Below are 57671 nucleotides of genomic sequence, written 5' to 3'. Positions count from 1 at the left end.
TACCATTGATGGTCCTAGTGGTGTTGGTAAAAGCACAATTTCTAAAAAAATAGCATACAACTTAAATTGGTCTTTATTAGAATCAGGAAAAATATACCGATTAGTTGCATTTCTAGTATTAAATAAAAATATTACTATTGTTGAAAAAAATATCGTTAGATTTTTGAAAAATTTAGATTTTTCATTAATTAAAAAAAAACTATCGATTTTTTTTATAAATCAAAAAATCTTGAGATAATAAGTGAGGTTTCTTCTCAATTATCAGTTTATCCTAGTATTAGAAAAATTTTATTAAAAAAACAAAGATTAATGAGATGTTTGCCTGGTTTAGTAGCAGAAGGACGAGATATGGGCACAGTAGTATTTCCAGATGCTGTGCTTAAATTTTTTTTAGATGCTAATTTAGAAACACGTGTAAAAAGAAGAATGTTAGAATTAAAAAAAAATGGTCATGATATTAATTTTAAAAAATTATTTGCGCAAATGAAAAATCGTGATGAACGTGATCAAAATCGATTAATTTCTCCTTTATGCATAGCAAAAAATGCTATAATATTAGATTCGACCTATATGAGTTTATCAGAAGTCACAAAAAAAATAATGGAATGTATTATTGAAAAAAATAAAAATATATTTAAAAATTAATTTAAGATGTTAAAAACTACACTCTTTGATAAGGATTATTACAAGATATATAAAACAGGCTCGTTTTAACATGAAGTTAAAATGAACGTTTAATAAAAATTTCTTAATATTATTAATATGAATGAATCTTTTGCTCAATTATTTGAAGAATCGCTGAAAGAAATTAAAACTCGTCCAGGTTCAATTATTCGCGGTACCATTGTTGCTATAGAAAAAGATATAGTTTTAGTTGATGCTGGTCTTAAATCTGAATCTGCTATTCCTGCGGAACAATTTAAAAATTCTCAAGGTTTTTTAGATGTAAACGTAGGAGATCAAATTGATGTTGCTTTAGACGCTATTGAAGATGGTTTCGGTGAAACACTTTTATCTCGTGAAAAAGCAAAGCGTCATGAAGCATGGTTAATACTAGAACAAGCTCATGAAAAATCAGAAACAGTTATTGGAATAATCAATGGTAAAGTTAAAGGCGGTTTTACTGTTGAACTAAATGATATCCGTGCATTTCTACCTGGTTCTTTAGTAGATGTTCGTCCAGTGCGAGAAACAGTACATCTTGAAGGAAAAGAATTAGAGTTTAAAGTAATAAAATTAGATCAAAAGCGTAATAATGTTGTTGTTTCACGTCGTGCTGTCATTGAATCGGAAAATAGTGCTGAGCGAGATCAATTATTAGAAAATTTACAAGAAGGCATGCATGTTAAGGGGATTGTAAAAAATTTAACGGATTATGGAGCTTTTGTAGATTTAGGTGGTGTAGATGGCCTTTTACATATTACTGATATGGCTTGGAAAAGAGTCAAGCATCCTAGCGAAATAGTAAATGTAGGTGACGAAATTAATATTAAAATTTTGAAATTTGATAGAGAACGAACACGTGTTTCATTAGGATTAAAACAACTAGGTGAAGATCCTTGGATAGCTATTTCTAAACGTTATCCAGAAGAAACCAAATTAAGCGGACGCGTAACAAATTTAACAGATTATGGTTGTTTTGTAGAAATCGAAGAAGGAGTAGAAGGTCTTGTACATGTATCTGAAATGGACTGGACTAATAAAAATATTCATCCTTCGAAAGTAGTAGTTGTTAATGATATCGTTGAAGTTATGGTTTTAGATATAGATGAAGAACGTCGTCGTATTTCTCTTGGTTTAAAACAATGTAAGATTAATCCATGGAAAGAGTTTTCTGAAACTCATAAGAAAGGAGTTCATGTTAATGGAAAAATCAAATCTATTACAGATTTTGGTATTTTTATTGGTTTAAGTGGAGGTATTGACGGATTAGTACATTTATCTGATATTTCTTGGACAATACCTGGTGAAGAAGCAGTTAAAAAATATAAAAAAAATGATGAAATCTCAGCAGTGGTTCTTCAAGTAGATGCAGAAAGAGAACGTATATCTTTAGGAATTAAACAGTTAGAAGAAGATCCTTTTAATGTATATATTACAAATTATAAAAAAGGCACAATTGTTACTGGTCAAATTAAATCTTTAGATAAAAAAAATATTTTTGTAAAATTACCAGCACACTTAGACGGAATTATAAAATTATCTGATATTCCTCGTTTATATTCTGAACAAATAATTAATAAATTAAAAATCGAAGATGACATTTTAGTTAAATTATCTAATTTTGATCGAAAAAATAGAATAATTTATCTTACAATTCATAATGTAAACGAAAATGAAAAACAAGATTCAATGACTTCTTCTAACAGTAAAAAGAATGATGATGCTTTTTCTAACGTTATGACAGAAGCATTTAAAGCAGCTAAAAATACTGAATAATTGTTTATTTTATAAAAAATTTATATTTTTTATAACAGCACTGTTTAAAAAGTAATACAGTCCATAAATTTTTCAGGTTTTTAAAGTACAGAGGTTTTATGACGAAGTCAGAATTATTCAAAAGAATTGCTGAACAAAAAATTCATATTTCAAATAAAATGATAGGATGTGCTACGAAAGAAATGTTAGAACATATGACTACGTCATTAGAACAAGGACAAAGAATTTAAATCCGAGTTTTTGGTAGTTTTTTTCTCTATATTATCGTTCTTCTCGAATGGGTCGAAATCCTAAAATGGGAAGAATAGTAAAATTGCATGAAAAGTATATTCCTTATTTTAAACCAGCAAAAAAATTACGAGATCGGACAAATATATACAAGTAATATCTTTTAATATTTTTATAATAGAAACTAAGTTTATATAATTCTTCATAATAAGGCTTAGTTTCTATAACTTTAAAATAATCTTTTTAATAAGGCACAAAATGAAAAAATTTTTTATTATAGCTAATTGGAAATTAAACGGAAGTAAAAAAATGATTTCGAATTTTTTTAAATATTTACAGTCTCATTCATTAACTTATTTAAAAAAAAATACTATTATAATCGCTCCCCCAACTATATATTTAGAAAGAATATATAAAAATATAAATAACATGAATATTATGCTCAGTGCGCAAAACGTAGATATTAATTTACAAGGAGCATTTACTGGTGAAAACTCTATTTTAATGCTGAAAGATATAGGAGTAAAATACGTTATTGTCGGACATTCTGAAAGACGTTTATTACATTATGAAACGGATGATATTATCGCAAAAAAATTTCGTTTAATTAAAGAATTTAATTTGATACCCATTTTATGTATAGGCGAAACAGCAATAGATAAAAAAAATGGTCAAACTCAAAAAGTTATTAAAAAACAATTAAATTCTATATTTAAAACATTAGGAAAATCAGCATTTAAAAATACAATAATTGCTTATGAACCTGTTTGGGCAATCGGAACAGGTCTATCGGCTAATCCAGAAGACGTACAATGTATACATAAATTTATAAAAAGTTATATTGAAGAATATGATTTAATTAATGCTAAAGATATATTAGTTCAATATGGTGGTTCTATTAATCATTGTAATGCAAGAAAATTTATTGAACAACCAGATATAAACGGTTTTTTAATTGGTAACTCATCTTTAAGTTCTGAAGAATTCTTGAAAATTATAAAAATCGCTCATGATGCTACTTAAAAAAAAGATTAATTATTATTTAATAAATACTTTGTGTATCCATCCAGCTAAATTAGCACCTAAAATTGGACCTATTATAGGAATTAAACAATACAAAATATTGTCGTTTCCTCCAGTAAAAGCTAAAACACCCCATCCATTTAAACTTAAAAATATTTTAGGACCTAAATCTCGTGCTGGATTTAATGTGATATTATTTAAGGGAGTAAAAACTAAATTAATCATACAAACCAAAAGACCTATTAAGACAGGTATTATAGATCTGTCATGTGAAAAGCATTTATTATTTCTATTATTAAACTCTAATAAAATCAGAGTAAAAAGTGCAGTTGAAAACATTTCTATTATTAAATCGTAAATAAAACTATTGTTATAATTGGGATAAACACAAAAAATAGAAGCTATATTAAGACTATCATATGTCCCTCTTATAATATGATTTTTCATTTCAAACGAAAGTAATAAATTCTTGTAAAGATAATATATTAACGTTGTAAAAAAAAAAGAACCAAATATTTGAGATATAATATATGGCAATACTTTTCTTTTATTAAATTTAGTAGATAACCAAAAAAAAATAGTAATGGCTGGATTTAAATGAGCCCCAGATATTGAAGAACTAAAATAAATTGATATAGATACTCCAAAACCCCATATACAACTTATTTCAAATTGATTTAAATTAATATTTGTTAATTTTGAAGCAGCTAAGGATCCTATTCCAAAAAAAATTACTAAACCTGTTCCAAAGAATTCAACAAAACATTTTTTTAAAATATTATTTTTACTAAAAATATTCATTTTTTAAAAACCCACATACTTTATTTAAAAATTAGAGCGCCGGCAAAACCGGCACTAATTTTATATTAATATAACTTTTTAGCAGTAATTAACCAATCTTTTTTTAAAGTACGTTTCATATTTTTTAGTGCATTTTTTATATCATGAAAAACCATTTTTTCATTTTGTATTCCTACACACTTACCTTCGTAACCTTTGATTAATAGTTCAACTGAATATGCACCCATTCTTGAAGCCAATATACGATCATATGCTACAGGAGATCCACCTCTTTGAATATGTCCAAGAATTGTCGCTCTAGTTTCTCGATTTGTTTTTTTTTCAATATATTGTGCTAATTCTTCCACATCACAAATATATTCTGTTATTGCAACAATAGCATGCTTTTTACCCTTGGCAATACCGGCTTGAATTTCAATAACTAATTCTTCTTTTTTATAGTCAATTTCTGGTAATACAATAAATTCGCATCCACCAGCAATAGCTGCCGCTAATGTTAAATCTCCACAATATCTTCCCATTACTTCTACAATAGAAATACGTTGATGAGAAGAAGAAGTATCACGTAATCGATCAATAGCTTCAACAACAGTTTGTAAGGCGGTAAAATAACCTATTGTGTAATCAGTACCTGATACGTCATTATCTATAGTACCTGGAATACTAATACATGGGACACCCATTTCTGTTAATTTCTGAGCTCCTATATAAGATCCATCACCTCCAATCACAACAATGGCATCTATTTTTCTTTTTTTTATATTTTGTACTGCAATAGAACGTATTTTATTTTGATAAAAATCAGAAAATCTAGCTGATCCCAAAAATGTACCACCTCTATTAATCATGTCAGATACACTGTATCTATCAAGTTTAATCATTCGATTTTCATATAAACCTAAATAACCATCATAAATTCCAAATACTTCTAATTTTTCACTAAGTGCTGTTCTAACAACTCCTCTAATTGCAGCGTTCATTCCTGGAGCATCTCCACCACTGGTTAAGACTCCAATTTTTTTGATCATTAGAACCTCTTTTTTGACCTCTATAAAATTTTATTTCTTTTATTTTTATTAAAAATAAAATTTAAAAAATTTATTTAATATTTTTTTAAAAAAATATTCATATGATTTTATATAAATATAATTTTAAATATAACTGGATCGATCTAGCATTGAAGTTTTAAGGAATATGAAAGTAAAAAATAGTTTTTTGAAAAAATTATTTTAAATAGTACCATTTAGTCGGATTATTATCTTTGTCAAAATATAAAACAATAGGTGTGGCAGTAGGAATGTTTAATTCTAAAATTTTTTCATTGTTTATTTTATATAAATATTGTATTAAAGCTCGTAAAGAATTTCCATGTGCTACTATCAATATTTTTTTATTGTTTTTTAATTGAGAATAAATAACCTTATCCCAATAAGGTATAACTCTTTTTGCAGTGATTTCTAAACTTTCTCCTAAGGGAATATCACTAATATTTAAATGAGAATAGCGTATATCATTTCCTGGAAAACGTTTGTCTTCTCTATTAATTAAGGGAGGACTAATATTAAAACTTCTTCTCCATAGCATAACTTTTTTTTGTCCATATTTTTGCATGACTTCATCTTTATTCAATCCCTCTAATGCACCATAATGTCTTTCGTTTAGGCGCCAAGATTTTCGAACTGATAACCAATTCTGGTTTAATTCATCTAAAATGTATTGTAAAGTGTGAATGGCTCTTTTTAATACAGATGTATATGCATAGTCAAAAAAAAATTTTTCGTTTTTTAACAGTAAAGCAGCAGATTTTGCTTCATTTTCACCTTTTTTAGATAATTCAGCATCATGCCATCCAGTAAATTTATTTAATTCATTCCATTCACTTTGACCATGTCTAATTAAAACTACTTTATTAGTTTTCATTTTTTTCTCTTTTTTCATCATTCATAGGAATCTTATTTTTTTATTTGTAAAATTTTTTTTAATGTTTAATTATAATAGCAAAAGTACAGTTTATAATTAATTTAATCACTGTACTTTTAAAGCTTTAAATATTAAACGATAAAAAATAATTTTAAACATCAATTAAAATACGAGTAAAATCTTCTAATATATTTTTCACATTTACTAAAAATCCTATAGATTCCTTGCCGTCTATTAAACGATGATCATAAGATAATGCTATATACATCATAGGAAGGATTTTAATTTTTCCATTAACAACTACTGGACGTTCTTGAATCATATTCATTCCTAATATAGCTGTTTGAGGGGGATTTATAATAGGTGTAGATATTAAAGAACCAAAAATACCCCCATTAGTAATAGTAAAATTCCCCCCTATTAATTCTTTAATATTAATTTTGTTTTGAAAGCCTTTAATAGAAAACTCTTTAATTTTTTTTTCTATCTCTGATAATGACATTTGATCAACATTTTTTAGTACTGGTGTTATTAATCCTTTTGGTGTTGAAACAGCAATACTTATATCAAAATTTTTATAAAAAACTATATCTGTTTTATCTATATAAGCATTTATTTCTGGAAAATTTTTTAAACCTTGAACTACTGCTTTTACAAAAAAAGACATAAATCCAATTCTAATACCATGTTTTTTTTCAAAATCTTCGCCATATTTTTTACGTAGAAGTATTATTGGTTGCATATTTACTTCATTAAAAGTTGTTAGCATAGCTGTATTGTTTTTACTATCTAACAATCGTTCTGCAATTCTTTGACGTAATCGAGTCATTTTTACTCTATTTTCGAATCTTTTGTTTTCTTTTTCCTTGTCTTCATGGGAATCTAAATCATGATTACTTAGTAGATTTTTATTTATTTTTTCTTCTTCTGTTTTTATGATTTTTTTAAAATTAATTTGATCATCTATTTCTATGATTTTATTTAAAGAACTTTTATTGATATTATTTATTTTAATTAATCTTCTTGCAGATGGAGTTAGATGCTGTTCGCTATTCTGAAAAGAACTTTCTATCTTTTCTTTTTCTTCCTTATTTTCATAGTTTTTTTTTGTATTTAATAAATTATCTTCTTTTATATTATGAATAATATTAAACTGATCGATTTTACCTATTATTTGTTGAGATTTAACGATTTTCCCTTCTTCTTCTAAAATATTTTTTAATATTCCATCACATGGAGAAGATACTTCCAACATTACTTTATCTGTTTCAATATCAACTATATTATCATTACAATTAACTCTTTCTCCTATTTTCTTATGCCATTTTACAACTGTTGCATCACTAACAGATTCAGGTAAATCTGGAACAAGAATATTTATTTTTTTCATTCTTTATCCTATTTCTGGATTTATATTTAACGCATTGTAAATTATTTTTTCTTGTTGTTTATTATGAATAGAGATATATCCAACTGCAGGTGAAGCTGAAGATTTTCGGCCGATATATTTTAATAAAGAATTTGATGGTAATATATCATTCAGACGATCTCTAATATAAAACCATGCACCCTGATTATAAGGTTCTTCTTGACACCATACATAATCTTTTATATAAAAATAATTTTTCAGTATTTGTAATATTTCATTTTTAGGAAATGGATACAACTGTTCAATACGGATTAAAATAATAGAATTAATTTTTTTTTCACGACGATTTTTTAATAAATCATAATATATTTTTCCAGAACAGAAAATAAGACGTTTTTCTTGTTTATCAAGAATATCTATTTCGTCTATTATTTTTTGAAATCTACTATTGACAATAGTATTTAAAGAAGAGCTTGCCATCGGATTTCTTAAAAGAGATTTTGGAGTAAAAATAATTAATGGTTTATAAATTTCATTAAATATTTGTTGTCGTAAAATATGAAATATTTGTGATGATGTAGTAGGTATACATACCTGCATATTTTTTTCTGCACAAAGTTGAAGAAATCGTTCAATTCTAGATGATGAATGTTCAGGTCCTTGTCCTTCGTAACCATGAGGTAAAAAAACGACCAAGTTAGATTTTTTATTCCATTTTTGTTCACCAGAACTTATAAACTGATCAATGACTATTTGAGCGCCGTTAATAAAATCTCCAAATTGAGCTTCCCAAATAGTAAGTGTATTTGAGGGAAACAAAGAATATCCGTATTCAAAAGCTAAAACTGCTTCTTCTGATAATACAGAATCCCAAATTTGAAACTTTCCTTGTTCCTTACTAATATTATTTAATGGAACATAAGTAGAACCGTTAATTTGATCATAAATATAAGCATGACGATGAAAAAAAGTACCTCTTCTTACATCTTCTCCAGAAATACGACAAGAAATTCCTTCATTAATAATTGTTGCGTAAGCTAATGTTTCAGCAGCTCCCCAATCAAATAATCTTATTCCTTGAGACATTTCTAATCTTTCTTTGTAAATTTTTTTAACTCGATGATGCATATTAACTGAACTAGGAACATTATTTATGAGACGACCTAAATTTTGTAAATTAGAAAACTTTATAGTTTTTTTAATTTGTTTTATTTTTTTTTCTTCTGGAACATTTTCTTCTTTAAAACATATTTTTTTATGTTTTGAAAAAATATATTGACCCGTTTGTAATTTAGAAAAATATTTATTTATAATGTCTTGATTCTTTTTAAATGTAATAATATTTTTAGATATTAATAAATCAGAATATATTTTTCTTACAGTAAAGTGATTTTTTATCTTATGATACATTATAGGTTGTGTAACAGATGGTTCATCCGCTTCGTTGTGTCCATTACGTCTATAACAAACTAAATCAATAAAAACATCTTTTTTAAATTTTTTTTTGAAATTAAGAGCTAGTTGAATAGTAAAAATAGATGCTTCTACATCATCTGCATTTACATGAAAAATAGGTGCTTGAATTATTTTAGCAATATCAGTACAGTATTGACTAGAACGAAGATGTTTAGGATTAGAAGTAGTGAATCCAATTTGATTATTAATCACTATATGAACAGTTCCTCCTATTTGGTAGCCTTCAGTTTGAGACATATTTAATGTTTCTTGTACTACTCCTTGACCAATTACAGAAGCATCCCCATGAATACTAATAGGCAAAATTTCATTATCTATTTTTCCTATTTCATCAATATAAGATCGAGCTATACCTGAAACGACTGGATTAATTATTTCTAAATGAGATGGATTATATGCCATTTGAAACATTATTTTTTTTTCATTTTTTATTTCCGCAGTTCCTCCCATATGATATTTTACATCACCACTTCTTTTTTGATATGGATATAAACCAGAAAATTCATCAAATAAAATTTTTGGACTTTTATTTAAAACATTAACAAGTACATTTAATCTACCTCTATGAGCCATACCTAATATTATTTCAAATATATCATTTTTTTTTGAAAACCGTATTACTTCATGTAGCATAGGAATTAATGTTTCTGCTCCTTCTAAAGAGAAACGCTTTGCACCAGGAAACTTTTTGCTAATATATTTTTCTAAAGTTTCAGCATAAGTTATTTCCTTTAAAAAATTTATTCTTTCTTCTCCAGTTAATAAATTTTCATCAAAGTAAGATTCTATGTAATTTGTGATCCATTGTTTTTCGAGAAAATTATCTATGTGCATATATTCGAAACCAATAGAACCACAATATTTTTTAGATAATGTTTTATATAAACTCATTATATCAGTTTTAAAATTAATGCAGTTCTTAAAATTGATTTCAATTTTTTTATTTATTTCTTCTTGTGTAAAATTATAAGATGACAAATCTAAATCTATAATGTTTTTCTGTTGTTTGAATTCGAGTGGATCAATTGAAGATTTCTTGTAACCGTGTACACGAAATGAATTAATAATATGATTGATTTGATTAATAAGTAAATCTACGCTTTTGTTTTTATTATTTATCTTGTGAAGATTTTTTTCTTTTTTAGAAAGATCTAAAAATTCTTTATGCCACGTAATATCTACAGATTTAGCATCTATTAAAAAATTTTTATATATTTTTTCTATGTAACTTTGATTTTCTCTAGATAACCAAGAGGAATTTAACCAATTTTTTGTTTTATTTTTGTTCATAATTTTCTTTAAAAAAAAGTTTTACATGAAATTTTGTAAAGATTTAAAAAATATATTTTTATAGATGTGTACACATATTAATTACTACATAATATATAAATATTAAATTATTTTTGATAATAGTAAAAAAGATATTGAAATATTTTACTATGATTAAATTATTATTTAATAAAATTATGCGGGATTATAAATATCGATAAAATCAACACATAAATTATATTTATTATGTAGCCATTCACCTAAAGATTTAACACCATCTTTTTCGGTTGCATGATGTCCTAAAGAAAAAAAATGAATGCCTAATTCTTTAGCGATATGAATAGTTTCTTCTGAGATTTCACCTGTTAAAAAAGCATCAATTCCGAATGCACATGCTTGTTTAATAAAACCTTGACCTCTGCCGCTACACCAAGCAATACGACTAATATGCAATGGAGCATTTTCATATAGATGTATAGGATATTTTTTAAATTTTTTCTCTATTTGTTTTGCAAATTCGAAACCTGTTATTTTATTTTTTAGACTTCCCCAAAAAACATAGGGTAAAATGTTACCTTGAATACAAATATTTAATTTTTTAGCTATTTGTGCATTATTACCTAATTCTGGATGTATATCTAAGGGTAAATGCCAACTGTACAAGTTGATATCATGAGAAAGTATAGTTTTCAGTCGTTTTCTTTGCATGTTGTGTATATATCTTGATTCATTTTTCCAAAAATAACCATGGTGAACTATTATAGCATCAACATTGTAAAATAATGCTTTATCTAACAAAGCTTGACAAGCAGTAACTCCAGTAATAATTCTCTTTATTACTGCTGTTCCTTCAATTTGTAAACCATTAGGAACTATATCGTCATGTTCATTAGATGATAATTTTTTATTGATAATATCTTCTAAGAAAAAATTATTCATAAAATTTTATACCTATTTTTTAAATTTTAATCGTGCTTGATTAAAAATTGATAAAGATTTTTTTCTGCTATCGTTATAATTGATAATGGGGACAGGATAGTCTATTTTAAAATGTTGTTTACTTGACCATTCATGTGGTTGATGAATATAATAATTAGGAACATTTTTTAATTCTGGAATAAATTTCTTTATGAAATTGCCTGATCTATCAAAAGATTTTGATTGATGTAATGGATTAAAAATTCGGATGTAGGGTACAGAATCACAACCTACTGATGCTGACCATTGCCATCCTCCACTATTTAGAGCTAAATCCCCATCAATTAAATGAGAGATAAAATACTTCTCTCCTTCCCTCCAATTAATTAAAAGGTTTTTTACCAAGAAACTAGATGTAATCATTCTTAATCTATTATGCATCCAACCTAGCTCATTTAATTGTCTCATACCAGCATCTATTATCGGAAAACCTGTATTTCCTTCTTTCCAAGCATTAAAATATTTTGTATTGTTTGTCCAATTAATTTCTTTTTCCCATGCAACTAATGATTCGGATTTACTAATTTTGGGGAATCTAATTAATAAATGGTAATAAAATTCACGCCATAATATTTGATTAAACCAAGAGGAAGTAAGAAGAACATTTGATGAAATATTATTATTTGTTTTTAAAATCATTATTAAACAATATCGAGATGATATTATTCCTGCAGATAAATATGGAGATAACATACTAGTACTATCTAAAAAAGGAAAATCTCGTTCAAAAGAATAATTTTTGATCTTATGCAAGAAAAAATTTCTTAAGCGTTTAACAGCATTTTTTTCTCCAATTGGAAAAATATTTTTATTAAAATTCAAAATTAAATCGTTTGAAGAAATAGAATTTAAAAAAATATCTCTATCAGGTTTTCTTTTAGCAGGAATGGGAAAACAGGTAGGTGTATTGGTATGCAAATACTGTATAGCTTTTTTTTTAAAAAAAGTAAAAATTTTATATGTTTCATTTTTTTTGTTTCTGATTTCTTCACTAGGAAATAAAAGGTTATCGTGAAAACCTTTTACACAAAATCCTTTTTCAGATAATTTTTTTTTTACTAAATAGTCTCGATTACGTTCATTTATTTCATATTGATAATTATAAAATAAATTATTTATTTTATGTTGATTGCAAAAAAAAATAAGGTATTCTATAGAATTTAAAAAATCAGTAGATTCATGATAATGTAAGATAATATTTAATTTTAATAATTCTTTTTGTAAAGAAACTAAATGATAATAAATAAAAGATATTTTTTTTTTAGATATATAATGATTGTTCCATTGCTTCGGAGTGGCAATAAATAAACCTATCACTTTATCTTTTTCAGACTTACATGCTTGATATAAAGCTGTATTGTCATACAAACGTAGATCATTGCGAAACCAAACTAAATTTTTTTGCATAATATTTATGTTTTAATATATTAAACTTAGAAGAAATGACTTATAAAGATATCTTTCTCATTAATAAATTTTTTTTAACTATTTTTGTATAAATGTAGCAATTAAAATTAATTACCATTTAACTAACAACAAATAATATTTTTTTTATAAAATTTTTAAAAAAAATTTAAATAAATATAAAAAGAAAAAACATTTTTATTTTTTAAAATTATCATATTTATAAAAATTTTTACAATTACATTGTTATAATATAGATAAAAGAAAAAAAAATCGAGCAACAATTTTTAACTTAAAAATAATTTTTTTATATAAAATGTATAAAATAGAATTTTTATATATAAATTTAATATAAATATATGTCTTTTTTGTATTTCGAAAATAAAAATTTACTTTAATTGAATAATAAATTTATATTTTTATAAATTTTTGTTTTAAAATGTATTAAATATCTCCTTTTTAAAAAAATAAAATTTTTCTTGTATAAATATATAAATTCGAATACATGAACATATTTTCATATTAAAAATATATTTTATTATATAGGAGATTAAAATGAAAAAAATAGGTATTTTTTTTGGTAGTGATACTGGAAATACAGAAAAAATAGCTAAATTACTTCAAAAATATATCGGCAATAATATTTCTGTATTATACGATATCAGTAATACTGTTCAGAAAGATATTGAAAATTTTAATTTTTTAATATTAGGAGTTCCTACTTGGTACTATGGAGAAGTTCAGTGCGACTGGGATGATTTTTTGCCAACTTTAAAAAAAATTAATTTTTCAAATAAAACTGTAGCATTATTTGGATGTGGTGATCAAGAAGATTATAGTGAATATTTTTGTGATGCTGTAGGTGTGATTCATGATATTGTCAAAAAAAATAAAGCAAAAATAATTGGCAAATGGCCTACAAAAGAATATTGTTTTGAACAATCTAAAGCTTTATTAAATCAAGAATATTTTTTCGGATTAATTTTAGATGAAGATCGACAACCAGAAAAAACTGAACATAGAATAAAACAATGGGTACAAAAAATTATTCCATATTTTAATCTAAATTAAACATAAAAACAAAGAAAAATAAAATTTTTATAAAAAACTCAAATAAAACGAAATTTAAAAATTTTGCACATAAATTCAATATAATTTAAATATACTTAAAAAGTAGTAAGATTTTATCGTTAAATACTATATAAAATTTTTTTATCCTAGATCTAGTTAATTGTTAATAATATTTTTTAATTATTAATAATTAATTTTTATAAAAATACTTTACGAATGAGAAATTTAATTTTTATAAGTACATATTATATCAATAAGATAAAAAATTAATCATATTTTTAGTTTGATTGCAAAATAAAAATTTATTGACAAAAAATATATTATTTTGAGAATGTAAAATAGTGTTAATTTATACGATATAAAAAAATACAATAATCTATATTAATTGATAAAAAAACAGTGTAAAATATTTAACTTATCTTATTTAATTATCTAGATAATAAAATTATAGAAATATTTTACAGATTATATAAATTTTTTTTTCAATATAAATAGCGGTATTAAATTTAAAATCAATACCGCTAAATATATATAAAAAATAAAATTTATCTATCATTTTTTTATTGTAGTAAAAATTTTATTTTCACAAATAAAAAATTATTTTTTACATTTTTTTAAATATCTACTATAATTACATTTTATATCTCTATCTAGATACCAAAGAAACTAAGTCTAAAACTTTACTAGAATAACCTGTCTCGTTATCATACCAAGAAATTAATTTAGCAAAATTATTATTTAAACATAAACCTGCTTGGGCATCAAAAATAGAAGTTAATTCTTGACCATTAAAATCTGAAGAAACAACTTCATCTTCAGTATATCCTAAAACTCCTTTCATTTCTTTTTGAGAAGCTCGTTGGATTGTTTGACATATTTCAGAATATTTGGCAGATTTTTTATAACGAACTGTTAGATCTACCACAGATATATTTGATACTGGCACTCGAAAAGCTATACCAGTCAGTTTACCATTCAAGTTTGGCAAAACTTTTCCTACAGCAATAGCCGCCCCAGTAGAAGACGGAATAATATTTTGCAATGCTCCTCTACCACCTCTCCAATCTTTATTAGAAGCTCCATCGACAATTTTTTGCGTAGCTGTACTGGCGTGGACAGTAGTCATTAAACCTTCAATAATACCAAATTCATCATCTATTACTTTAGATAAAGGTGCTAAACAATTAGTAGTACAGGAAGCATTTGATACAATATTTTCTCCTTTATATTTATGAAAGTTAGCACCTCTCACAAACATTGGAACATTATCTTTTGAAGGTCCTGTAATCACCACCTTTTTTGCGCCCGCTAAAATATGTTTATGAGCTTCTTTTTTAGTTAAAAAAAGACCTGTTGATTCAATTACTACATCAATTGATAAATCGCCCCACGTTAATTTTTCAGGATCTTTTATTGAGGTAATAAGAATTTTTTTCCCATCAACAACAATGTTGTCTTTATTAACTTCGATGATATTTTGAAAAACACCATGTGTAGAATCATATTTCAACATGTAAGCTATATATTCAGGAGTTAACAAATCATTAATAGCTACAATTTCAATATCTGAACGTTTTTGAGCAAGTCGAAATACTACTCGTCCAATACGACCAAATCCGTTAATACCTACTTTAACAGTCATAGTTTTTCACCATTTTAAAAAATTATTTTAATAATTCACTATTTAATATTTTATTTTAATTTCTATTTATTTTATTGTTTTCTTTATTAAAATTTATATTGTTTTTAATATTGTTTTAGTATTTTACTAGGATTAATTTTTGAGGCATAATATGCCGGATAATAATTTGTCATAATTCCTATTATTATAGTACTAGTAAAAATAATTATTACATCTGATATATTAATTTTTAATAAAAAAAAATTATTATAATAAATGTTATCTATAAGTATATTATAGGTGAATTTTTTTTCTAAAAAAAATATAATTTTTTTAGAATTTAAAATGGTTACTATCCCTATAAATAAACCAATTAAATTACCAATAATAATAGAGCGTAATCCATAATACAAAAAAATTAGTTGAATAAGAAAATTGTTAGCACCCATGCTACGTAAAATAGCAATTTCTCGTGTTTTTTTAGATATAGTCATTAAAGAAATAGATGAAATACTAAAACATGAAATAATTACTAGAAAAAAAAGTCCTAAGTATAGGATTGTTTTAATTTTTTTAATATCATGATATATATATTTATAACTATCAATCCAAGTGTATGCTAAAATAGGTTTACTTATTTTTTTTGCAGCATTTAAAACAATTTTATCTGCATTAAAAGGGTCAGACATATGCAGTTCAATTGTATCAATCTTATTATCTGTGTAAAAAAATTTTTTAAAAAAATCAAAAGAAACATATCCTATGTTTGCGTCTAATATTCCGTTAGATTGAAATACACCTATAATCTTGAAAGAAAAACTGCGTATTTGAGAAGCAATATAGTTATCGTTTTTATTTAAAAAAAATATCTTGATCCAATCACCTTTTTTTATTGATAAATGTTTTAATAAATAAGATGAAAGAATAATTTCATGGTTAGGACGTATATTTTTAAATAAAATATTTTTATTATCTGAAAAAGAAAAAGTTTTTTTTAAACATTCTATATTGCTAAAACTTTTAATTTCGATTGGTTTTACCTTATTTTTTATTACTAACAATCCATTACTAACAATATAAGGTTCAGAATAGGTAATTCCTGGAAACATTTTTAATTCATGTATTATATCTTGCCATTTTAACAATGATTTATCAGTCAATTGAATGATTCCATGAGGAAAAGTTGATAAAATTGTTTTATTTAATAATGTCTGAAATCCGTTTAACGCACTAAAACTTATAATTAATGCAAATATACTAATAGAAATTCCTATTTTAGATAAAATAGAGATTAATAATACTGTATAGTTTTTATTTTCTTTAAGATGCAATCTTCTTGCAATTAAAAAAGGTAAAAAATTCATTAGATATTTCTTTTAACTAATTTTTATAATTAAATAATTGACCATTTTTCATTTGGAACAAAATAGGTATTTTTTTTATTAAAATAGGATCATGTGTAACAATTAAAAATGAAGTATTAAAATCAGCATTTAATTGAAATATTAAATTAAAAATGATATCTGCATTGTATGCATCTAAATTTCCAGTAGGTTCATCTGCTATTATTAAAGAAGGTTTATTAATTAAAGCTCTAGCAACAGCAACACGTTGTCTTTCTCCTCCAGAAAGTTGAGATGGATATTTTTTTATTTTATCTTCTAAATGAAATTTTTTTAGCATTTGATATGATATTTCTTCAGATTCTTTTGTATTTTTATTACTTATTAAAAGAGGTATGGCAACATTTTCTAATATATTAAAATCTAACATTAGATGATGAAATTGATAAATGAAACCTAATTCAATATTTCTGAATCTAGCCATTTGATTAGATGACATAGAACTAAATAATTTACCATTAAATAATATATCACCAGAAGTTGGAGAATCTAATCCAGCAAGCAAATGCAAAAATGTAGTTTTTCCTGAACCTGATTTTCCAATAATACCTGCTATATCTCCTTTCTTTAATTCAAAACATATGTTTTTTAAAATACTAAAATTTAAATCTCCGTTTTGATATGATTTAGTTAAATTAATACATTTTATAATGATATTAGTCATTGGATAAAATTCTAGATGGTTTCAATCTAACAGCATTCCAAGACGGATATAATGTTAAAAAGATTGTAAATAGTGTAGAAAGAATGTTAATCATAAATACTTGATACGGTTGAATAATTATTGGTATATCAGTTTCATTAAAAAAAATATTAATCAAAAATTTTAAGATATCATTTTGAATTATTAGTGCAACGCTAATTATGGTTCCTAATATATTTCCAATAATTGCAGTACCTGAACCAAACATAACAAATACTAACATAATTTTCCAATTTAGTAATCCTTGTGTTTTTAAAATTGCTATAGCATTTTTTTTCTCTATTGTATGCACAGTAAGCGTTATAAATATATTCAAAATAGATACTAATAAAATCAAAAAAAATAAAAATAACATAATATATTGTTCAATTTTTATTGCTTTAAAAAGTTCACCTTTTTGTATTTTCCAATCCAATACAACCAACTTGTCTATTTTTTTTTTTATTTCTTTAATATTTAAAGATAATGGATCTTTTAACCATACTCGCCAACCAGTGACATAATTTTTAGAATAATTTAGAAAATTTAAACTATCTTTTTTATTCATTAAAATTTGGTAATAATCAACTTCACTTTTAGTAGAAAAAATGCTAATTATTTTAAATATACGTTGGTCAAAAATTTGTCCTGAAAAAAAATTTTTTTTATTAGATAACAAGATTAATTTAAGTTTATCACCAATGTAAACATTAAGTTTTTTAGCTAATTGTTCTCCTATAATTATATTATAAGATCCTGTCTTAAGGACATCTAAAATATTTTTTATGCCATAGTTTTTCATATTAAAAAAATTTGTATTATCCATTCCAATTATTTCTGCCATAGCAATATCGTTTTCGCTTTGAACAATGATTTCTTTACTAATAAAATCAGAAATTTTTTCAATATTATGTAGTTTTAAAATATTTTTAGGCAATTCAGATTTTTTAATATACTGATTCTTATTAGTTATTATCAAATGTGGAATAAAAGATAAAACATTTTTTTTGAAACTTTCTTCGGAGCCATTTATCATAGACATGATAATAATGAATGAAGCTGTACTAATAGCAATAGCTATAATCGATAGAATTGTAATAATTTTTTTGAACTTGGGTAAATGAGTATTCCATAAATATCGTATAGCGATAAAAAGAGATATAGGTTTGTACATTCTGATATATTATCTTAAATTAATGTAAATTTTTTAAATATTTTTATACATGTAATAATAGAAAAAAATTTTATTTAAAAATATATGAAAATTTTTTTTGATATAACTTAATTTAAAATACACACAATGGAGATTTTTTATATTGAAAAAGCTTTTTAATTCCTATTTTTACTCCTTTTATTATATGCTAAAGACTAGTACTATATAAATAAAAAAATACATAAATTATAAATTTTATATTTTATCATATTGTTTTGTGATATCTTTTTATTATATAAAGATATCACGTTTTTGCTATTTTATAAATTTAATTACTACAAAACAACATTTGTTATATTTTTAAATATTATTATTTATACATTGTTTTAAATAATTTTATTTTAGTTAAAAAAATTATTTTAGAAATTAAACAAAAAAATAATTTTATTTTAATCAATTATTTTTCTTAATAATTTAAGAAAATGTTTTAGATGTAAAATATCTAATACATGAAATTAGAATAATTCTAAAGAAATAACATTTGTAATAATTAAAATAAAATTATTATTAATAAAGGAATATTGATATTGAAAAATTGTTTAATTTTTTAAATTTATGGAAAAATTTAATATGAATCAAAAGTCATATTTTTGTAATTAAAAAATCTATTTTAAATTAAAATATCATTACTTATTTTAAAGAAATACTCTTCCATGAAAATAACAGAAAATAAAAATATTATTAATTTTACAAATCAAAAATCATCAAATTTTTTTTATAATATTAACAACCCCAAAAAAGTTCACAACTTATTATCTTATTTATGTTCTTTCCCAGGAAAAATAATATTTTCCTTGACAGAAGAAGACTCTCTAAAAAAAATTTTAAGTTTTTTAGAAAGAAACAAAATTTATCCACAATATATAAAAAGAACTGTTGATATTAATAAGAAATTTGATTATTTTTATATGATAAAAGATCTTAAAAATGGATTTTTAGACAAAAAAAATAATTTTTTATTTATTAGTACAAAAGATTTACTAACAGTATTAATTGGTAATAAATGTATCTCTAATATAAAAAAAAATATTAATATCACAACAAAAAATAATTTTTCTCAATTAGTCTTAAATCATCCGGTCATGCATATTGAACATGGCATTGGAAGATATGAAGGTTTAACTACTATAAAAACTGCTAGTATACAATCTGAATATTTAATTATTTCATATGCAGAAGGAGATAAATTGTATGTTCCAATTTCATCTTTGCATCTTATTTCACCTTATAGTGGGACATCAATAGAAAATGTTCCTCTTCATAAATTAGGTGGTGATGATTGGAGTAAAGAAAAAGATAAAATTAGTAAAATTGTTTATGATCATGCTGCACAATTATTACATATTTATTCTAAGCGAGCATCTAAAAAAGGTTTTGCATTTAAAACAGATCAAAAAAAATATGAAATCTTCTGCAATGATTGTGCTTTCGAAACTACATCAGATCAAAACGAAGTAATGAAGTTTGTATTAAGAGATATGTCTAAATCAATTCCTATGGATCGTTTAATTTGTGGTGATGTAGGTTTTGGAAAAACAGAAATTGCAATGCGAGCCGCTTTTTTAGCTGTATCTAATAATAAACAAGTAGCTATTTTAGTCCCAACTACTTTACTAGCACGACAGCATTTTGAAAATTTTAAAATGCGTTTTTCTAATTGGCCTATTAGTATTAATATATTATCTAGATTTCAAACACAAAAAGAACAAGATTTAATTTTTAAAAATACTAAAAATGGAAAAATAAATATTATAATAGGTACCCATAAACTATTGTTTAAAAAAATAGAATGGCAGAGTCTGGGATTATTAATTATTGATGAAGAACATAGATTCGGTGTAATTCATAAAGAAATTATAAAAAAAATGTACTCTGATATTGATATACTGACTTTAACAGCTACACCTATACCTCGAACTTTAAATATGGCAATGACTGGTATAAAAGATTTGTCTATAATATCTAAACCTCCAGCTCAAAGACTAGCAATTAAAACTTTCATTCAAGAATACAATCCCTTATTAATAAGAAAAACAATACTACGTGAAATATCAAGAGGTGGTCAAATTTATTATATATATAATAAAGTTCAAAATATTGTAAATATTGCTGAAAGACTATCAATATTAATTCCTGAAGCCACAATCAAAATAGGTCATGGAAAAATGAAAAACATTGATTTAAAAAAAGTTATGAGTGAATTTTATAATAATAAATTTAATGTTTTAATTTGTACTACGATTATTGAGAGTGGTGTTGATGTACCAAGAGCTAATACAATTATTATTGAAAATTCTGATCATTTTGGTCTGTCTCAACTTCATCAACTTCGTGGTCGCATTGGTAGATCAAATCATCAAGGATATGCTTTATTCCTTGTTAATAATTTCGATAAAATTACATCAGATGCAAAAAAAAGATTAGAAGCAATTTCATCAGTAGATAATTTTGGAGGAGGTTTTTGTTTATCTAATCAAGATCTTGAAATTAGAGGAGTAGGTGAAATATTAGGTAAAGAACAAAGCGGACATATAAAAAATATAGGTTTTTCTTTGTATATGGAATTATTAAAAAATGCTATTGATTTATTAAAAAATAGGAAAGTTTCAGCTAATAAAAAATTACTAACGCAATCATTAGAAATTGAATTACATGTGTCTTCTTTATTACCTGATAATTACATAGTAGACATTAATACAAGACTATTTTTTTATAAAAAGATTTCTGATGCTAAAAATGAAAAGCAAATAGAAGGAATCAAATATGAACTAATTAATCAGTTTGGCAAGTTACCTAATTATTCTAAAAATTTAATTTTAATTGCTAAAATTCGATTAATAGCACATAAAATTGGTATTAAATGTATTAAATCTAATAAGAATATAGGTTTTATAGAATTTAATCGTAATAATTCTGTGAATATTAAATATCTACTAAAAATATTTAAAGAAGAACCAAATGTCTGGAAAATGGAAAGTTCAACTAAAATAAAATTTGTTTTGAATTTAAAAGAAGATTATTTACGCCTTAAATGGATTATTAAATTATTAAGAAATTTATACAAAAACAATTTTTAAATTTTATCTTATCGAAACGTATCTTAGAATTATTAAACATTTTGATTATAAGGAATTATATGAAACAAGTTGTTTATGTTGCAAATTCAGAAGACAAAAATATAGAAGTATGGAATTTACATGATAATGGCGATATGAATTTAATACAAAAAATCGTAACTGATGGTAATATTCAGCCTATAAAAATTATTAAAAACAAGAATTTGTTATATTCTGGAATTTTTCCGAACAATAAAATTGTTACGTATTCTATAGACAATGATGGTTTGCTTAAAAAAAAAGATGAAAGTAGTATTCCTGGAAAAGCAAATTATATTTCTTTTAATGAAAACAAAAAATTTTTATTTTGTAGTTATTATCATTCTAATTGTATTAGCGTCAGTCCATTAAATCAATATGGTATACCGCAAGATCCAATACAAATTATTTATAATATAGAAGGCTGTCATGCTGCTAAAATCAATTATAAATATAATTTATTATTTGTCATGGCTCTTAAAGAAGATGCTATTTATTTATATTATTTAACAAATTTTGGAATATTAAAAAGTACTGAACAAAAAATACTTTACACCAAAAAAAAAGCGGGACCTCGTCATATCGCTTTTCATCCTAATCAAGATGTTATTTACACTATCAACGAATTAAATGGGACTATAGATACATGGAAAATATACAAAACAAGCAACATATTAAAAATAAAAAATATACAAAATATTAATTTGCTAGAAAATCAAATTCTAGAACGTTATTGGTCTGCTGATATTCATTTAACATCTTGCGGTCGTTTTTTATATGCTACAGATAGAATTTTGAATTCTATTTCATTATTTCACGTTAATCAGAATGATAACAAAATTATTTTTTTTAAAAGTTATAAAACAGAAGAACAACCACGATCGTTTCATATAAACACTAATAATACACATTTAATAGTTGCTGGAGAAAAATCACATACATTTGTTGTTTATAGCATTTCTAATAGAACTGGTGAATTAAAGAAATTAAAGACATATAATACTGGTCGACGACCTGTATGGATACTTACACATCAATTAGATTAAAATCAAATTTATAAAAATAACTTAATGTTATTTATGGCATCTACAATAACATTAGTTAATTTTTTTAACGCGTGAACACTAATGGTATAAGGTGGTACAATATAAATTAATTTTCTAAATGGTCTAATCCAGACACCATTTTTTACAAAAAATTTTTGTATTAAAAACATGTTTACTGGATGAGAACATTCAATAACACCAATAGCTCCTAATACACGTACATCTATTACATATGGATGATTAATTAATGGCCGCAAATTTTTAAATAGTTGTTTTTCGATACTTAATACTTGTAATTTCCATTGATTAGTTTTTAATATTTTTATATTAGCATTAGCAACTGCGCATGCTAATGGATTGCCCATATAAGTGGGTCCGTGCATAAAACAACCTACTTTACTTTTACTAATAGTATCAGCAATATGACGTGAAGTTAAAGTTGCAGCTAAAGTGATTGTACCCCCTGTAATTGATTTTCCTAAACATAATATATCTGGTACAACATTAGCATGTTCAAACGCAAACATTTTTCCAGTTCGACCAAATCCAGTAGCAATTTCGTCAAAAATTATTGGAATAGAATAATGATCACATAAAATTTTTATTTTTTTTAAGTATGTAGGATGATAAAAATTCATCCCTCCTACACCCTGTACTATAGGCTCTAATATAACCCCTGCTATTTTTAATGATTTTTTTTCTATTATTTTTTTAAAAGATATAATATCACTAGTATTCCAAGCTTTATGAAACGAAGAAATTGGAGCATCTGCAAATAAATTTTTTGGTAGCAAGTTATTATATATTTTATGAAGAGAATTTTCAGGATCTGAAACTGACATTGCTGCAAAAGTATCACCATGATAACCATTGCGAATAGTTAAAAACAATTTTCTTTTTTGACCTAATGAATTCCAATACTGTATTAACATTTTTATTGCTATTTCAATAGCAACTGAACCGGAATCAGAAAGGAAAACACAATCTAATTTTTCTGGAGTTAATGCAATTAAATTTTTACAAAGTGCGATAGCTGGCGGATGTGTGATTCCACCAAACATCACATGAGACATTTTTCTTATCTGTTTTTTTAATGCTTTATTTAAAATAGGATGATTATATCCGTGTATTGCAGACCACCATGAAGACATACCATCTATTATATTTTTTCCGTTTTTTAATTTTAAATAAACTCCTTTAGCAGAGATAACAGTATAACAAGGCAGAGGATTGATCATAGAAGAATACGGATGCCAAATATGTTTGTAATCAAAAAATGTATCAGATTGACTCATGATGATTTATATATAAAATATTAGATAATTAAGTATAAACGTTTACTAAAATAAAATCATAATTTTTTGGAGGTAATATGAAAAAAAAATGGACTCTAGAAAAAACAGAAATACTTTTTAAAAAACCATTTTTTGATCTTATATTTCAAGCTCAAAAAGAACATAGAAAAAACTTTAATCCCAATACAATACAAATCAGTACTTTACTTTCAATAAAAACAGGATCTTGTCCAGAAGATTGTAAATATTGCCCACAAAGTGCTAGATATAAAACAGGTTTAAAAAAAGAACCTTTATTAGCACTAGAACAAATTATTAGTGCTGCAAAAAAAGCTAAATCCTCAGGTTCTAGTCGATTTTGTATGGGTGCCGCATGGAAAAATCCAAAAGAAAAAGACATACCTTATTTAGAAAAAATCATTAAAAAAATAAAAGAAATGGGAATGGAAACATGTATGACTTTAGGTACTTTAAATAATTCACAAGCAAAAAAATTAGCAGATGCAGGTTTAGATTTTTATAATCATAATTTAGATACTTCTGAAAATTTTTACAGTAGTATTATTACTACTCGAACATATCAAGAACGACTAAATACACTAGATAAAGTTCGTAATGCTGGAATGAAAATTTGTTCTGGAGGTATTATAGGCTTAGGAGAAAAAATACAAGATCGTATTGAATTATTAATGGAACTATCTAACTTGTCTATTCAACCAGAAAGTGTACCTATTAATATGTTAGTGAAAATTCCAGGTACACCAATGGAAGATAATCAAAATGTAGAACCATTTGATTTTATTCGTGTTATTGCTGCCGCTCGTATTATGATGCCAAAATCTTACATCAGACTATCTGCTGGACGTCAAAATATGAATGATCAAACTCAAGCCATGTGTTTTATGGCTGGAGCAAATTCTATTTTTTATGGATGTAAATTACTTACTTCAGATAATCCAGAAGAAAAACATGATTTAGAATTATTTGAAAAATTAAATTTATATCCTGAATATAAAAAACAACCTATATTCAAAGAAAATAAATACAATTCTATTATGCAGACATTAAAAATTAATAAAGATCAATACTATAATGCGGCTATATTATAAGATATAATAAAAAAAGTATTGCTTAAATTTTGAAAAATTTAAAAATATTTTGTGTTTTAAATAAAATATTAGGCAATTATTCTAAATGAGAATAATTTTATTTTTGATTTGTAGAGTAACTCAATATTGTAGTTATGTGTTGTTGTATAAAATACACATAATAACTTATATCGAGTTACTCAATCTAGAAATATATTAGTATTTATATTAAAAAATAATGTTTTTCTTCAAATTAAATTAATAGGAAATATTTTTAGTGATATTAATGATTATTCTAAGAGAAATCGTTTTTTCTAAATTATACATTATCTATCAAAATAAGATTTTATTATGATTAAAAAATTTTTTATTACCGGAACGGACACAAATGTAGGAAAAACAATTGCAAGTAGTATTTTATTAAAAAAAGCTGCTGCATCTGGATATAAAACAGCGGGATATAAGCCTATATCTTCTGGAAATCAAAAAAAATCATGTAATTTTTCAAACAATGATGCAACTATTCTAAAAAAAAGTAGTTCTATAAAATTAAGTGAAAAAGAAGTGAATCCGATTTCATTTTTTGAAAATGCTCCTCCTCACATCTTAAGTAAATTTCAAAAAAAAAATATAAAACAAACAGAATTATCTTTAGGATTAAAAAATATTACTCAGAAAAGTAATTGGATTTTAGTAGAAGGTGCTGGTGGATGGTATACACCATTGTCTCATAAAGAAACTTTTTCTAATTGGGTTAAAAAGGAAAAATTAACTGTTATTATTATTGTCGCAATTAAGTTAGGGTGTATTAACCATGCTATTTTAACAGAAAAAGCTATTATTTCGGAAAAAATAACATGTGGAGGTTGGATTGCTAATAATATTTTTCCAAAAGATAAGTATAATATATACTATATCCAAACTTTGTTAAATTATATTGAATCCCCATTTTTAGGTGAAATTCCGTATTTAAATAATAAAAACAAAATAAATTTAAAAAAAATCAAAATAAAATTACCTAAATGAAAAATGTATTTTTTTGAAAAAATATTATTTTTATAATCATTGATATAATTATTAAAAAAGATGGATATATTTAATGTATCTTAACTAAAGATAAACAGGATATTTTAAACAAATTTCTAATACCTTCTGTTTAATTTTAATAATGTTATCATCATCGTACACATTATCTAAAATACTGGATATCCAATTTGATACTTTAGAAACTTCATTTTCTTTAAATCCTCTTCTAGTAATAGCCGCTGTACCAATGCGTATACCCGAAGTAATAAAAGGACTTTTTAAATCATTAGGTATAGTATTTTTATTAATAGTTATATTGGCTTTACTTAAGGCAATATCAGCATCTTTTCCTGTAATTTTTTTATTAGTCAAATTGATTAAAAATAAATGATTGCAGGTTTTTCCAGATACTATTTGATATCCTTTTTCTAAAAATTTTTGAACCATAACTTTAGAATTTTTTACTATTTGTTTTTGATATTCTTTAAATTTAGGTTGTGCAGCTTCTTTAAACGCGATCGCTTTAGCAGCAATTACATGTATTAGTGGTCCTCCTTGTGTACCAGGAAAGACTGATGAATTTAACTTTTTATATAAAATGTCATTACCATTTTTAGCAAGAATAAGCCCCCCGCGAGGTCCTGCTAACGTCTTATGAGTCGTACTTGTAACAACATGTGCATAGTTAATTGGATTTGGATAAATTTGAGCTGCTATTAAACCTGCAACATGAGCTATATCAACAACTAAATAAGCATTAACTTTATCTGCAATAACACGCATTTTTTCCCAATCACAAATACCAGAATATGCTGAAAAACCAGCAATGATCATTTTTGGTTTATATTTTTCAGTTAAATGTAAAATTTCCTCATAATCAATTTCACCATTTTTATTTACTCCATATTGAATAACATTATACATTTTCCCCGAGAAGCTTACCGCAGAGCCATGAGTTAAATGACCTCCGTGTGATAATTTCATGCCTAATATTGTATCACCAAATTTCAATAATGCTGTATAAACAGCAAAATTAGCTTGAGAACCAGAATGAGGTTGAACATTAGCATAATCTGCGTCAAATAATTTTTTTGCTCGATTAATTGCTAATTCTTCTATTATATCTATATATTTACAACCGCCATAATAGCGTTTTCCAGGATAACCTTCTGCATATTTATTAGTTAATTGTGAACCTTGTGCATTCATCACATAATTACTAGCATAGTTTTCTGATGCAATTAATTCTAGATGATTTTCTTGCCTTTTTTTTTCTTGTTCTATTGCCAACCATATTTCTGGATCATATTTTGAAAGATCTGTTTTATTATTTAACATTTTTTACCTAAAATATTGAGTTACATGTAAAATATAAAATCTTCAAAAAATTAAATTTATTTAAAAATTTTTTGAATTTTTATCATTAATTCATATTTTAAAAGATAATATTCTTTTTCTTTTTTTAAATCTTTAACTAAAAAAAAACCGTTTTTGATTTCATTATCACCTATTAAGATTATAATTCTTGATGAAGAACTTATCGCATTTTTTATTTTTTTTTTAAGATTTTGATTAAAAAAATTAATAAAAACTTTTAATTTCGGGTATAAATCTCTTATTTCTTCAGATAATTTTACAGCGTAATATTTATTATTATTTCCTATAAAAATAATACAAATGTTAATTTCTTCTAATTTTTCAGAAAAATTTTTTATCGATTTTGTTAATAAAACTAAACGTTCTATTCCTATTGCAAATCCTATGGCAGATGTTTTTTTTCCTCCCATTTCTTCGACTAAATAATCATATCGACCACCTGCACAAATAGTATCTTGTGTACCTATTTGATTACTTTTCCATTCAAAAACAGTGTTATTATAATAATCTAATCCTCGTACTAAATACGGATTGTATTTATATTTTATTCCATGAGAATTTAGCATATCACATAAATTTTTAAAATGACTGCTAGAAGCAATATCAATATATTCACTTAATAATGGTGCTTCTTTTAATATTTTTTGCACATCTCGGTTCTTCGAATCTAAAATACGCAAAGGATTAGTATATAATCGTCGTTTACAATCTTCATCTAATAAATGTTCATGTTTTTTAAGAAAGCAAACTAATTTTTTTTGATATTCAAAACGATCAATTTTAGAACCTATTGAATTGACTTCTAAAGTTACACATGAATCAATACCAATTCTTTTCCACAAACGATGTGTCAAAATAATAATTTCTAAATCTATATCTTCTGTATCAAAACCAAATACTTCTGCTCCTAATTGATAGAATTGACGATATCTTCCATTTTGTGGTCTTTCATATCGAAACATAGGTCCTAAATACCAAAATTTGTTTTTTTGATGCAATAAATGATGTTGTATTAAAGCTCGTACACATCCTACGGTCCCTTCTGGACGTAAAGTTAAACTATTACCTTTTCGGTCATTAAAAGAATACATTTCTTTTTCTACTACGTCGGTAACGTTTCCGATTGCTCTTTTAAAAATTTCAGTTTTTTCTAGTATAGGCAACCTAATTTCTAAATAACAATAACTGGTTAAAACTTCTTTCAATATAATTTCTATATAATTCCATATTTTTAATTCTTCTGGAAGATAATCATGCATTCCTCTAATAGATTTAATTTCTTTTTTCACTATTTTCTCTTATATTACATCTAAAACAATTTAAATATAAAATTAAATATTATTTTTTTAAATTATTTAATTTATCTATGTTTTTTATTTTTTTTCGAATTTTAATTTCCATTTTTTCAATAATTTCTTCGTTTTTTATTTTTTTTTCCTGTCTTATTCCATCTTCATACAATATACTATTTTTATGATGTCCTGTTAAGCCTAAATTTGCTGTTTTAGCTTCACCTATACCATTAACAATACAACCGATAATTGATACGTCTATAGGAATTGAGATATCTTCTAATTTTTTTTCCAATTGATTTACTGTATTAATTACATCAAATTCTTGTCTGGAACATGTAGGACATGCAATAAAATTCACTCCTCTTGACCTTAAATTTAAGACTTTCAGAATATCATAACCTACTTTTACTTCTTCAATAGGATTAGCGGCTAATGAAATCCGTATTGTATCTCCAATACCTTCTAATAATAGTAAAGCAATACCTATAGAAGATTTTACTGTCCCATTTCTTAAACCTCCTGCTTCTGTTATTCCAATATGCAAAGGCTGTGTAATTTTTTTTCCTAATAATCGATATGATTCAACTGCTAAAAATACATTAGATGCTTTAACGCTAACTTTAAATTGATTGAAATTTAAAGTATCAAAATATTCAATATGTCTCATAGCAGATTCTACTAAAGCTTCTGGAGTAGGTGTTTTATATTTTTTTAATATATCTTTTTCTAAAGATCCAGCATTTACACCAATTCGAATTGGTATATTTTTATCTTTTGCATAAGTGATTACTTCTGATACTCGTTTTATATTCCCAATATTTCCAGGATTAATTCTTAGACAGTCTGCTCCATATTCTATAGCTTTTAGTGCTAATCTATAATCAAAATGTACATCTGCAATTAATGGAATGTTTATTTGTTTCTTAATTTCTTTAAATGATTCCGCAGCTTTTAAAGTCGGTATAGAAATACGGATAATATCTACTCCTACTTTTTGCAATTCTAGAATTTGATTAATAGTTTCAAGAGTATTTGTAGTTCGAGTATTAGTCATTGATTGAACTGAAATAGGTGCGTTATTTCCAATAGGTATTTTACCAACATAAATACGATCTGATTTTCTTCTGTTAATAGTTTTGGATTTATTCATTTTTTTATATGTAATAGAAAGAATAATAAATTAAATTATTTTGTAATAGGATTTATTATAATACCAGTTAATTGACCACATGCAGCATTAATATCCTGTCCTCTATTTTTTCTGATTATTGCAGTAAATCCTCTTTTCCTAAGAATATTTGCAAAAATATTAATTCGATGAATGTTACTGCATATAAGAGACGAACCTACAAAAGAATTCCAAGGAATTAAGTTAATTTTACTAGGTATTTGGCTTAATAAAGTAGCTAATTGCTGAGCATGTTCATTAGAATCGTTAATTCCATCTAGCATAACATATTCTATTGTTACTCCGCCTCGATTAGCCTTTGAATATTTTAAATATTTTAGTGCAGAATTTAAAATAGAACCAATGTTATATTTTTTATTAATTGGCATAATAAGATTTCTAATAATATCATTCGGAGCATGTAAAGAAATCGCTAAAGAAACATCAACTATATTTCTTAATTTATCTAATGCTGGAACTATTCCTGAGGTAGATAAAGTGATACGACGTTTTGACAAACCAAAACCATGTTCATCGAGAATGATTTTTAATGCAGATACAACATTATTTAAATTTAATAAAGGTTCACCCATGCCCATGAACACTATATTAGTAATATTTTTTGTGATGTTTTTTTCTTTTAATATTTTATTTGCCTGCCAAATTTGAGCAATAATTTCAGAAACTTTTAAATTTCTTTGAAAACCTCCTTTTCCGGTAGCACAAAAATGACATTTCAAAGCGCATCCTATTTGTGAAGAAATGCAAAGAGTAGAACGTTTTTTTTCAGGAATGTATACTGTTTCAATTATTTGGTTGTTAATAGAAGTAATCCATTTTATCGTACCATCGTAAGAAATTTTTTCTTCTATAAATTCTGATGCAGAAATATAAGATTTTTCATGTAATTTATTTCTTATTTTCATACTAATGTTAAACATTTTATAAAAATCATCACAATAATGATGATAAATCCATTTCATAATTTGTTCTGCACAAAAACTTTTTGCGCCTAAAGAAGCAAGAAAAAATCTTAAATCTTGACGATTGAAATCCAATAAATTAATTTTAGATGCTGAAATTGTAAATATATTAATATTCTTATTCATCTAAAGGCCTAAAATTAATTAGTGCGAAATATCTTTTCATTAAAACTTTACCTTAACAAAAAAAAATAGTAATAATATATGATTATTATATTAATATTATATATTAATATAATAAATTCATTCATCTTGATAATATTTTTATATCTTAAAAATAAAATTACTCTTTAATAAAAAAAAATCTTTAATAAATATTAAAGATATTTAAATCATGTTATTATGCCAATCATTTTTGAAAATTCAGGGGTTTTCTATGCATCCAATGTTAAATATTGCTATTCGTGCAGTACGAAAAGGCGGAAATATTATTATTCAAAATTATGATGCACATAAATTTATTAAGGAAGATGTAGATAAAAATAAAATATTTATAAAAAATATAATATATAAAATTAATAGAATAATTAGTGAAATTATTTATAGATCTTATCCTCATCATATCATCTTAAAAAAAAATGAAAATATTATTTTAAAACAAAATGAAAAAAATACTATTTGGATTATCAACGAATTAGATGGAAAGAATAATTTTGTTAAACATTTTCCACATTTTTGTATTTCTATTGCTGTAGTTGTAAAAAGTAAGACTGAAATTTCTGTAATATATGACCCAATAAAAAATGATTTATTTACAGCAGTCAAAGGACAAGGTTCTCAATTAAATGGATACCGAACGAGATGCAGTAAAATTAATACTTTAAATCACACTACAGTTGCTGTTAATTTACCGAATAAAATTTACAGTGAAACACTATCTTATTTTGAAATATATAAAAAATTAATTTTATGTGGAATTTCTTTTAGATGTACTGGTTCTACTGTACTTGATGCTGCTTATGTTGCAGCAGGAAAAATAGATTGTTTATTTGATTTTAATTTAGAACCAAATAATTTTGTAGCAAGTAAACTACAAGTTCGAGAATCTGGTTGTTTAATTAGTAATTTTACAGGAGGTCATGAATATAATCATTGTCATTCTGGGAATATAACTAGCAGCCCCAAGTTTGTTAGATTAATTACCGAAAAAATACGTGCATATTATTTAATATAATAAAATTAAAAATGATACTTTTAAAAAAATATTTAAATTAAATGTTTTCTTGTTTTTCGCAAATATTATTTATTTATTACACACCATTTTTTATTAATAAATAAAGCTGACCAACCTGTGAATTTTCCTTCTTTTTTAGAAGTAATATAATGTTTTTTCGTCTTTCTATTGAAACAAACAATAGTTTTATTTCCATTTTCATCAATTATAGGACCACTAGATAAATAGTGTATTTTTTCTGGTAATAAATGTTGAAATCGTAGTAATTCTTCTACAAATGGAGATCTAGTTTCGCGTGATTTAGGAAAAGTATTTGCAGCAAAAAAAATACCGGAAATTCCTTCCCGTAAAACAAACCATGCGTCAGATTCTTTACACAATAATTGTGGAAAAGGAATGGGTTCTAATTTTGGATCAGATATTTCACCATTAGGTAAAATTTTTCTTGTATTTTTGCATGTTTTTTTTATACATATAAAAAATTTACCAAATGGACCTATTTTAAGAATCATTTTATTCTGACATTTTTCACATTGAATTGTTTCAGATAAATAAAGAGGACTTTCAAAAACCCCTTCTTCAATTTTATAACCAATGCAAGTAGGATTATTAATACAAATATGCAGTTTTAGTCTTTGATTAATGAAATAACTATCCATAGACATATTACATTTTTTACATCGATGAATTAATTTTAAAGATATTTTTTTTTGATTTTCTTCTTTATTAAAATCATCTAATGAAATTAGATTTATAGTTTTTTTGCAACGATTTTTAGATTCAGCATTATTATATCCTAAACAGCTAAGAAACACACCAGTTGTGGCATTTTTTATTCCCATTTCTTTTCCGCAAACTGGACAATCAATTGAGGTTGGAACAATTCTATTTAGTTCCATTCCCCCTTCTTCTGGACTTTTTTTAGCCCTTTCTAACTGTTTAGAAAAATTTTTAAAAAAAGAATCAAGTACACTTTTCCATTTAATTTTATTTTGAGCAATTTTATCAAGTGTTTTTTCCATATTGGCAGTAAAATTATAATCAATCAAATCACTAAAACTTTTTTTTAGTCGTACAGTAAGAATTTCTCCCATTTTTTCTGCATAAAATTTATTTTTTTTAATTTTAACATATCCTCGATCTTGTATTTTTGATGTAATTACAGCATAAGTAGAAGGTCTTCCAATACCCTTTTTTTCTAATTCACGCACTAAAGATGCTTCAGTAAAACGTGGCAGAGGTTTAGTAAATTTCTGACTGGGTATAATTTCCTCTATTAATAATAGACTTCCTACATGTAATGCAGGAAATTCAGAATTAATATTTTTTTCTTCAATTAAAACTTTTGTCCAACCATCAAATAAAACTATTCGTGCATTTTTTTGCAATGTAAACATGTCAGCCATTACTATTATAGTAACAGATTTATATTTAACTGATGTCATTTGAGAAGCTATAAACTGATTCCAAATTAACTGATATAATTTTTTGGCACTTGAATTTAAATTGTTTGATTTTATATTTTTTACTTGGATATCAGATGGTCGAATAGCTTCATGAGCTTCTTGAGAATATTTTTGATTAGAATATAAATTGGGTTCTTTAGGCAAATAATCATTACCATAAAAATTTTTTATGTATGTTCGAGCTTTTTTGATAGCATGTTTACTTAAATAAGTAGAATCAGTTCTCATGTAAGTTATATAACCTTCTTCATATAATTTTTGTGCTAAAAACATTGTTTTTTTTACACTAAATCCTAAATGAAGATTAGAAAATTGTTGTAAAGTAGAGGTTATAAAAGGAGGAGATGCAGTTTTATAAAAAATTTTCTCTTTATAATTTTTAACGATAAATAATGATTTTTTCATTTTTTCTATTGCAAAATTCACTTCATTTCTATTTATCGGATAAAATTTTTTATTATGAACATGTGTTACATGCATACTAATTTTTTTTTTATCTTCAGAAAAAAGAGATACGTTTATTTTCCAATATTCTTCTGGAATAAAATTTTTTATAATATGTTCGCGATCTGATATTATACGAACTGCTACAGATTGGACTCGTCCTGCAGATACACCTCTAGAAATTTTTTTCCATAATAAAGGGGAAATCATATAACCTACGATTCGATCCATAAAACGACGTGCTTGTTGTGCATACACTCGATTCATATTTATATGACCTGCTTTTTCAAAAGCTTTTTTTATTGAATGTCTAGTAATTTCATTAAATACTACACGACTGAATTTAGCATAATCTCCTCCAATAACTTCCCTTAAATGCCAAGCTATTGCTTCTCCTTCTCTATCTAAATCTGTAGCAAGATATATATGATCGACTTGATTTGCAATAACTTTTAAATCAGAAATAATTTTTTCTTTACCAGGTAAAATGTGATATTCAGCATTCCAATCTTTATAAGGATTGATTCCTATTTGTTTTATAAGGATCGTATTTTCATTAGCTTTTGTTGAAATAATATTATTATCAGAAAGTTTTTTATTTTTCTCTTTATGTTGTGATTTACGGGTTATCAAATCTCGCACATGTCCTATACTAGACTTAACTATGTATTCACAACCTAAATATTGATTTATAGTTTTTGCTTTTGCCGGAGATTCAACTATCACGAGAGATTTTTGCATATTTTTATCCAATAAATCATATGTAACTATATTGAATCAGATGCTCAATAGGTGATGGACTTAAGATTAATTATATTTGAAACTTTTTTTATATTTTTAAAACTATAAATAATTTTTATAAAAAAATATTTTCAGTATTATTTTACTAATATTATGTGTTATAGATGAAGTAAAACGTTCTAGCATTTTTTTATTATAAGTATATTTAATACTTAATAAAGTATATTCTTCCATTTTAGACATCAATATATCATCGCTTGTAGAAATTTGATCTACTAATTTTTTTTGTAAAGCAATTGTTCCGAACCAATGTTCTCCATTAGATACACTTTCGATATCTAAAGATGGTCTCATTTCTTTGATGAAGTTTTTAAAAAGTTCATGTGTTGCATTTAATTCTTCACAGAATTTATTGCGTGTTGATTCAGTATTATTTCCAAACATTGTCAGAGTTCGTTTATAATCACCTGCAGTATGAAGTTCAATGTCTATATCATATTTTTTTAATAATTTATTAAAGTTAGGCATTTGGGCTACTACTCCAATTGAACCTATTATAGCAAATGGTGCTGCGACAATATAATCAGCAACACAGGCCATCATGTATCCTCCACTTGCAGCAATTTTATCAATAGATATAATTAGACGTATTCCTCTTTGACGTAGTCTATTTAATTGAGAAGCAGCTAATCCATATCCATGAATTACACCTCCAGAACTCTCTAAACGTAATAAAACTTCATCATTTTCATTTGCCACTAAAAGGATGGCAGATACTTCTTCTCGTAAACCAATTACTTCATTAGCATAAACATCTCCTTTAAAATCTAATATATATAATTTTTTCTTTTTATTTTGAAGATATTGACCTTTATTGTCTAACATTTTTTTTTTATTTTTTTCTTTTTCTTTTTCAAACCATATTTTTTTTTCAAAATTTTGCATTGTAGATAATAATATTTTGTTTTTTATATTTTTATAATTATTTTCTAGTATAGTAACTTTTATTTTACTTTGATTGTTTTTTTTTCTTTTTACTGTTTTATAGAATAAAAATAGTGTAGAAATACTAATTATAATAAAAGTAATAATTTTTGCTAAGAACAATTCATAATTTACAAGTAAATTCACACAATAAACCTTTTTAAAAGATAGATAAAAAAATTTTTTAATATTCTTTTAAAGAAACTAATTTAGATAAATTATCTACTAATGTAGAATTTAATTCAGTCCAATGTCCCAGTTTTAGATTTTTAGGCAAAACAATGTTGCCATAACGTATTCTAATCAATCGACTCACTTGACATTGAACTTTTTTCCACATAAATCTAATTTCACGATTTCTTCCTTCGCATAAAACACCTTTAAACCATTTATTTTTTTTTGAATATTCACGATTAATAACGTGTATGCTTTTAAACGAAGCATAACCATTTTTAATTTTAACTCCATTTCTTAAAATATTCATTTTATTTTTATTAATTTCTCCAAAAACTCGAATGTAGTATTCCCTTTCTATTTTATTACTGGGATGCATAAGTTTATTAGCTAAATTTCCATTATTTGTAAATAACAATAATCCTCTAGTATTTAGATCTAATCTTCCGACACTAATCCATCTATGAATATTCAAATACGGCAATTTATCAAAAACAGTTGGACGTTTTTGATTGTCATTTCTAGTACAAATTTCACCTTCCGGTTTGTTATAAATAATCACCTTTGTTGCAAAATGTGTTTTTTTTGTAGATATTTTTTCTCCTTCAATTGTAATCTTTTCAAGATTATCATTATCTACACGCTGACCAATTACTGCTTTTTTACCATTAATAAATATGATTCCAAGTTTAATCATTTCTTCAATTTTACGACGTGATCCATATCCAAAATGAGATAATATTTTTTGTATTTTTTCAGTCATTTATTAGACCTTTTATAATTTTTTATCATTTATTTTTTTAAATAATTAATTGGAATTAAAGTTAAGAATATTCCTATAATTAATGGAAAAATAAACCATATTTCACACAATAAAATGGTATTTTTATAAATATAATTTTCTAAAAATCCAGCGATAACTGGAAAGATTAAAAAAACGGTAGAAGCATAAAAGGCACTGACTTTTTTTTGCAAATAAAAATAAGATAAAATACCAAAAATTCCAGAAAAATCTCCAAGATAAAATACAGCTAAAATAGATTTATTAGAAAACATTTCAATATGAGGATGTTCTGTAAACCAAGATATCACAGATAATAATATTCCAGATATTAGTGAAGGCAAAGCGTTAAAAGTTATTACAGATACATTACAGCATTTTTTTTGACATTCAGCGTAAACAACAGCATGACTAAATAAGGCAAAGAGTAAAGCTAATATTCCTTTCCACTGAAAAAAACATTGTGATTCTAATTCTATCAGTAAAACTATTAATAATGTAATTAAAGAAATTAATATTCCTATTTTTTGAGTTAAAAATAGTTTTTGTTTCAAGTATAAGAATGATACTGTTAATACAGCTACAGGCATATTCGAAAATATAATAGAAGCAATAGAAGAACTTACGTAAATACCTCCGTATAACATTAATGTAAATGGTATAGAAAAATAAAAAATTGAAATAAAAAATTGGAACCATCTTTGTCCATATGGAAATAAAAGTGGTGTTTTCGTATAATATGCAAGAATAATTAATAAAGGAGATGCAATTAAAAAACGTATGCCAGTCGCAAAAAATGGCGGAATTGTTTCTGTTGCAATTTTCATTGCAATCCAGGTAGTTCCCCAAGTAAGAGAAACTAAAGAAAATAATATTATTATTATTATTTTATTCATTGAAAAACTCCAAAAAATAAAAATATAACATACATCATCTCTTTCAGAGATAGGCATATTTTATTTTTTTTAGTATAAAATTTAGTTTTTAAAAATTTATAAAAAAAGTTTTTTAAATTTAAATTGAAATATTTATATCAATATATTATTGTTAAAATTTAAAAAAACATAAAAATTAAGAAATTTTATACATCAATACATATGTATTTTAAAATTTTTAAAGGTAATAAATGCAAAATATTTTAAATAAAATTTATAATTCAAAATCTTTAAATAAAGAAGAAAGTTATGAATTATTCACATTAATTTCTTCTGGGAAAATAACAGATATACAATTATCATCTATATTAACAGCAATTCGTATACGAGGTGAATCAATAGAAGAAATAAAAGGCGCAATAAATGCATTTTTAAAAAAAATGAAATATTTTCCAAAACCTGATTATATTTTTTCTGATATTGCAGGAACAGGTGGAGATGCAAGAAATACTATAAATATATCAACTGTAAGTGCATTTGTCGCTGCAACATGTGGTTTTAAAATTATCAAACATTGCAATCAAGGAGTTTCTAGTAAATCAGGCTCTTCTGATCTTCTAAAAAAATTTAATATAAATTTAAATGCATCTCCAGAAAGATCTCGTCAAACTTTAGATAAACTAAACATTTGTTTTTTGTTCTCACCACAATATCACAATGGTTTTAAATATTCGAATCACGTACGTAAAATTCTTAAAACTAAAACTATTTTTAATTTATTAGGTCCTTTCCTTAATCCTGCATTACCTCCACTAACCGTTATTGGTGTTTACAATCAAAAATTAATAAGTCCTGTAATAGAAATTTTAAAAGATCTGAAATATCAAAGGGGTATAGTTTTACATAGTGATAATACTGATGAAGTGACTTTATATGGAACAACATACGTTTCTGAATTATTAAATAAAGAAATTATATCATATCAGTTACAACCAGAAAATTTTGGATTAAAAATTCATTCTAAAAAAATATTAACGATAAATTCTTTAGAAGAAAATTATCGTATCATTAGTCAAATAGTTAAAGGTAAAGGTAATAGATTGTATGAAGAATTAATAGCAGTAAATGTAGCAATATTATTAAAGGTATTTGGACACGAGAACTTAAAAGAGAATACTGAATTAGCATTAAATAAAATAAGAAGCGGAGATGTTTACAAACACATACAAAATGTTGCTAATATGTTAAAAGAAGATAATCATGAAAGAAACAATGCTTAAAAAAATTATACGAGATAAAAGCAGTTGGATTGCATTAAGAAAAATAAAACAACCATTAATTAGTTTTCAAAATAAAATCAACAACAACACACGTAATTTTTATAACTCTTTAAAAGTAAAAAAACCATGTTTTATACTAGAATATAAAAAAAAATCTCCTTCCTTAGGAATTATTAGAAATAATTTTGATTTAGTTGAAATTTCTAATATTTATAAAAAATATGCTTCTGCTGTTTCAGTGCTTACAGATGAAAAATATTTTCATGGAAATTTAAAATTTATAAACATAGTAAAAAAATGTCTATCTCAACCTATTTTATGTAAAGATTTTTTTATTGATCCATATCAAGTATATTTAGCTAGATATTATAATGCAGATGCCATTTTATTAATGTTATCTGTTTTAGATGATAGAAAGTATAAGGAGTTATCTTTAGTAGCAAAGCAATTAAAAATGAGTATATTAACTGAAGTAAATAACATTGAAGAATTACAACGTGCTCTTAAATTAAATGCTCATATTATTGGTATTAATAATCGTAATTTGCATGATTTGTCTATTGATTTAAATCGTACTCGAATCCTATCTGCTTTAATTAAAAAAGACATTATCATCATTAGTGAATCAGGAATAAAAAAATATCGTGAAATAAAAGAACTAAGTAATTTTGTTCATGGTTTTTTAATTGGCTCTCATTTAATGTCTAAAACTAATTTAGAAATTGGTGTACGTTCTACAATATTGGGTCACAACAAAATTTGCGGATTAACTCGAAGTGTCGACGTAAAAATTTCTGAAAAATATGGAGCTATTTATGGTGGTCTGATTTTTATAAAAAATTCTCTTCGTCATATTACTATAAAAACCGCAAAAAAGATTATTGCGAACAGTAAACTAAGATTTATAGGAGTTTTTCAAAATGAGAACATAAACATTATTTCTAATATTGCTGAAACATTATCTCTTTATGCAATTCAATTGCATGGTCAAGAAAATCAAAAATATATTAATGAATTAAGAAAAATACTACCTCAAAAAATTAAAATTTGGAAGGCTTTTTCCATTCAATCACAATTACCGAATCGTAATTGGAATAATATAAATAAATATTTATTTGATTCTTATTCTGGAGGAAGCAATACGTCTTTTAATTGGTCAATTTTACACAATCATATTTTAGATGATGTGATTTTAGCTGGAGGAATTAATTGCGATAACTGTATTTTAGCTTCTCAATTAAATTGTTCAGGATTAGATTTTAATTCTGGTATAGAAATATCTCCTGGTATTAAAGATCATAAAAAAATAAAATTAATTTTCAAACAATTAAGATATTATTAAATTATTTTTTATTTAATAAACTACAGGAATTCATGACATGACTTTGCTAAATCCTTATTTTGGTGAATTTGGTGGTATGTACGTTCCGCAAATATTAATACCAGCTTTATTAGAATTAGAGAAAAACTTTGTTGCTGCACAAAAAGACACTCTTTTCCAAAAAAAATTTCACGATTTATTGAAAAACTATGCTGGAAGACCCACTCCATTAACTTTATGTAGTAATTTAACTAAAGGTACAAAAACACGAATTTATTTAAAAAGAGAAGATTTATTACATGGTGGAGCACATAAAACTAATCAAGTTTTAGGACAGGCCATGTTAGCAATTAGAATGAAAAAAAAAGAAGTTATTGCTGAAACTGGTGCCGGTCAGCATGGTGTAGCTGCTGCAATTGCTTGTGCACTATTAAATTTAAAATGTAAAATTTATATGGGTATCAAAGATATTAAAAGACAAAAAACTAATGTATTTCGCATGAAATTAATGGGTGCAAAAGTTATATCAGTAAAAAATGGTTCTGGAACATTAAAAGATGCATGTAATGAAGCTTTACGCGATTGGTCTAGCAGTTATAAAACTTCTCATTATATGATTGGTACAGCAGCTGGACCACATCCATATCCTACTATTGTTCGTGAATTTCAAAGAATGATTGGAGAAGAAGCTAAAAAACAAATTTTAGAAAAAGAGAACAAACTTCCAGATTCAATTATTGCATGTGTTGGTGGTGGTTCTAACGCTATTGGAATTTTTTCAGATTTTATACATGATAAAGTTAATTTAATTGGCGTAGAACCAGCTGGTTATGGTATACATACAGGAAAACATGGAGCACCCTTAAAACATGGTAGAACTGGTATTTATTTTGGTATGAAGTCTCATTTAATGCAGAATAAAGAAGGGCAAATTCAAGAATCTTGGTCAATTTCAGCAGGATTAGATTTTCCATCTGTTGGTCCTGAACATTCCTGGTTAAATAGCATTCATCGCGCTCAATATGTTTCTATCACTGATGAAGAAGCAATAAATGCATTTCATACTTTATGTAAAAAAGAAGGCATTATTCCTGCTTTAGAATCTTCTCATGCATTAGCATATGCATTAAAGTTAATGACTATAGATCCCCAAAAAAAACAAACTATCATTGTAAATCTTTCCGGTCGCGGTGATAAAGATATTTTGACAGTACATGATATTTTAAAAAAAAAGGAAAAATATGATAAGTCGATATCAAGAAATGTTTAAAAAATTATCTTTTTTAAAAGAAGGATGTTTTGTCCCTTTTGTAGTTTTAGGAGATCCTTCTTTAGAAATGTCAATAAAAATTATTGAAACTTTAATTGAAAATGGTGCAGATGCTTTAGAGATTGGAATTCCATTTTCAGATCCATTAGCTGACGGACCAATTATTCAGAAAGCAAATTTACGTGCTTTATCCAGAAAAAATACTTTTTTTGAATATTTTAAAATATTAAAAAAAATACGTGAAAAATATAAAAGATTACCAATTGGTATTTTAATATATGCCAACCTTATATATAATCAAGGTATTAATAACTTCTATTTGGAATGTTTTAATTCTGGTTTAGATTCTGTACTTATAGCAGATGTTCCGATTGAAGAATCAAAAATTTTTTATAAAACTGCAAACAAATACCAAATTAATTCCATTTTTGTTTGTCCTCCAGATGCCGACGATCATTTTTTGCATAAAATTTCTTCATATGCAAAAGGATTCATTTATGTATTATCTCGTTCTGGAGTAACTGGAATTAAAAATAAAACTTGGTCATTACCTAAAAAATTTATAAAAAAAATAAAAGAAAATAATTCTATACCTTTATTACAAGGTTTTGGAATTTCAAATTCTAAACAAGTCAAAACAGCAATATCATCAGGTTTATCTGGGATAATATGTGGTTCAGCAATTATAAAAATTATTGAAAAATATATAAATCAAGAAAATAACATGATTAAAGAAATAAAAAAATTTACTGAATTATTAAAACTTTCCACTAAGTTAAAATAATATTCTTTATTAGCATACATTATTTTTTATGTTTTAAAAAAACGTGATCGTTTTAAATAATATGTATAATCTTCAATTTATATAAAATATTTATAAGGAATATACATATGCTAATTACATCAAGTAAATTACGTCATGATACGCGTCATTTTTTTTATCAACAAATAAGAATTATTTTTTTTATATCTGCATTTGTTGCTTGCGTTAATGTATTAATAGATATTTTTGTTAAACCAGATATCCATATTATATCTATAATAAAAAATAATCAATTTACTCGCGTTAGCTCATTTTTAGAATTAATCAATAATATGACTTTCGAAGACAAAAATAAATTATTGAAATATTTCATTTTTAAAAGCATAGAGTCATTAATGAGTAAAACAGTATTATTAGGTGCTAATATAACTTTAATTTCTGTTTTATCTCAAAATAAAAAAGAATCAATTATATCGTCAATAGGTTCTCTTTTTTCATATTTACCAAGTTTATTCATATTAAATTTTTTGACTACTTTTGTTATACAAATAGGTTATATGTGTTTAATTATACCTGGAATATTATTATCAATAATACTATCATTATCACCTATTATTTTCTCTTTTAAACAACACGGATTAATTAATTCTATACGACTCAGTGTATATATTTCCTGGAAATATATAAGAATAATAGAACCAGTTGTTTTGTTTTGGATTTCTAGTAAATTTCTTTTAACAATATTAGTAACTAATATGCATTTTATTAATAATAATATTTTATTTTTAATATCAAATATTATTATGAACATGTTATTTTCTATTTTAATTATATACTTATATCGTTTTTACATGATTTTTTTGCGTTTTTAAAAATTTAAAGATTATCTAGGTTTATATTATGAAACAAATATTAAATATATTACCAATACTTACTTTCTTCATATTTTATAAGTTTTATGATATTTTTGTAGCCTCTGGTTCTTTAATTGTTATATCAGGATTGATATGTATACTTCATTGGATTTTTTATAATGAAATAGATAAAATTAGTTTATTCAGTTTTTTTGTTATTACTTTTTTTGGATCACTTACGATATTTTTTCATAATAGTCAATTTATTAAATGGAAAATAACAATTATTTACATAATTTTTTCTATGGTGCTATTAATTAGTCAGTTTTTTACAAAAAAACCAATGATACAAAGAATTTTAGAAAAAGATATAAAAATATCTAATATTTATTGGCATAAAATTAACTTTTTATGGTCTTTATTTTTTTTGTTTTGTGCTATTTTAAATATTTATATAGCATTTTATTTCTCAGAAACAACATGGGTTAATTTTAAAGTTTTCGGTTTTACATCCCTAACATTTTTTCTAATTTTAATGACTAGCATTTATATAAATTATAAAGCATCAAAAAATAAATAATTTTTTTACAACATAATAATAGAGTGAAATTTTTAATAATGTCAGAAAAAAATAAATTACCAAATGGAATAATATCATTGAAAACACTTTCTATGCCTTCAGATACTAATGCTAATGGTGATATTTTTGGTGGATGGATTATGTCCCAAATGGATATGGGTGGGGCAATATTAGCAAAAGAAATTGCAGGAGGAAAAGTTGCAACTGTGCGAGTTGATGGAATTAATTTTATGAAATCTATATCAGTTGGTGATATTGTTAATTGCTATACAAATTGTATTAAAATTGGAAAAACTTCTATTAAAATTAATATAGAAATATGGATTAAAAAGATTTATTCTCAACCATTAGGTCAATATTACTGTGCTGCAGAAGGGATATTTGTTTATGTAGCTATCGATAAAATAGGAAAACCTCGTGAATTATTACCTATGAGTATTATTTGAATAAATACATTAATTAGATTTTATATATTAATTACTAATAATGAAAAATATATTTATATTATTGTGATAGCTTTATATTTTCCTGAAAAATTTATAGAAAACATATACTTCTAAAATTTTTTAATTTTTATAAAAAATATTTTCAAAGTATTTGCGTTCAACACTTGATGAAAATAATTAAACTCTTATCTATTTTAAAAATTACTTTTTTTAAAAAGTGTTGAACAAATATCGTTTTATATAATTTTTTCTATTTGTTAAATATCTTGCTAATTTAAGTGTTAAATATATTTTTTCGAAAATAGAAAAATATTTAATTAAATATATGATCTTTTGACAAAATCATGAATAGGACCTTCAATGGATGGATATTTTCTATAATTTAATCAAATGTCTAATTTTTTTAATATACTGGTTATTAATTGCTAATATTACCTTTCGGGTTTTAATTAAACGTCGCAATATACCCTCTTCTATGTCTTGGCTTTTAACAATTTATATTATTCCGTTTATTGGAATTTCAGTTTGGTTTTTTTTTGGTGAACTATATTTAGGAAAAAGACAAAAAAAAATTGCAAACAGAATATGGTCTATTTCTAACAAATGGCTTAATGAATTAAAATCTTGTAAATATATTTTTCAAATCAAAAATAGCGAGGTAGCTAATTCATTAGTTCAATTATGTAAACATAGGCAAGGCGGCTTAGCTGGTATTAAAAGCAATAAAGTTAAACTTCTCACTAATACTAAAAAAATCATGCAAACATTAATACGTGATATTTACTTAGCACGTAAAAACATTGAAATAGTATTTTATATTTGGAAACCAGGTGGGATAGCAGATGACGTCGCAATAGCTCTCATTGATTCTGCAAAACGAGGTATACACTGTAGATTAATGCTTGATTCAGCAGGGAGTATTGAATTTTTTCAGAGTCCTTGGGTCGAAATAATGCGTAAATCTGGTATTCAAGTAGTAGAAGCTCTAAAAGTTAATTTATTACGAATTTTTTTGAGACGTATTGACGTTAGACAACATAGAAAAATTGTATTGATTGATAACTATATTACATATTCGGGTAGTATGAATCTTGTTGATCCTTATTTATTTAAAAAATCTTCTGGTGTTGGTCAATGGATTGATTTAATGACAAGAATAGAGGGACCTATAGCCACAACAATGGGAATGATTTATTCATGTGATTGGGAAATTGAAACAGGTATAAAAATTTTACCTCAACTACCTGATGAAAAAATTATAGAGAAAACATCTCAGAATAATTCGAGTATTCAAGTAATTGCATCTGGACCTGGTTTTCCCAAAAACATGATTCATCAAGCATTATTAATAGCTATTTATTCAGCTAAACATGAATTAATTATGACAACTCCTTATTTAGTTCCTAGTGAAGATTTGTTACAAGCTATTTGTACTGCTGCTCAAAGAGGAGTTAAAGTAAGTATTATTATACCTTTATATCATGATTCTATTTTAGTAAAATGGGCTAGTAGAGTCTTTTTTAGTGAACTGTTAGAAGCTGGTGTAAAAATTTATCAATTTCAAAAAGGACTTTTACATAGCAAAAGTATACTAGTAGATCAACAATTAAGTTTAATTGGAACTGTAAATTTAGATATGAGAAGTCTTTGGTTAAATTTTGAAATTACCTTAGTTATTGATGATAGTGATTTTGGACAGAATTTGTTTCGCATACAAAATGAATATATTTCTGATTCTAAATTAATAGATAAAAAAATTTGGTCTATGCGTGCATATTGGATGAGAATTCTTGAAAAAATATTTTATTTTTTAAGTCCATTGCTATAAAAGTTATATTTGTTCAACATTTTTTATAAATAATTAATTTTAATAAATATATATTTATATTTCATGGGAATCATTTTATTGTACCGATGATAAAACCATGTTATATATTTATATACCAATTTAAAATATTGTTTAATTTCTAAACATTATAAAATTAAAAAAATAAATATTTTTTTGTGAAAATATCATGAAAGTTTTAACTAATTTAAAAATATATTTTTAAAAAACATAAAGAATCTTTATTTTTTTAATAAATGAGTTCTTTTTTATTAAAATTATTCATTTCTCATTTTTAATATTGATTGTTAAGTAAAAAAATTTTTATCTTGAACTGATATTATGAGAACATACTAATGAATGAAATACTAAAAATTCTAAATAATATTCGTACACTTCGTGTACATTCACGAGAATGTTCTTTAGAAATTCTAGAAGAAATATTGGAAAAATTTAAAATTGTTGTTGATGAACGAAAAAAAGAAGAAAAAAAAATACAAGAAGAAATAGAAAAGAGGACAATAAAATTAAAAAAATACAGAGAAATGTTAATTGCTGATGGTATAAATCCTAATGAATTACTAACAAAAAGCAATTCTATTAAATCATCAGAAAAACGCAAAAGACCTAAAAGACCAGCAAAATATAAATATATTAATAAGAATGGAGATTTTAAAACATGGACTGGGCAAGGACGAACTCCATCAGTAATTAAAAATGCTATTTTGAATCATAAAAAAATATTAAAAGATTTTTTATTATAATATACTTATCTGGGGGTTCATCAAAAAAACCCCTACTATTTAAATCATAAAGTTTTTTAAAAAATAAAAACTATTCCATATTGAAACAATTAATTATATTTATTCAGATAAAAAATGACCCATTTTTCTAGCTTTGGTTTTTAAATAATAAGCGTTTTTAGGATTTTTTTCTGTAATGAGAGGAACGCGTTCTACAATGTTTATACCAGCATTGCTGAGCATCTGTACTTTAAATGGATTATTTGTTAATAAACGAATTTTTTTGATTTTTAATATATTAAATATATCAGCACATAATGAAAAATCTCTTTCATCTGCTGAGAAACCAAGCTTTTGATTCGCTTGCACAGTGTCTAATCCTCTGTCTTGTAAAGCATATGCTTTAATCTTATTAAGAAGACCAATATTTCTGCCTTCTTGACGATGATAAATCAATACACCACTTCCTTCTTGAGAAATTTTTTCCATAGACATTTTTAATTGGTTACCACAGTCACATCGTAAACTAAATAAAGCATCTCCTGTTAGACATTCTGAATGAACTCTAGAAAGAGTAGGAGTATTTCTTTTTATATCACCATATACAAGAGCAACATGATTTTTTCCACTTTTCTTTTCTTCAAAACCCAATATGAAAAAATCTCCCCAATGAGTAGGTAATATAGCTTTTTCTATCAATTGCATAAACGCTCCTAATTCAGAATTAAACAGATATTTTATAATATTTTTATATTTTTAATTTTTATTTATTGCATAGATTTGATTATTAAATCTAATTTTTTGATTGGGTTTTTTGACATAGTAATAGAACGTCCTATTACTATATAATCTATTTTACATTCTTTTGCCTCCTTAGGAGTAATAATGTTATTTTGATCATATAGTAAATCTCTAGAAATTCTAATACCAGGTGTAATAATTTTATATTTATTACCAAATAAAAATTTAATTTTCTTTGCTTCTTTTCCTGGACATACAATACCATCTAAACCACAATCGTTAGACAATTTTGATAATTTTAAAATATATTCTGTTAATGAAATTTGAATTCCAATTTCCTGTAATTCTTCTTCTCTCAAACTTGTTAATGCTGTTACAGCTATCAATAAAGGAGCTGTTTTAAACGATTTTAATGCTTTTTTCGCAGAAATTAACATTTTTTTACCACCAGCAGCATGAACACTTAACATCCATATTCCTAAGTCTGCAGCTGCTTTTGTAGCGTTAAATACAGTATTTGGGATATCATGAAATTTTAAATCAAGAAATATGTTAAATCCCAATTGATGTAATTCTTTTATAAATTTGCAACCTAAAATTGTAAACATTTCTTTTCCAATTTTTAAATAATAAATTGATGGATTAAGAAGATTTACTAACTTCATAGCTGATTTTTTATTAGAAAAATCTAATGCAATAATGATTTTGGGTATTTTAAACAAATTAGGATTCAACACTATGTAACCTCTAGTATAAATAATATACATCAATAAAAAATATTATTTCCTATATATTTTTTAATATAAAATGTGATAGTTATATAACATATAAACATTAATTTTTAAATACTTTTAATATTCTTATTTCTTCATAGATAAATGTGATTGAAAACTAGCATGATATGATGAACGAACAAAAGGACCACAAAAAGCATTGGTAAAACCAATAGATAAAGCTTCTTTTTTTAGGTTTTCAAATTCTGAAATTGATATATAACGTTTTACTGGTAGATGATAAACACTAGGTTGTAAATATTGGCCTATTGTTAATAATGTAACACCGCTTGAATAAAGATCTCTCATAACTTGAATAATTTCTACATCTTTCTCTCCAATACCTAGCATGAGACCTGATTTTGTTGGGATATGCAGATATTTTTTTTTAAATGACTCTAACAATAACAAAGATTTTTTGTAATTTGCTCCAGGACGAATTTTTTTGTACATTCTAGGAACATTTTCGATATTATGATTAAAAACATCAGGTAATGCGTTATTAAAAATATTTAAAATTAATTCTATTCTTCCTCGAAAATCCGGAACTAATATTTCAATTTTCACAGTATTTCTATTTCGAATAGCTTGAATACAATTGACGAAATGTTGAGCACCTCCATCATATAAATCATCACGTACTACTGATGTAATTACCACATAATTGATGCCCATATCAAAAATAGTATCAGATAGTTTTTTAGGTTCTTCTATGTTTACAGGATTAGGTCTGCCATGAGAGACTGCGCAAAAAGGACAATTTCGTGTGCATGTAGATCCAAGAATCATAAATGTTGCAGTACCGTTATTAAAACATTCTGATAAATTAGGACAGTGAGCTTCCTCACAAACAGAATGTAGATTGTTTTTTCGTAAAGCATTTTTTATTTGATATATACGAGATGTATTAACAGGTATTTTGATTTTTATCCAACTAGGTTTTTTTATTTTCTCTGTAATGTTACAATTTTTTTTAGTAGTAACAAAATTTAATTTTTCTGATGTCTTATTTTTTAATAAGACATCTTTATTTTTCTTCATGAAATTTATTATCTCAATAAAAGCATTAAAACATATACTATATATTGACTTAAAAATAATCATTTAAGTCAAAGTTTAAGATATGACATCATATTTATAATTAAAATTATTTAATTAATTTTTCATCTCACTGATTATTTATCATAATAACTTTGAAAAATTTAGATATTTTTTCAATTAAAATGATTTGTACATCTTTTAATTTAATCTTTGCATTGAAATTTTTCATTTGTGTCATTTTTATATTCATATCTCCACAAGGATAAATATAGTTAAATGGTTTTAAATTCATATCAATATTAAGCGCTAAACCGTGCAAAGTTGATCCTTTTTTTATCCGTAATCCTAAAGAACAGATTTTTTTTTTATTTATATATACACCTGGTGCTTTTTCTTTAGTGTATGCTTCAAGAGAAAAATTACTTAAAGTTTCTATTACTATTTTTTGCATTATATCTATTAATTGACGAACACTAATTTTTCGACGTTTTAAATCTATTAAAAAATATAATACTTGTTGTCCAGGTCCATGATATGTAATTTGACCACCTCGGTCAGTTTTTACTATAGGAATATCACTGGAGAAAATTATATTTTCTTTTTCCTGTAATTGTCCTTGAGTAAAAATTGGATGATGTTCTACGAACCAAATTTCATCAAATGTATAAACATTACGTAATTTTGTAAAATTGTTCATCTTTTTAATAGTTGTTAACCAATTTTCTAATCCTAAATTACGAAAAAAGATAATTTGTTTTTGCAAGAATAATCCAGTAGAAATTTAAATATAAAAAATTAGATCAATGTAGTAATCCAGGAAAAATAGATTTTATACCAATAATAATAAATTCTATTCCAAGAGACATTAGTAATAAACCCATAATGCGAGTAATAATGTTAATTCCTGTTTTCCCTAAAATTTGTACTACACATGGAGCAGCTTCAAAACATAACCAACAAACAAATGAAAACAAAAAAATTACTATACTACATAAAAATAAATTCATCCAACTTGAATAATAAGTACTCCAAACAATAGTAGAACTAATTGCTCCAGGACCTGCAATTAATGGCATTGCTAAAGGGACAACACTAATATTATCGATTTTATTTTCTTCTTTTTTATCTTTTGTTGTTTTTGTTTTTTTAATAAATCGACCACTAATCATAGAAAAAGCTATAGTAATAATTAATATACCACCAGCGATTCGAAAAGAATTAACAGATATACCAAAAATATTTAAAATGTCAGCACCAAAAAATAATGATATTAATAAAATTAATGATGCTGAAAAATTAGCTATTAAATTAGTCTTTTTTCTTTCTAAAAAGGACTGATTATTTGTCATAGTTGTAAAAATAGGAATCATTCCAATTGGATTAACTAAAGCACATAAACCTATAAAGAATTTTATATATATAGATAAATCAAAAATTGAAACGTTCATATTATATTCCTAAATTTATATTGAATTTTTATAACTTCTTTAAAATATTTTTATTGTAATTAACATAATTTAATATATTTTATATAAAATATAAAAAATTTATTTTAATTTTGAAAGTTCAGGTTTAGCAATAATACTACGTGTTTCTAGACGAATGTCTGATAAGGTTACTTGAATTAAATCAGATATTTTATAATGTATAACATTATTAATAAATACCTTACCTGTTTCTTGATTAAAATTTAATTCTTCTCTAATAGGATGTATAAAAAGTCCAGGAATAAAAACATTGGCACCATTTTCTATTAATCGAGCTCTTATTCCATTTCTCGAAATATCAATTATTTCAGCATCAAATTTTTTATTTTTGTATTTTTTTTGCTGTAATAATATAGCATAGAGCCAATCTGAAATATCTCTTTCAGACATTCGGTTACGTCGTCTTTGTTCACTTATTTTTAATTTAATTTCTTCAGTAGGTTTAATCGACGGTTCTTTTTTTATGATAGATTTTAACAAACGATGGTTGATCATATCACTATATTTTCGAATAGGAGAAGTCCAGGTTGCATATTCTGAAAAACCAAGTGCGAAATGAGGGCCAGGTATGGTACTAAAATCTCCAAAAGATTGAAAACGACGAATACGACTATCAATATAATTATTTGATAATATATTTAAAACACGTCTCAGATTACAAAAACCTTTTAAAGTAGTTATTTCTTTGGCACTAAATTTTAAATTATAACTTCTTAAAAAAGAGACTGCATTTTCAGCATTAACAGAGTCAAAACCAGCATGTACATTATATATACCAAAACCAAGATTTTTAGATAAAAAATTAGCAGCAGATATATTTGCAAGTATCATAGATTCTTCTATAATTTTATGAGCAATACGTCTTTTTTCAACTAAAACATCTATAATATTTCCGCTTTCAGATAAATGAAAACGATATTCTATGCTATCTTTAAATAATACTGCATTAATTTTACGCCATTTCATACGTAATAAACATAAACGATATAAAACTAATATTTGTTTTTCAATAGCTTTTGTCGGCGGTTTCCATGAACCAGATTTTTCAATCCAATCTGAAACATGATCATAGGATAATTTTGATTTTGATTTTATCCATGCTAAAAAAAAATCAATCTTATCAGATGTATTCCCATTTTTTAAAATAGTAATATTACATGCTAAAACAGGACGACGTTTATTAGGATTTAATGAACATATATCTTCTGATAACTTTCGGGGTAACATGGGAATATTAAAACCAGGTAAATAATTTGTAAAAGCTCTTTTAGATGCCAGAATATCTAGTTTACTACCATATTGTATATAAGCTGTTGGATCGGCAATAGCTACAGTTAAAGAAATATCGCCATTAGTTTTTTCATTAACAAAAATAGCATCATCGATATCTTTCGTATTTATATTATCTATAGTTATAAAATCTAAATCTGTTAAATCTTTCCTATCATAATTTTCTTTTAATATAAGATCTGTTTCTTCTGCTACAGGTTCTTTAATATCTAGATTATGACGTGCTAAAGTTACCCACCACGGTATTAATGGATCATCTTTTTTCGTGATTTTTTCAGTTAATTCAGCATAAAAAATATAATCTCCTTTAAGTTTATGTTTTGTTAATCGAGCTACTGCCCAATCTCCATTCTGAAAAATATTAAAACAATTTTTATTAGGTTGACATATTATAAGATCTTTTAAAAATGGATAATCTGGCATTATAAATAATCTATTATCTTTTTTTTCTATCTTTCCAACAAATCTATTTAAAAAAGGCTCAAGTAATTTTTCAGGTTCAACTATTTCTCTATCGTTTTCTGTTTTTAGTAATGCAACTATCTTATCTCCATGCATAACCTTTTTCATATTCTTTGGAGGTATAAAATAACTTTTTTGTGCATCAATTTCTAAAAATCCAAATCCTCTTTCAGTGCTTTTTACTATGCCTTCAACACGTGGCGTTTTAGCATGTAGGTTTTTTTTTAACTGTGTAAGTAATGGATTATTTTGGAACATATTAATACAACCTAATTATAATAGTAAAAAATTAATAATTTTATAAATTTAAAAGTTAATTTAAATATATATAATTCATTTATAAAATATTGTAGATTATTGTTTCTTTTAAGTATTTGTCTTAAATAAAAATATAATTTTTATTTAAGAAAAATACTTAAACTTTAAATAATAATATTATAATAGACTATTTATGCTGCTTATGTTAAATCCGTTATCAACATAAATAACTGAACCTGTAATGCCTAAAGACAAATCTGATAATAAAAAAGATGCCGTATTACCTATATTTTCACTAGTAATAGAATTTTTTAAAAATGAAGATAAATTAGAATAATTTTGTATTTTATTAAAATTTTTAATTTTATAAGAAGAAATAGTTCTAATAGGACCAGATGAAATAGCATTAACTCGAATATTGTCTTTTCCTAATGAATAAGACATATAACGAACATTTGCTTCTAATGATGCTTTCGCTAAACCCATAAGATTATAATTTGGTACTACACGTTGTGCACCTAAATATGACAAAGTCAATAAAGAAGAAGAACTATTCAACATTTTTCTACATTCTTTAACCAATGCTAAAAAACTATAGGAACTAATTTCATGAGAAATATTGAATCCCTTTCTAGTAACATTTTTCACAAAATCTCCATTCAAATATTCCTTGGGACAATAAGAAATAGCATGAACTAATCCATCAAATTTTTTCCATACTTGTTTTAAATCTATAAATAGTTTTTTAATATTTTCATCATTAGAAACATCGCAAGATAATACCACAGAAGGTTTCATTGAATCTGCTAAAATTTTTATTTTTTGGCTTATTTTTTCATTTTGACATACAAATCCTAGTTCTGCTTTTTGTCTATATAAAGATTTAGCTATACCGAAAGAAATTGATCTTACACTTGAAATTCCAATTATTAAAATTTTTTTACCTTTTAAAAATCCCATTTTTACATCTCAAAATATATTATAAATACAAGTCTTGTAATTTTTTATATTTTATTAATTTTATATTAGTTCGTAAATCGTAATTACTTTCATTAAATAACGAAAGGCTTGAATTGCTGGATGTTTTTTTTTATGTGTGCACAAAAAGATTTTTTTGTCATAGTGTTAATCATATTTATTGCTTCTTTCCTGTTTTTAGAAAATGTTTTCAGAAGCGCACTGTTTCCATTCACATATGAAACGATAGTAGCATATCTCATTACGTCTTTATCTTTTATGCTAATTAATTTTTTTTGTAAAAAACTAATATAAGCAGTTCCTATATCAATATTTATTCGTGGGTTATATAATGCTTTAATCGAAGGTTGACCTTTTTTTCCATTTAACCGATATACTTCTGCACCGGCTGAAGAAGGTTTTATTTGCATCAATCCGATAGCATTAGATTTACTTTTAGCATAAGGATTTCCAGAAGATTCTGCATAAATAATAGACTTAATTAATTTTTCATCTACTTTATATTGATGTGCAGCAATTTTAATAATATCATTCCAATTTTTTAAAGTATTTTCTATGCTTTTTTTATTTAAAAAATAATTTATTGTTGAATTTTGTTTGATATGTACAAACTGATTACATCCAGTTAATAATAGCATAGTAATAATTATAATACCTAATGTCATATAGGAAATCTCTTTAATTTTTTGAATATCTTGAATGATTGTAAAATATATGTGATTTTTATTATCATAAAACAATAATATATACTATAAAGTCATTACTTATTCCATTTCATTGATTATTTGAATAGCTCCACCAATATAGTTAAAAGGAGTAAAATCTTTTAGACGTTTTTTTTCTTTTTCTGGAATATTTAAACTAGAAATAAAAACATGTATAATGTCTTTATTAATTTTTTTCCCACGAGTTAGTTTTTTTAATTTTTCATATGCATTTTTAATTTTATAACGACGCATAACAGTTTGAATAGGTTCAGATAAAACAGACCAATTTTTATCTAAATTTTTCAATAATTGAGATTCATTAATCTCCAATTTATCAATTCCTGATAATACAGAATAATATGAAATGATTGAATAAGAAATAGCCACACCTAAATTTCGTAATACTGTAGAATCACTTAAATCCCTCTGCCATCTAGAAATAGGCAACTTTGTTATCATGTGATACATTAGAGAATTAGACACTCCTAAGTTACCTTCAGAATTTTCAAAATCAATTGGATTAATTTTATGGGGCATTATTGAAGAACCTATTTCACTATCTATTAATTTTTGTTTAAAATAATTGAGAGAAATGTAACCCCACATATCACGGTTAAAATCAATTAAGATAGTATTAAAAAGTGACATGCAACTAAAAAATTCTGCAAGGTAATCATGTGGTTCAATTTGTGTCGTATACGGATTCCAATTAATACCAAATGATGTTATAAATTCCTCGCTTATTTTATGCCAATTGATTTTAGGATATGCTGCTAAATGTGCATTATAATTTCCGGTACTGCCATTAATTTTTCCTAATATTTCTATTTTTTTTAGTTTTACATACTGACGTTTCATTCGATAATAAAAATTAGCAATCTCTTTACCCATAGTAGACGGAGTAGCTGGTTGTCCATGGGTCATCGATAACAAAGGATTTTTTTGGTATTGAAAAACCATTTTTTTCAAAACACTTATAATTTTATCCCATAATGGTAAAATCACTTGATCACGAGCATCTTTCATCATTAAAGCATATGCTATATTGTTAATATCTTCTGAGGTACATCCAAAATGTACAAATTCTGAAATAGATGAAAGATTTTTAGATTTATTAGAAATTTTATTTTTTAAAAAGTATTCAATAGCCTTAACATCATGATTAGTTTCTTTTTCTATTTTTTTAATGAATATTGCGTCTTTTTCATTAAATTCTTTTAAAATATTATCAAGAAATAATATTTCTTTATTTTTAATATTATGAATTTCTAATTCTTGAGACATGCTAATTATTTTTTTTAGCCATTGAATTTCAATGTTAATACGATATTTTAAAAACCCAAATTCACTAAAAATATTTCTTAATAATATTGTTAAATTGCTGTATCGACCATCAATAGGAGATATAGCAGTTAATGAAGTTAATTCCATATCTTATATCCTGATTTTAAGCACTTTAAAAGAAGAATTAAGTAATATTTCTTAAATTATATAATATTTTTTTTATTTTTTTAATAATAAAATATCTAAAATATATTAGTTGTAATTGATTACCACCATATTGTCTCCATAAAACTATAGATCGTATGCCTGAAAATAATAAACATCGAATTTTTTCTTGTATTTGAAGATCTTTTAAAAAATTTTTTACTCCCCTTACTAAAATGCGAGAACCTAAAGAACTAATAATTTTGAGATATAATTTTGCTAGTTTACTAGTTAAATTTTTTGTATTACAATCTGAATAATATTCATTTGATATAACTGCTATTTTGTTCGTTAAAGAATAAATTGCCATGCGATTATTTTTTAATTTTCTTTCAATAGTCATCATATTTAAAATATATTTAATCAATTCAATATAAGAATAGGAAAAACTAGAAAAAGTTAAAGTTGATAATAGCATTTTTAATCCTATTAATAAGTTTTTTTCATGATTTCCATATATTGCAATTACAGAAGTAGGATTAATTTCTAAGATACTTTTTAAGCATATGCTAAATGCGTTACTATCACATTTTCCTGAATGAGCTAGTTGCTGTACTAAATGAGCTGATTGAAATATGCCTGCAAGCGATAACGTAATTAAGTCCATTTTTTTTATCACAATTATCTCCTTAATCTTTAAAATAATTAAAATTACGATTTACATTAATGGTAATCTAGATAAAATAATTCCACCACCTATACATATCTCTGACAAATAAAAAACTATTGATTGACCAGGTGTAACTGCAACAACGGGTGAATCAAATAATATTTGTATATATCTATTGTTTATATGTTCTATTTTACATATAATATCTTTTTGACGATATCTTATTTTTGCCATACAAGAAAAGGGAAAAGATAGTTGATCATTATTAATCCAATTAATATTTTTAGCAATTAAGCCTACAGACATAAGATGTGCATTATAAGAACCCTGAGCAACAATTAATATGTTTTTTTTAATATTTTTTTCCACAACATACCATGGTATGTTATATTTTCCTTTAATTCCACCAATACCTAAACCTTTTCGTTGACCTAAAGTATAATAAAAAATTCCCTGATGTTTTCCAATAACTTCTCCAGAAACTGTAACTATATCACCTTTTTTTTTAGGAAGATAAGAGCTTAAAAAATCTTTTATTTTTTTAGGACCAATAAAACAAATACCAGTAGAATCTTTTTTTTCAGCAATTTTTAAATCTATTTTTCTAGCAATTTCTCGAACTTTAGTTTTTTTTAAATGTCCAATAGGAAATAAAATTCTTTTAAGTTGAGTACTATTTAAAGTATATAAAAAATAACTTTGATCTTTATTAAGATCAATGCCTTTTAACAGTAAATATTTTCCATTTGTTTTTTGTATACGAGCATAATGTCCTGTTGCAATATAATCTGCTGCTAATTCTTGAATTGAATAATTCAAAAACATATTAAACTTGATTTCTTTAT

The 57671-nt window shown here is 24.8% G+C and carries 50 protein-coding genes and 1 pseudogene (2 of these 51 running past the window's edge); 20 read left to right on the top strand and 31 right to left on the bottom strand.

Features of this window, described 5'->3' with window-relative positions:
• The 5 genes and pseudogenes from D9V72_RS01575 to tpiA form a co-directional block, all read left to right on the top strand.
• Positions 1-238: the 3' portion of a (d)CMP kinase gene (locus tag D9V72_RS01575; RefSeq protein WP_158354900.1), read on the top strand. Its footprint begins 23 nt before the window's first position; the window shows 238 of its 261 coding nt (coding positions 24-261); the start codon falls outside the window, past its left edge; the stop codon is at positions 236-238.
• Positions 202-645: a (d)CMP kinase gene (gene cmk / locus D9V72_RS01570; protein WP_315984297.1), complete on the top strand. Its 444-nt coding sequence runs from the start codon at positions 202-204 to the stop codon at positions 643-645. The genes D9V72_RS01575 and cmk overlap by 37 nt, the downstream gene beginning before the upstream one ends.
• A gap of 117 nt (positions 646-762) precedes the next feature.
• Positions 763-2439, top strand: coding sequence for a 30S ribosomal protein S1 (gene rpsA, locus D9V72_RS01565; protein WP_158354895.1), 1677 nt, complete (start codon positions 763-765; stop codon positions 2437-2439).
• A 98-nt stretch (positions 2440-2537) separates the two neighbouring features.
• Positions 2538-2824, top strand: a pseudogene (gene ihfB / locus D9V72_RS01560) (integration host factor subunit beta).
• Between the two features lie 101 nt (positions 2825-2925).
• On the top strand, positions 2926-3690 hold the full coding sequence (gene tpiA / locus D9V72_RS01555) for a triose-phosphate isomerase (protein ID WP_158354893.1): 765 nt from the start codon (positions 2926-2928) through the stop codon (positions 3688-3690).
• Positions 3691-3705: 15 nt separating this feature from the next.
• On the opposite strand, the gene D9V72_RS01550 is transcribed toward tpiA, so the two are convergent.
• From D9V72_RS01550 to phrB, 7 genes are all read right to left on the bottom strand, one after another.
• Positions 3706-4491, bottom strand: coding sequence for an MIP/aquaporin family protein (locus tag D9V72_RS01550; RefSeq protein WP_158354892.1), 786 nt, complete (start codon positions 4489-4491; stop codon positions 3706-3708).
• 65 nt (positions 4492-4556) lie between these two features.
• The gene (gene pfkA, locus D9V72_RS01545; protein ID WP_158354890.1) at positions 4557-5519 is read right to left on the bottom strand and encodes a 6-phosphofructokinase; all 963 of its coding nucleotides are present in this window, start codon (positions 5517-5519) and stop codon (positions 4557-4559) included.
• 196 nt (positions 5520-5715) lie between these two features.
• Positions 5716-6411, bottom strand: coding sequence for a 2,3-diphosphoglycerate-dependent phosphoglycerate mutase (gene gpmA, locus D9V72_RS01540; RefSeq protein WP_158354888.1), 696 nt, complete (start codon positions 6409-6411; stop codon positions 5716-5718).
• A 151-nt stretch (positions 6412-6562) separates the two neighbouring features.
• Positions 6563-7801: a dihydrolipoyllysine-residue succinyltransferase gene (gene sucB / locus D9V72_RS01535; protein WP_158354886.1), complete on the bottom strand. Its 1239-nt coding sequence runs from the start codon at positions 7799-7801 to the stop codon at positions 6563-6565.
• 3 nt (positions 7802-7804) lie between these two features.
• A complete protein-coding gene (locus tag D9V72_RS01530) occupies positions 7805-10546 on the bottom strand; it encodes a 2-oxoglutarate dehydrogenase E1 component (protein ID WP_158354884.1) in 2742 nt (913 codons plus the stop codon).
• 174 nt (positions 10547-10720) lie between these two features.
• Positions 10721-11464 (bottom strand): Nif3-like dinuclear metal center hexameric protein, encoded by a 744-nt coding sequence (locus tag D9V72_RS01525; RefSeq protein WP_158354882.1) that lies wholly within the window; start codon positions 11462-11464, stop codon positions 10721-10723.
• 12 nt (positions 11465-11476) lie between these two features.
• Positions 11477-12910, bottom strand: coding sequence for a deoxyribodipyrimidine photo-lyase (phrB, locus tag D9V72_RS01520; RefSeq protein ID WP_158354880.1), 1434 nt, complete (start codon positions 12908-12910; stop codon positions 11477-11479).
• A 552-nt stretch (positions 12911-13462) separates the two neighbouring features.
• On the opposite strand from phrB, the gene fldA reads away from it, so the two are divergent.
• Positions 13463-13978: a flavodoxin FldA gene (gene fldA, locus D9V72_RS01515; RefSeq protein WP_158354878.1), complete on the top strand. Its 516-nt coding sequence runs from the start codon at positions 13463-13465 to the stop codon at positions 13976-13978.
• Positions 13979-14624: 646 nt separating this feature from the next.
• Here the strand turns inward: fldA and gap are convergent.
• The 4 genes from gap to D9V72_RS01495 form a co-directional block, all read right to left on the bottom strand.
• The gene (gap, locus tag D9V72_RS01510) at positions 14625-15620 is read right to left on the bottom strand and encodes a type I glyceraldehyde-3-phosphate dehydrogenase (RefSeq protein WP_158354876.1); all 996 of its coding nucleotides are present in this window, start codon (positions 15618-15620) and stop codon (positions 14625-14627) included.
• 104 nt (positions 15621-15724) lie between these two features.
• A complete protein-coding gene (locus D9V72_RS01505; protein WP_158354874.1) occupies positions 15725-16963 on the bottom strand; it encodes an FtsX-like permease family protein in 1239 nt (412 codons plus the stop codon).
• Positions 16964-16979: 16 nt separating this feature from the next.
• Positions 16980-17666, bottom strand: a complete 687-nt coding sequence (gene lolD / locus D9V72_RS01500; RefSeq protein WP_158354872.1) for a lipoprotein-releasing ABC transporter ATP-binding protein LolD — start codon at positions 17664-17666, stop codon at positions 16980-16982.
• Entirely contained in the window at positions 17659-18858 is a 1200-nt protein-coding gene (locus tag D9V72_RS01495; RefSeq protein ID WP_158354870.1) for a lipoprotein-releasing ABC transporter permease subunit, read from the bottom strand. The genes lolD and D9V72_RS01495 overlap by 8 nt, the downstream gene beginning before the upstream one ends.
• 692 nt (positions 18859-19550) lie before the next feature.
• Between D9V72_RS01495 and mfd the strand changes: the two genes are divergently transcribed.
• Together mfd and pgl are read left to right on the top strand one after the other, a co-directional pair.
• Positions 19551-21974 (top strand): transcription-repair coupling factor, encoded by a 2424-nt coding sequence (gene mfd / locus D9V72_RS01490; protein ID WP_158354868.1) that lies wholly within the window; start codon positions 19551-19553, stop codon positions 21972-21974.
• Positions 21975-22033: 59 nt separating this feature from the next.
• On the top strand, positions 22034-23038 hold the full coding sequence (pgl, locus tag D9V72_RS01485) for a 6-phosphogluconolactonase (RefSeq protein WP_158354866.1): 1005 nt from the start codon (positions 22034-22036) through the stop codon (positions 23036-23038).
• Between the two features lie 8 nt (positions 23039-23046).
• On the opposite strand, the gene bioA is transcribed toward pgl, so the two are convergent.
• Entirely contained in the window at positions 23047-24333 is a 1287-nt protein-coding gene (bioA, locus tag D9V72_RS01480; RefSeq protein ID WP_158354864.1) for an adenosylmethionine--8-amino-7-oxononanoate transaminase, read from the bottom strand.
• 77 nt (positions 24334-24410) lie between these two features.
• On the opposite strand from bioA, the gene bioB reads away from it, so the two are divergent.
• Entirely contained in the window at positions 24411-25442 is a 1032-nt protein-coding gene (bioB, locus tag D9V72_RS01475) for a biotin synthase BioB (RefSeq protein WP_158354862.1), read from the top strand.
• Between the two features lie 330 nt (positions 25443-25772).
• Positions 25773-26447, top strand: coding sequence for a dethiobiotin synthase (gene bioD, locus D9V72_RS01470; protein WP_158354860.1), 675 nt, complete (start codon positions 25773-25775; stop codon positions 26445-26447).
• 84 nt (positions 26448-26531) lie between these two features.
• Here the strand turns inward: bioD and glyA are convergent, their stop codons facing one another.
• From glyA to rlmN, 4 genes are all read right to left on the bottom strand, one after another.
• Complete coding sequence (gene glyA, locus D9V72_RS01465; RefSeq protein ID WP_158354858.1) at positions 26532-27785, bottom strand: serine hydroxymethyltransferase; 1254 nt, start codon at positions 27783-27785, stop codon at positions 26532-26534.
• Between the two features lie 56 nt (positions 27786-27841).
• The gene (hisS, locus tag D9V72_RS01460; protein ID WP_410051773.1) at positions 27842-29083 is read right to left on the bottom strand and encodes a histidine--tRNA ligase; all 1242 of its coding nucleotides are present in this window, start codon (positions 29081-29083) and stop codon (positions 27842-27844) included.
• 79 nt (positions 29084-29162) lie between these two features.
• Positions 29163-30269, bottom strand: a complete 1107-nt coding sequence (ispG, locus tag D9V72_RS01455; RefSeq protein WP_158354854.1) for a flavodoxin-dependent (E)-4-hydroxy-3-methylbut-2-enyl-diphosphate synthase — start codon at positions 30267-30269, stop codon at positions 29163-29165.
• A gap of 35 nt (positions 30270-30304) precedes the next feature.
• Complete coding sequence (rlmN, locus tag D9V72_RS01450; protein ID WP_158354852.1) at positions 30305-31396, bottom strand: 23S rRNA (adenine(2503)-C(2))-methyltransferase RlmN; 1092 nt, start codon at positions 31394-31396, stop codon at positions 30305-30307.
• Between the two features lie 250 nt (positions 31397-31646).
• Here rlmN and D9V72_RS01445 point away from each other — a divergent pair, with 250 nt between their 5' ends.
• Positions 31647-32444, top strand: a complete 798-nt coding sequence (locus D9V72_RS01445) for an inositol monophosphatase family protein (RefSeq protein ID WP_158354850.1) — start codon at positions 31647-31649, stop codon at positions 32442-32444.
• Positions 32445-32509: 65 nt separating this feature from the next.
• Here the strand turns inward: D9V72_RS01445 and topA are convergent, their stop codons facing one another.
• From topA to D9V72_RS01425, 4 genes are all read right to left on the bottom strand, one after another.
• Positions 32510-35095: a type I DNA topoisomerase gene (gene topA / locus D9V72_RS01440; protein ID WP_158354849.1), complete on the bottom strand. Its 2586-nt coding sequence runs from the start codon at positions 35093-35095 to the stop codon at positions 32510-32512.
• A gap of 102 nt (positions 35096-35197) precedes the next feature.
• Entirely contained in the window at positions 35198-36226 is a 1029-nt protein-coding gene (gene sohB, locus D9V72_RS01435) for a protease SohB (protein ID WP_158354847.1), read from the bottom strand.
• A gap of 37 nt (positions 36227-36263) precedes the next feature.
• Positions 36264-37016: a 23S rRNA pseudouridine(2605) synthase RluB gene (gene rluB / locus D9V72_RS01430; RefSeq protein ID WP_158354845.1), complete on the bottom strand. Its 753-nt coding sequence runs from the start codon at positions 37014-37016 to the stop codon at positions 36264-36266.
• Between the two features lie 29 nt (positions 37017-37045).
• A complete protein-coding gene (locus tag D9V72_RS01425) occupies positions 37046-37930 on the bottom strand; it encodes a DMT family transporter (RefSeq protein ID WP_158354843.1) in 885 nt (294 codons plus the stop codon).
• Between the two features lie 230 nt (positions 37931-38160).
• Between D9V72_RS01425 and trpD the strand changes: the two genes are divergently transcribed.
• The 9 genes from trpD to D9V72_RS01380 all read left to right on the top strand — a co-directional run bounded on the left by trpD (position 38161) and on the right by D9V72_RS01380 (position 47012).
• On the top strand, positions 38161-39189 hold the full coding sequence (trpD, locus tag D9V72_RS01420; RefSeq protein WP_158354841.1) for an anthranilate phosphoribosyltransferase: 1029 nt from the start codon (positions 38161-38163) through the stop codon (positions 39187-39189).
• Complete coding sequence (trpCF, locus tag D9V72_RS01415; RefSeq protein ID WP_158354839.1) at positions 39170-40531, top strand: bifunctional indole-3-glycerol-phosphate synthase TrpC/phosphoribosylanthranilate isomerase TrpF; 1362 nt, start codon at positions 39170-39172, stop codon at positions 40529-40531. The genes trpD and trpCF overlap by 20 nt, the downstream gene beginning before the upstream one ends.
• Positions 40532-40568: 37 nt before the next feature.
• Positions 40569-41780 carry a tryptophan synthase subunit beta gene (gene trpB, locus D9V72_RS01410; RefSeq protein WP_158354837.1) on the top strand — a complete coding sequence of 404 codons (1212 nt, stop codon included), beginning with the start codon at positions 40569-40571 and terminating at the stop codon, positions 41778-41780.
• Positions 41755-42564: a tryptophan synthase subunit alpha gene (gene trpA / locus D9V72_RS01405; RefSeq protein ID WP_158355424.1), complete on the top strand. Its 810-nt coding sequence runs from the start codon at positions 41755-41757 to the stop codon at positions 42562-42564. Before trpB ends, trpA begins: the two co-directional genes overlap by 26 nt.
• A 107-nt stretch (positions 42565-42671) precedes the next feature.
• Positions 42672-43415 carry a YciC family protein gene (locus D9V72_RS01400; protein WP_158354835.1) on the top strand — a complete coding sequence of 248 codons (744 nt, stop codon included), beginning with the start codon at positions 42672-42674 and terminating at the stop codon, positions 43413-43415.
• A 28-nt stretch (positions 43416-43443) separates the two neighbouring features.
• Entirely contained in the window at positions 43444-43977 is a 534-nt protein-coding gene (locus D9V72_RS01395) for a septation protein A (protein ID WP_158354833.1), read from the top strand.
• A gap of 38 nt (positions 43978-44015) precedes the next feature.
• The gene (gene yciA, locus D9V72_RS01390; RefSeq protein WP_158354831.1) at positions 44016-44423 is read left to right on the top strand and encodes an acyl-CoA thioester hydrolase YciA; all 408 of its coding nucleotides are present in this window, start codon (positions 44016-44018) and stop codon (positions 44421-44423) included.
• A gap of 364 nt (positions 44424-44787) precedes the next feature.
• Complete coding sequence (cls, locus tag D9V72_RS01385; RefSeq protein ID WP_158354829.1) at positions 44788-46251, top strand: cardiolipin synthase; 1464 nt, start codon at positions 44788-44790, stop codon at positions 46249-46251.
• A gap of 353 nt (positions 46252-46604) precedes the next feature.
• Positions 46605-47012 carry an H-NS family nucleoid-associated regulatory protein gene (locus D9V72_RS01380; protein WP_158354827.1) on the top strand — a complete coding sequence of 136 codons (408 nt, stop codon included), beginning with the start codon at positions 46605-46607 and terminating at the stop codon, positions 47010-47012.
• 99 nt (positions 47013-47111) lie between these two features.
• Here the strand turns inward: D9V72_RS01380 and ribA are convergent, their stop codons facing one another.
• The 11 genes from ribA to mnmA form a co-directional block, all read right to left on the bottom strand.
• Positions 47112-47696, bottom strand: coding sequence for a GTP cyclohydrolase II (gene ribA, locus D9V72_RS01375; protein WP_158354825.1), 585 nt, complete (start codon positions 47694-47696; stop codon positions 47112-47114).
• Between the two features lie 62 nt (positions 47697-47758).
• Positions 47759-48469 carry an orotidine-5'-phosphate decarboxylase gene (gene pyrF, locus D9V72_RS01370; protein WP_158354823.1) on the bottom strand — a complete coding sequence of 237 codons (711 nt, stop codon included), beginning with the start codon at positions 48467-48469 and terminating at the stop codon, positions 47759-47761.
• A gap of 123 nt (positions 48470-48592) precedes the next feature.
• The gene (gene lipA, locus D9V72_RS01365) at positions 48593-49546 is read right to left on the bottom strand and encodes a lipoyl synthase (RefSeq protein WP_158354821.1); all 954 of its coding nucleotides are present in this window, start codon (positions 49544-49546) and stop codon (positions 48593-48595) included.
• A 127-nt stretch (positions 49547-49673) separates the two neighbouring features.
• Entirely contained in the window at positions 49674-50309 is a 636-nt protein-coding gene (gene lipB, locus D9V72_RS01360; RefSeq protein ID WP_158354819.1) for a lipoyl(octanoyl) transferase LipB, read from the bottom strand.
• A gap of 37 nt (positions 50310-50346) precedes the next feature.
• Positions 50347-50994, bottom strand: a complete 648-nt coding sequence (locus tag D9V72_RS01355; protein WP_158354817.1) for a YchE family NAAT transporter — start codon at positions 50992-50994, stop codon at positions 50347-50349.
• Positions 50995-51093: 99 nt separating this feature from the next.
• Positions 51094-53043, bottom strand: a complete 1950-nt coding sequence (gene rnb, locus D9V72_RS01350) for an exoribonuclease II (protein ID WP_158354815.1) — start codon at positions 53041-53043, stop codon at positions 51094-51096.
• 177 nt (positions 53044-53220) lie between these two features.
• Entirely contained in the window at positions 53221-54003 is a 783-nt protein-coding gene (locus D9V72_RS01345; RefSeq protein WP_158354813.1) for an enoyl-ACP reductase, read from the bottom strand.
• A gap of 92 nt (positions 54004-54095) precedes the next feature.
• Positions 54096-54686 carry a transglycosylase SLT domain-containing protein gene (locus D9V72_RS01340; RefSeq protein ID WP_158354811.1) on the bottom strand — a complete coding sequence of 197 codons (591 nt, stop codon included), beginning with the start codon at positions 54684-54686 and terminating at the stop codon, positions 54096-54098.
• 99 nt (positions 54687-54785) lie between these two features.
• Positions 54786-56159 (bottom strand): adenylosuccinate lyase, encoded by a 1374-nt coding sequence (gene purB, locus D9V72_RS01335; RefSeq protein WP_158354809.1) that lies wholly within the window; start codon positions 56157-56159, stop codon positions 54786-54788.
• Positions 56160-56196: 37 nt separating this feature from the next.
• Positions 56197-56835, bottom strand: a complete 639-nt coding sequence (gene hflD / locus D9V72_RS01330; protein ID WP_261979230.1) for a high frequency lysogenization protein HflD — start codon at positions 56833-56835, stop codon at positions 56197-56199.
• A gap of 39 nt (positions 56836-56874) precedes the next feature.
• A protein-coding gene (gene mnmA / locus D9V72_RS01325) for a tRNA 2-thiouridine(34) synthase MnmA (RefSeq protein WP_158354807.1) crosses the window boundary here: on the bottom strand, positions 56875-57671 show its 3' portion. Its footprint extends 310 nt past the window's final position; 797 of the gene's 1107 nt are visible here — the last part of the coding sequence; its start codon lies beyond the right edge, outside the window — the gene reads right to left on this strand; the stop codon is at positions 56875-56877.

Origin of the sequence: Buchnera aphidicola (Macrosiphum gaurae) (genome assembly GCF_005080965.1) — a bacterium.
GTDB classification, from domain to species: Bacteria; Pseudomonadota; Gammaproteobacteria; order Enterobacterales; family Enterobacteriaceae; genus Buchnera; species Buchnera aphidicola_S.
The sequence above is the reverse complement of the archived record's forward strand: the minus strand, read 5'-3'. Positions and strand labels throughout refer to the sequence as shown.

Coding starts and splice junctions, on each gene's coding strand:
- D9V72_RS01380 (WP_158354827.1), top strand. CDS start 46,605: ATGAATGAAATACTAAAAATTCTAAATAATATTCGTACACTTCGTGTA.
- lolD (WP_158354872.1), bottom strand. CDS start 17,666: ATGACTAATATCATTATAAAATGTATTAATTTAACTAAATCATATCAA.
- hisS (WP_410051773.1), bottom strand. CDS start 29,083: ATGCATGATTATCTTCCAGAAGAATTAAAAATATGGAATTATATAGAA.
- mfd (WP_158354868.1), top strand. CDS start 19,551: ATGAAAATAACAGAAAATAAAAATATTATTAATTTTACAAATCAAAAA.
- cls (WP_158354829.1), top strand. CDS start 44,788: ATGGATATTTTCTATAATTTAATCAAATGTCTAATTTTTTTAATATAC.
- D9V72_RS01345 (WP_158354813.1), bottom strand. CDS start 54,003: ATGGGATTTTTAAAAGGTAAAAAAATTTTAATAATTGGAATTTCAAGT.
- pgl (WP_158354866.1), top strand. CDS start 22,034: ATGAAACAAGTTGTTTATGTTGCAAATTCAGAAGACAAAAATATAGAA.
- lipA (WP_158354821.1), bottom strand. CDS start 49,546: ATGAAGAAAAATAAAGATGTCTTATTAAAAAATAAGACATCAGAAAAA.
- D9V72_RS01355 (WP_158354817.1), bottom strand. CDS start 50,994: ATGAACGTTTCAATTTTTGATTTATCTATATATATAAAATTCTTTATA.
- ribA (WP_158354825.1), bottom strand. CDS start 47,696: ATGCAATTGATAGAAAAAGCTATATTACCTACTCATTGGGGAGATTTT.
- purB (WP_158354809.1), bottom strand. CDS start 56,159: ATGGAATTAACTTCATTAACTGCTATATCTCCTATTGATGGTCGATAC.
- D9V72_RS01550 (WP_158354892.1), bottom strand. CDS start 4,491: ATGAATATTTTTAGTAAAAATAATATTTTAAAAAAATGTTTTGTTGAA.
- D9V72_RS01425 (WP_158354843.1), bottom strand. CDS start 37,930: ATGAATAAAATAATAATAATAATATTATTTTCTTTAGTTTCTCTTACT.
- rluB (WP_158354845.1), bottom strand. CDS start 37,016: ATGACTGAAAAAATACAAAAAATATTATCTCATTTTGGATATGGATCA.
- trpCF (WP_158354839.1), top strand. CDS start 39,170: ATGAAAGAAACAATGCTTAAAAAAATTATACGAGATAAAAGCAGTTGG.
- bioA (WP_158354864.1), bottom strand. CDS start 24,333: ATGAGTCAATCTGATACATTTTTTGATTACAAACATATTTGGCATCCG.
- D9V72_RS01400 (WP_158354835.1), top strand. CDS start 42,672: ATGCTAATTACATCAAGTAAATTACGTCATGATACGCGTCATTTTTTT.
- D9V72_RS01495 (WP_158354870.1), bottom strand. CDS start 18,858: ATGTACAAACCTATATCTCTTTTTATCGCTATACGATATTTATGGAAT.
- D9V72_RS01395 (WP_158354833.1), top strand. CDS start 43,444: ATGAAACAAATATTAAATATATTACCAATACTTACTTTCTTCATATTT.
- rnb (WP_158354815.1), bottom strand. CDS start 53,043: ATGTTCCAAAATAATCCATTACTTACACAGTTAAAAAAAAACCTACAT.
- tpiA (WP_158354893.1), top strand. CDS start 2,926: ATGAAAAAATTTTTTATTATAGCTAATTGGAAATTAAACGGAAGTAAA.
- D9V72_RS01445 (WP_158354850.1), top strand. CDS start 31,647: ATGCATCCAATGTTAAATATTGCTATTCGTGCAGTACGAAAAGGCGGA.
- yciA (WP_158354831.1), top strand. CDS start 44,016: ATGTCAGAAAAAAATAAATTACCAAATGGAATAATATCATTGAAAACA.
- D9V72_RS01530 (WP_158354884.1), bottom strand. CDS start 10,546: ATGAACAAAAATAAAACAAAAAATTGGTTAAATTCCTCTTGGTTATCT.
- gpmA (WP_158354888.1), bottom strand. CDS start 6,411: ATGAAAACTAATAAAGTAGTTTTAATTAGACATGGTCAAAGTGAATGG.
- sucB (WP_158354886.1), bottom strand. CDS start 7,801: ATGAAAAAAATAAATATTCTTGTTCCAGATTTACCTGAATCTGTTAGT.
- pfkA (WP_158354890.1), bottom strand. CDS start 5,519: ATGATCAAAAAAATTGGAGTCTTAACCAGTGGTGGAGATGCTCCAGGA.
- bioD (WP_158354860.1), top strand. CDS start 25,773: ATGATTAAAAAATTTTTTATTACCGGAACGGACACAAATGTAGGAAAA.
- ispG (WP_158354854.1), bottom strand. CDS start 30,269: ATGAATAAATCCAAAACTATTAACAGAAGAAAATCAGATCGTATTTAT.
- rlmN (WP_158354852.1), bottom strand. CDS start 31,396: ATGAATAAGAATATTAATATATTTACAATTTCAGCATCTAAAATTAAT.
- trpB (WP_158354837.1), top strand. CDS start 40,569: ATGACTTTGCTAAATCCTTATTTTGGTGAATTTGGTGGTATGTACGTT.
- bioB (WP_158354862.1), top strand. CDS start 24,411: ATGAAAAAAAAATGGACTCTAGAAAAAACAGAAATACTTTTTAAAAAA.
- gap (WP_158354876.1), bottom strand. CDS start 15,620: ATGACTGTTAAAGTAGGTATTAACGGATTTGGTCGTATTGGACGAGTA.
- fldA (WP_158354878.1), top strand. CDS start 13,463: ATGAAAAAAATAGGTATTTTTTTTGGTAGTGATACTGGAAATACAGAA.
- glyA (WP_158354858.1), bottom strand. CDS start 27,785: ATGTTAAATAATAAAACAGATCTTTCAAAATATGATCCAGAAATATGG.
- phrB (WP_158354880.1), bottom strand. CDS start 12,910: ATGCAAAAAAATTTAGTTTGGTTTCGCAATGATCTACGTTTGTATGAC.
- D9V72_RS01340 (WP_158354811.1), bottom strand. CDS start 54,686: ATGACATTAGGTATTATAATTATTACTATGCTATTATTAACTGGATGT.
- rpsA (WP_158354895.1), top strand. CDS start 763: ATGAATGAATCTTTTGCTCAATTATTTGAAGAATCGCTGAAAGAAATT.
- topA (WP_158354849.1), bottom strand. CDS start 35,095: ATGCAAAAATCTCTCGTGATAGTTGAATCTCCGGCAAAAGCAAAAACT.
- trpD (WP_158354841.1), top strand. CDS start 38,161: ATGCAAAATATTTTAAATAAAATTTATAATTCAAAATCTTTAAATAAA.
- D9V72_RS01505 (WP_158354874.1), bottom strand. CDS start 16,963: ATGAATTTTTTACCTTTTTTAATTGCAAGAAGATTGCATCTTAAAGAA.
- D9V72_RS01525 (WP_158354882.1), bottom strand. CDS start 11,464: ATGAATAATTTTTTCTTAGAAGATATTATCAATAAAAAATTATCATCT.